We start from the raw sequence: 57,671 nt of genomic DNA on the forward strand, positions 1-57,671 counted from the left end.
TATTTCCTTGCCATTCCTGCATCACCTTCCGGACTAGATCCTATGGGATCCGGGTCCGAGATCTTCGTAGCACCTCAGGGTGACCTGTTCGGCGACGTAGGCGCGGTGCTGGGGCTGGGATGTTTGCGTTGCGCACGCAAGGGCAGGAAAGCCACTTTCAGGCCCTGTGGGGGCAGGAAAGTGGCTTTCCTGCCCTCCACACGCACCCCGGGGGGCGAGTGGCGATCGCCGGAGCTTGCGTGTCGCAAATCTGCAAAGGCCGGCAACTCGACCGAACTTCCCCACCGTTTTGGGTGGATGCGCGCCCACGCAGCGCGCAAGCGCACAAAACGGTGGGGAAGTTCGGGTCGCGGCTGCGCCCGCCCCGCGTCAGATCGACCGCAGCGCCAGGAACAGGTCGACGCGGTCGCTGAAGCGGGCGAGGTCGCGGCTCGTCAGCTCCTCGACGCGTCCGATGCGGTAGCGGACGGTGTTGACGTGCAGGTGCAGGCGTTCGGCCGTGCGGCTCCAGGAGCCGGAGCAATCGAGGAACGCTTCGAGCGTCTCGTAGAGCCCCGCCCCGGTGCGCTCGTCGTACTCGAGCACCGGCGCCAGCACCCGCGCGGCGAACGCCGTGCGGACGCCGTCCGGGACGGCGGCGAGCAGCGCCACGTGCGAGGTCACGTCCTCGACGGGGACGATGTGCAGCTGCCCCGGCCGGCCCGCGGCCAGGTCGCGGGCGTGCCGCGCCTCCTGCAGCGCCCCGCTGAGCGCGTCGGGCAGCGCGGGCCGCCCGACGCCCACGGTCAGCCGGTTGCGGCGCAGCCCCGGTTCCAGCCGGGCCAGCGCGGGCAGCAGCGGCGCGGGGTCGCCGGGCAGCAGCGCGGCGGCCAGCCCGTCGTGCACCCCGACCACCTGCGGCCCGACGTGCGAGGCGGCGTCGACCAGCACCGCCCGCGCCGATTCCACCAGCTCGGGACGGTCGGGGAAGCCGGCGACGACCACCGTGAGCGCGGCGGCGGTGTCCAGCCCGGCCTGCCGCAGTCGCACGGTCGTCTCCGGGTGGCTGCCGGCGCCGTCGGCGATCATCGCCACGGCGTCGTCGGCGATGTCGCGCACCACCCGCAGCCCCTCGTTGCGCCGCGCGCGGTCCAGCGCCGCGATCGCCACCAGCTCCCCGACGGCGTCGGCGACCTCGGCGTCCCACTCGGTGCACGCGCCCTCGACGACGACGAACCAGCCCGTGAGGCGCTGCTCCGACGCCGGCCCCACCGCGAAGACGGAGTGCCGGTCGGCGGTCACCGCGGGCAGCCGGTCGGCGGTCAGGAACGTCGCGACGGCGGCGTCGAGCGTCGGCATCGGCCGGGCCGCGACCGGCCGTCCGGTCGCGCTGAACACCCGGCAGACCAGCCCGGTCGTCCGCGACACCTGCTCGGCCAGCTCGTCGAGCCCCAACCCGCCGGCGACGGCCGAGAGCAACTGCCGCTGCCGGCCCAGCGAGAGCGCGAGCCGGTCGCCGCGCGCGGCCGTCAGCGATCCGACGACGAGCTCCGTCACCGCCGAGAACGAGACGTCCTCCGGCACCGCGACCAGCGGCAGCCCGTGCCGCTGGCACGCCTCGACGACGTCGTCGGGGATCCCGTGGAACACCGCTTCGCCGGCGGCCAGCGCGGCCGCGCCGGACCCGGCCACGGCGGCGACGAACCGCTCCGCGTCGCCGGGGGAGTTGTGCCACACCAGCCCGCTGATCACGAGCTCGCCACCGCTCAGGTAGCGCGACGGGTCGATCAGGTCGGTCGTGAACACCCACCGCAGCGTCCGGTCGAGCGCGCCCTCCGGGGCGTGCAGCAGCTTCAGCCCCAGTTCGGGGCGCGCCAGGAGGTCACGCAGCTGCATTGGAGGAACCTACAACCCGAACGTCGTGCTCGGGCGACTGATTCGTCACGGTGGCGTCTTCAGCGTGGCTCCGCAGAACGGTTGACTGCTCGGCATGGAGTTCCGTCCGGACGGCCGCGGCAGCCCGCTCATGATCATCGAGGGCGCGCACGTCGTCACCGTGACCGGTGCGGAGCACCCCGGCGGCCACGTCGTCGTCGAGGGCAACCGGATCACCGCCGTCGGCCCCGGACCGGCGCCCCGCACCGGCGGGGAACGTGTCGTCGACGCCACCGGTTGCCTGCTCACCCCCGGGTTCGTGAACACGCACAACCACCTCTACCAGTGGGTCACCCGCGGCCTCGCCGTCGACTCGACGCTCTTCCAGTGGCTCACCACGCTCTACCCGGTGTGGGCCGGCATCGACGAGCACGCCGTGTTCGCGGGGGCATCGGGCGCGCTCGCGCAGCTGGCCCGCACCGGGTGCACCACAGCGAGCGACCACCACTACGTCTTTCCCCGCGAGGGCGGCGACGTGCTGGGCGCGGAGATCCGCGCGGCGCGCGAGGTCGGCATCCGCTTCCACGCCACCCGCGGATCGATGGACCTCGGGCAGCGCGATGGCGGCCTGCCGCCCGACCACGTCGTCGAGGACCGCGACGCGATTCTCATCGCGTCGGAGGCCGCGATCGACCGGTGGCACGACCCGTCGCCCGGCTCGATGCTGCAGGTCGCGCTCGCGCCCTGCTCGCCGTTCTCGGTGACGGGCGAGCTCATGCGCGAGTCGGCCGAGCTGGCCCGCCGCCGCGGCGTGCGGCTGCACACCCACCTCGCCGAGACGTTCGACGAGGAGGAGTTCTGCCGCGAACGCTTCGGCCGCAGCCCGCTCGAGTACGTCGAGTCGCTCGGTTGGACGGGCGCCGACGTCTGGTTCGCCCATGCCGTCCACCTCGACGACAGCGCGGTGAAGAAGATCGGCGACACGTCGACGGGGGTCGCGCACTGCCCCTCGTCCAACGCCCGGCTGGGCGCCGGTATCGCCCGCACCCGCGACCTGCGCGACGCCGGCGCGCGCGTCGGCCTCGGGGTGGACGGCGCGGCGAGCAACGAAGCCGGCAGCCTGCTGGAGGAGGCGCGGCACGCGGTGCTGTTCGCCCGGCTCGTCGGCGGGCCGAGCGCGCTGTCGGTGCGCGACGGGCTGGAGCTGGCCACGATCGGCGGCGCGACCGTGCTCGGCCGCCAGGACGAGATCGGCTCGATCGAGCCGGGCAAGCTCGCCGACCTCGCGCTCTGGCGCATCGACGGCCTCGGCCACGCCGACGTCGCCGACCCGGTCGCCGCGCTCCTGCTCGGTACGCCGCCGCCGCTGGAGCTGCTGCTCGTCGACGGCCGGACGATCGTCGAGCACGATCGCGTCGTCACGGTCGACACCGACGCCGTGGCGCGCGAATGTGTGGTCGTGCACCGCTCGTTGATGGAGAAGGCGTCATGACGACTTACCGGACCGGCGCCGCTCGCCCGACCCGGACACCTCAGGGAGTTTGATCATGCCGCGCATGTTCCTCAACGGCACTGCCATGTCCGGCGGCGCCGACCACCACCTCGTCGGCGACTCGCCGCTGGTCGCGACGACCACGACGGCGCCGCGGTACCGGTTCCACGCCGTCGGCGGGCGCTATCCCGCGCTGGAGGACGTCGGCAAGGGCGGGGCCGCCGTGCAGGGTGAGGTGTACGAGATCTCGTACGAGCAGCTGCGGGAGGTGCTGCTGCCGGGCGAGCCGGACGGCCTGGAGCTGGGTGTGATCGAGCTGGCCGACGGGAGCGGTTCGTTCGCGATGATCCTGCGCCGCGAGTACCCGGCCCTGCCCGAGCTGACCGACATCTCCGAGCTGGCGAGCTGGCGGGCCTACCAGGAGCGACGATCGTGATCGTGGTGCGCGCCGACCGCGCTGTCGTCGACGGCGTCGAGCAGCCCGCGGCCGTTGTGGTGAAGGGTGAGCGGGTCGAGGCGGTGCTGCCGAAGTGGAGCGACGTCGCCGGCGCCGAGTACGTCGAGCTGGCCCCCGACGAGGTGCTGCTGCCCGGTCTCGTCGACACGCACGTGCACGTCAACGAGCCGGGACGGACCGAGTGGGAGGGTTTTGCCACCGCGACCCGGGCCGCCGCGGCCGGCGGGGTCACCACGATCCTCGACATGCCGCTGAACTCGCTGCCGCCGACGCTGGACGTCGCCGCGCTGGACGTGAAGCGCAAGGCGGCCGACGGGCAGTGCGCCGTCGACGTCGGGTTCTGGGGCGGTGCGGTGCCCGGCAACGAGGACGGGCTGCGCGCGCTGCACGACGCCGGGGTGTTCGGCGTGAAGTGCTTCCTGATCGACAGCGGGGTGCCGGAGTTCCCCGCGCTGGCCGACCCGACGGACGCGCTGCGTGCGGTCGCTGCCTTCGACGGCCTGCTCATCGCGCACGCCGAGGACGGCGCCTACGTCCACGACGCCGCCGGCCGGCGCTACGCCGACTTCGTCGCGTCGCGGCCGGACGCCGCCGAGGAGTCGGCGATCGGGCTGCTGGTGCGGCTGGCGAGGGAGACGGGCGCGCGGGTGCACGTCGTGCACCTGTCGTCCGCGGCGGCGTTGCCGCTGCTCGCCGCCGCGCGCGCCGAAGGCGTCCGGGTGAGCGTCGAGACCTGCCCGCACTACCTGGCGCTCACCGCGGAGGAGGTGCCCGACGGCGACACCCGGTTCAAGTGCTGCCCGCCGGTGCGCGGCGCCGCCAACCGCGACGCGCTCTGGGCCGGCCTGCGCGCCGGCACGATCGACATGATCGTCAGCGACCACTCGCCCTGCACACCGGAGCTGAAGGGCCTGGAGCGCGGCGACTTCGGCGCCGCATGGGGCGGGATCGCGTCGCTGCAGGTGGGCCTGCCGGTCGTCTGGACGCAGGCCCGCGAGCGTGGCATCCCGCTGGTCGACGTCGTCCGGTGGATGGCGCAGCGGCCTGCGGAAATGGCCGGCCTGCATCGGAAGGGACGCATCGCCGCAGGTCAGGACGCCGACCTCGTCGTGTTCGCGCCCGAGGAACCGTTCCGGGTCGGCGAGCTGCACCACCGCAACCCGATCACGCCGTACGCGGGGCGCGAGCTGCGCGGGGTCGTGCGCCGCACGTGGCTGCGCGGCCGGCCCGTCGAAGCCGAGGGCACGCCACGAGGGCGGCTGCTCATGAGGGAGGACACCGATGAATGACTTCCAGCAGTGGCCCGACCTCGCCGTCCGCTCGCTCGGTGGCGCCGTGGTGTCCGCCAACGACGAGTCGTTCGCGTCGCGGGAGCACCTGATCTCGCCAGGTCCGTCTGTGTTCGACCCCTCGGAGTTCGGGCCGAAGGGCAAGGTCTACGACGGCTGGGAGACGCGCCGGCGCCGTGAACCCGGCAACGACGAGGCCGTCGTGCGGCTGGGCGCGCCCGGCATCGTGCACGGGGTCGTGATCGACACGACGTGGTTCACCGGCAACTACCCGCCGGAGGCCGCCGTCGACGGTGCCGGGCCCGACCTGGCGTGGGAGCCGCTCCTTGAGCGCGTGCCGTTGAAGGGCGACACCGCCAACACGTTCGAGGTGGAGTCGACGCGGCGGGTCACGCACGTCCGGCTGCGGATCTTCCCCGACGGCGGCGTCGCCCGGCTGCGAGTGCACGGCGAGGCACTGCCCGACCCGGCGCTGCTCGCCGCGCTCGGCACCGTCGACCTCGCCGCGCTGGAGCTCGGCGGGCGCGTGACCGGCTGCTCCAACCTGTTCTACAGCTCGCCGAACAACCTGCTCGTGCCCGGCCCGGCCCGCTCGATGGGCGAGGGTTGGGAGACCGCGCGGCGCCGCGACGACGACAACGACTGGGTGCAGGTCGCGCTCGGCACCGAGGGCACGATCGCGCTTTCCGAGCTCGACACCAGCTGGTTCCTGCACAACGCCCCCGGCTGGGCGAGCCTGCGCGGGCGCGTGGCGGGCGGGGAGTGGTTCCCGCTGCTCGAACGCACCGCGCTGGAGCCAGACACCCGGCACCGGTTCGTGCTCACCGGCGCGCCTGCTGCCGACGAGGTGCGCCTCGACATCTTCCCCGACGGCGGCATGGCCCGCCTGCGCCTGTTCGGGACGCCCACCGCGACCGGCCGGGAGAACCTCGCCGCGCGCTGGGCCCGCGCCCACAGCTGATCCCCTGCGTTAGGAACTCGCAATGCGGTACGCCGTCAACTGTTCGATCCTCTTCACCGAGCTCCCGCTGCTCGAACGGCCCGCCGCGGCCGCGGCGGCCGGGTTCGACGCCGTCGAGTTCTGGTGGCCCTTCGGCGAGGCCGTACCGGCCGACGCCGACGTCGAGGCCTTCGCGGCCGCGATCGAGGCCGCCGGCGTGCAGCTCACCGGGCTCAACCTCGCCGCGGGCGACATGCCCGGCGGCGACCGCGGCCTGCTCTCGTGGCCGGGCCGCGAGAACGAGCTGCGCGGCAGCATCGACATTGCGGCGGCGCTGGGCAAGCGGCTGGGCACCGAGGTGTTCAACGCGCTCTACGGCAACCGCATCGACGGCGTCGACCCGCGCGACCAGGACGAGCTCGCCGTCCGCAACCTCGGCCGGGCCGCGGCGCTGCTGCCCGGCACGGTCGTGCTGGAGCCGCTCTCCGGCGTCGAGCGCTACCCGTTGAAGACCGCCGCCGACGCGCTGGCCGTCGCCGACCGGGTGGGTGTGCAGAACGTGGCGCTGCTCGCCGACCTCTACCACCTCGCCGTCAACGGCGACGACGTCGCTGCCGTGATCGCCGATCACTGCGCGAGGATCGGGCACGTCCAGATCGCCGACGTGCCCGGCCGGCACGAGCCGGGGACGGGGCAGCTGCCGATCGCCACGCACCTCGCCGCGCTCGAACGCGGCGGCTACGCCGGCCCGGTCGGGCTGGAATACGTCCCAACCACCACGAGCGACCGCGCCTTCGACTGGCTGACCAGGGAGAACCTCTCATGACGACCATCGCGTTCATCGGGCTCGGGATCATGGGTGCGCCGATGGCCGGCCACCTCGTCGACGCCGGCCACGACGTGGTCGGCTACAACCGCTCGCGGGCCGCTGTCGAGAAGCTCGCCGAGCGCGGCGGCCGCGCGGCCGACAGCGTCACCGACGCCGTTCGCGCCGCGGACGTCGTGATCACGATGGTGCCCGACAGCCCCGACGTCGAGGACGTCGCGCTGGGCCCCGACGGCATCTACGCCAACGCGAAGCCCGGCACGCTGCACATCGACTGCTCCACGATCCGCCCCGACGTCGCGCGCCGCATCGCCGAAGCGGGCGACGGGGTCGGCGTGCGGGTCGTCGACGCGCCGGTCAGCGGCGGTGAGGCCGGTGCCGTCGAGGGCACGCTCTCGATCATGGTCGGCGGCGCGGACGACGACGTCGCGGCGGCGCGACCGTACCTGGAGGTCGTCGGCAAGACCGTCGTGCACGTGGGCCCCGCGGGCGCGGGCCAGACTGTGAAGGCGGCCAACCAGCTGATCGTCGCGGGCAACATCCAGCTGCTCGCCGAGGCACTGATCTTCCTGGAGGCGCACGGCGTCGACACCGAATCGGCCACCGAGGTGCTCGGCGGCGGCCTCGCCGGCAGTACGGTGCTGCAGCGCAAGGCGGCCGGGATGCGGGCGCGCGAGTTCGCGCCGGGCTTCCGGATCGACCTGCACCACAAGGACCTCGGCATCGTCACCGCCGCGGCGCGCGAGGCCGGCGTCGCGATCCCGCTGGGCGCGCACGTCGCGCAGCTGCTCGGGGCGCTGCGCGCGCAGGGGCACGGCGACCTCGACCACAGCGCGCTCCTGCTGCTGGTCGAGCAGCTCTCGGGCCGGGCGGGGGAGTCGACGTGACCCGCATGCGAGCCGTCGACGCGGCCGTCGCGATCCTGGTCAAGGAGGGGGTGACGCACGCGTTCGGGCTGCCCGGCGCGGCGATCAACCCGTTCTACTCGGCGCTGCGCGACAACGGCGGCATCCAGCACGTCCTTGCGCGGCACGTCGAAGGTGCCTCGCACATGGCGGAGGGCTACACCCGGGCGCGGGCAGGCCGGATCGGCGTGTGCGTCGGGACGTCCGGGCCTGCCGGCACCGACATGATCACCGGGCTGTACTCGGCGGCGGCCGACTCGATCCCGATCCTCGCGATCACCGGCCAGGCGCCGGTCGCGCGGCTGCACAAGGAGGACTTCCAGGCCGTCGACATCGCCGCGATCGCCGCGCCGGTGACGAAGTGGGCGGTGACGGTCCGCGAGCCCGGCCAGGTGCCCGGCGCGTTCGCGCAGGCGTTCCACCTGATGCGCTCCGGCCGGCCGGGCCCGGTGCTGCTCGACCTGCCCGTCGACGTCCAGCAGGCCGAGATCGAGTTCGACATCGACACCTACGAGCCGCTGCCCGTGCACCGGCCGGTCGCGACGCGCGCGCAGGCGGAGAAGGTGCTCGACATGCTGGCCGCCGCCGAGCGGCCGGTGCTCGTCGCCGGTGGCGGGATCGTGAACGCCGACGCGTGCGCCGAGCTGGTGGCGCTCGCCGAGCTGCTGGACGTCCCGGTGGTCCCGACGCTGATGGGCTGGGGTGCGATCCCCGACGACCACCCGCTGATGGCCGGCATGGCGGGCCTGCAGACCTCGCACCGCTACGGCAACGCGACGCTGCTGGCGTCCGACTTCGTGCTCGGGATCGGCAACCGCTGGGCCAACCGGCACACCGGCGGCCTCGACGTCTACCGGGCCGGGCGGACGTTCGTCCACGTCGACATCGAGCCGACGCAGATCGGGCGGGTGTTCGCGCCCGACTACGGGATCGTCTCCGACGCGGGCGCGTTCCTGCGCGAGCTGCTGGCCGCCGCGCGGGCCCGGGAACTGCCGCGGCGCGAGCCGTGGGTGCGGGAGTGCGCGCGGCGGAAGGGGACGCTGCAGCGGCGCACCCACTTCGACGACATCCCGATCAAGCCGCAGCGGGTGTACGAGGAGATGAACCGGGCGTTCGGTCCCGAGACCCGCTACGTCACCACGATCGGGCTCTCGCAGATCGCCGCGGCGCAGTTCCTGCACGTCTACCGGCCGCGGCACTGGATCAACGCCGGCCAGGCAGGCCCGCTGGGCTGGACGGTGCCGGCCGCGCTCGGCGTCTGCGTCGCCGACCCGGACGCGACGGTCGTCGCGCTCTCGGGCGACTACGACTTCCAGTTCATGATCGAGGAGCTGGCCGTCGGCGCGCAGTTCAACCTGCCCTACATCCACGTCGTCGTGAACAACTCCTACCTGGGCCTGATCCGCCAGGCGCAGCGCGGGTTCGACATGGACTACTGCGTCCAGCTGGGCTTCGACAACATCAACTCCCCGGAGCTGGGCAAGTACGGCGTCGACCACGTCAAGGTCGCCGAGGGCCTCGGCTGCCTCGCGCTGCGCGTGACCGACCCCCGCGAGCTGGCCGGCACGTTCGCCAGGGCACGGCAGCTGATGGCCACCCACCGCGTGCCGGTGGTGGTCGAGGTGGTGCTGGAACGGGTCACCAACATCGCGATGGGGACGGAGATCGACGCGGTGGCGGAGTTCGAGGACCTGGCTGCGACCAGCGCCGACGCACCGACGGCGATCACACCGCTCGAACGGTAGGAATCGCACGGCACACCGGATGGTGCCGGCACACACGTCGTGACATGTGTGCCGGCACCTCGAGGTGTGAGCGGTCGAACCTCTCGCCGGAGAATGTCAGGGCCACAGCGGAGACTCCGGGCTGTGAACGATGAACCTCCCATCGAGTGGTTGACACGACGTCCCGTGCACCTCGCCGGATCACCGCAGGCGTATCGGACGCAACCCGGCTACGACGTCCCGGCCGTCCCCGCCGTTGCTCCGCCGCCGGGTCTGGCCGGGGCGATGGTCGAGACGGTCCGCGCCGCGATGCCGCAGGCAGTCGCGATGGTCCCGGGCGAGCCTGCGGCCGCGTTCGGGCGGGTCGGGCTGCGCGGCAGCGGTGTCCGGTGGCCCGATCCGGCGGCGGCGCTGATGCTCGCCGAGGCGCTGATGCCAGTAGCCGGGTCGCTCTCGCCGGAGGTCCCGCAGGCGGTGCGTGCAGCGCAGGTCCGCGAGCCGCGCAGCGGGGGGTTCGCGTACGCGACCTTGCAGAATCGTCCTTGGGACTCGGCGCTGTTCGGGCTGAAGGCGATGGCTCCAGGCACGGTGGAGCTTGCCGCCGGCCTTGTCCGCGAGCTGGCCACGTTTCCCCTGCTGGCCGACGCGATGCGGGTCGAAGGTGTGACGGAGGCGGAGCTCGCGACCGGCCGCGGCCGCGTCCACCTCGCGTTGGCGCTGGCCGTCTCGTCCGTGGTGGTGCGTGGGTGTCCTGTCGCGCTCCGGGACGAGGAGAGCGCGGCCGTGGTGGGCCTCACGCTGCCGGTTGCGGTGAGCGCGCTGCAGCACGGCCCCGCGCCTCGCGGGTACGCCGCGGCGCTCGTGGAGAAGCGCCGCGTGGAGTACACGTTCCCGCACCACACCACGCACTACGTGGTGTCGGTCGCCGGCCGGTTCGGGCTGGTCGAGGGCAACCCGGTGCTGCCCCTGGAGGAACCGGCGAACGGGCTGGTCACGGCTGTTCCGGGTGGGCTGGTGGTCCGTACGGGCGCAGCTTCGGGGGTGGTCTCGGTCCTGGTGATCGTCCTCGCCGAGCGCCCGGAGGACGTTGTCGGGGGCGGTCGAGGATGGGACGAGATCGTCGAGCTGAGCTACCTTGCCGTCGACGGCTCGGCCGGGTTGCCGACGGTGCAGCAGTGGCCTTCGAGCGAACCCGTCGCCGCGGAGCTGACGTCGCCGTGGCCCGGCCCGGTGCGGGCGCTCGTCCGCGCCGAGGGGCGGGACGAGCCGCCGGGCGAGCGGGCCACGGAGAGCTACGAGATCGTGCTCTGGCCGGAACCGGCGTCGCCGGAGGTGGTGCACAAGAAGACCGACCGGCTCGGGCACCGGTTGCGCGGCGAACCGGAGCCGCCGCCCGTCGAGCAGCCGGAGCGGGTGTTCGAGTGGGTCGGCAGGTCCGTGCTGTCCGAGGCGGCGACCGTCACGGTGGTCACCGGCGCCGACCCCGAGTCCGTGGTGCGGGGGTTCGGCGGCGATCCCGCCGAGCCCGTATCGATGCGCGAGCTGCTCGAGGATTTCGGCATCGACCCGTGGGTCGCGGTGCTCCCGGTCGAGGGCGCGGTGCTCGCGGTGGAGTTCAACGGCTGGCAGGGCGCGCAAGGCCCGGTGCTGCAAGCGCTGTCCCGCAACGGGTCGGCGTCCAGCTCGTACTGGAACGTCAACGCCGTGCGGAGGCTCTCGTTCGCGCGCAGGGGAGTGGTGCTCGACAGCGAGGAGTGGACCTCGCAGATGCGTCTCGACGACCCGGACGTCCGAGCGGCCGTCGAGGGCATCGACTTCGACAGCTACCGGAACACAACGGGGAAGTACCTGGTCCCGGTGGCGCGATTCACCGGGTACACCTTCGCGGAGGCCGACTATGCGCGGATCGTGGAGGCGGACGTCGCGTACCGGATCCTGCCGCTCCTGCCCGAGCACTACCCGGTCGAGCTGCAGGCCGACGGAACCCTGCGATGGGCGCCTGAGGTGGTGCTGGGGGACGACCCGAACCTCCTCCCGAGCCTGCCCGCCGACACCCTCCGCGACCTCGCATGGTGGGCCGCGGGGGAGGCGGCGCAGCAATCCGGGATGGCCGCACACCACCCCGTCGCCGAGAGCCTCGCCCGGCGTGGACTCACCACCGACGCAGAGCGGCTCGCCCGCGAATCCACGCTGGAAGGTCGCGGCGAGCACCACTGGATGTGGATGGCATTTCACGAGGCAAGCAATCCTGACCCGCTCGCTGCAGCAATGCGTGGGCTGAAATCGGCGGGATACGTCTTCGGGACCGCCTCCGCGGAGTTCCTCGCACGGGCGAGGTCGTGGATCGGGCCGGTGTGACCGGGTCGATCCACACCCCCGACTCACCGCCCAGCACTCGACGTACCAGCGCTGCTCGTCCTCGATGCACGGCTCGCACGCCGCAGTCGGGATCAGGCAATGAAAGGGGACTGAGCCCGACGCTCCTTCGCCGCCCATCGCCTCCCACTCTCAGCGCGAGCCGGTCAGCGCTCGCGCCCAGGCCAGCACCTCCGCATCCACCGAGGCGTCGTCAGGGCCGTAGTCGTAGCGGTCGTCGAGCAGGACGAGTTGCTCCGCGGCCGGCAGCCGATCGTGACCGATGGAGCGGTGCGCCCACCTCGCGAGCTCGCGCGGGTGGAGCTCGCCGGCAGCGGTGCGCGCGGCGAGCGCGTGGAGAACCGCCTCCAGAGCGTCGAGCGAACCCTCCGGATGCCACGGCAGGCCGAGCTCGGCGAAGGCGTTCTGCACCGCCTCCCGTAGCTCGGGCTCGGGCGCGTGGGCCGACACACCCGCGACGACGGCCAACCACTGGCCATCGACGCCGGCGAGCAGTGCCTCGACGGCGGCGTCGACGACCTCGGCGCCCCGCGCCTGCCGGATGTTCCACAACGCGGCGGTGTCCCGGAACCGGACGAGCGCGTCTTGCGGGGTCATCCCCCCATATTGGCCGACGTCCTCCGCGGCCTTCCCCCGACAGCCCAGAACCTTGCATGTCGCCCCCGAAGTTCCCCACCGTTTTGTGCACTTGCGCGCTCTCAGAGCGCGCATCCACCCAAAACGGTGGGGGAGTTCAGGGGGCGAAGCCGGGGCGCGTGAGCTGCCCGGTGCGCAGGGCGGGGAAGGTGGTGTCGGGCAGCCCGAGGATGTGCGCCTGCACCACCGGGTTCTCGGCGAGCACCAGGGGAGTGATCTTGCTGGCGGGCTGGGGTTTGCCGACCAGGTTGCCCTGGACGAGATCGCACCCCTGCCTGCGCAGCTCGCGCAACTGGCCCGGCCGTTCGACGCCCTCGGCGACGGTGCGCAGCCCGAGGTGGCGGGTGAGGTCGAGCATGCCGCGCAGGAACCGGCGCTGCCGCTCGTCGTGGTCGATGTGCGCCACGAAGAACTGGTCGATCTTGACGGTGTCGACGGGGGTGCGGGCGAGCCGGGCCAGCGTCGAGTAGCCGGTGCCGAAGTCGTCGAGCGCGAGCCGCACCCCGCAGACCCGCAGCCGCGTCATCACGTCGATCGTGGTGTCGGGCCGGTTGCCGACCGAGTTCTCCGTCATCTCCAGCGCGAGCTGGCCCGACGCGAGCCCGTAGCGGGCGATGGCCGACGCGATGCGGTCGGGCAGGCCGGTGTCGGAGAGCTCCTGCGGGTTGATGTTGACCGCGATCCGCAGGCGTTGGTGGCCGAGCCTGCGGTTCCACGCAGCCAGCTGCGCGCACGCCTTCTCCACCATCAGCGCGGTCAGCTGCTGGGACAGACCCGCCGCCTCGCAGATCGGGATGAACGTGCTGGGTGGGACGCTCTCGCCGTCGTGCGTCCAGCGGGCCAGCGCCTCCAGCGCGGCGATCCGGCCGGTCGTGGGTTCCACGACGGGCTGGTAGATCGGGTACACCTCGCCGCGGTCGAGCGCGGCCGCGAACGCCCCGTCGAGCACCGGCCGGTGGTGCCGCCCGTGCGGGCGCAGGCCGTTGGACTCCGCGGCCGCCGAGTGCGCACCGACGTCCCCCTTGCCAGACGTCTTGACGGCGTACATGGCGACGTCGGCGCGGTGCAGCAGCGCGGCCGCCTTCGCGGGGCCGGCCAGCACGGGCGCGTCGGCGATGTCCGGTTCCTGCGTGGCGACACCGATGCTGGCCGAGATCGTGACGGTGCGGCCCTCGACGTGGAACGGCTCCTCCAACGCCTCCAACAGCCTGTGCGCCACCGTGCTGGGGTCGCCGCCCTGCTCCAGCAGCACGGCGAACTCGTCGCCGCCGAGCCTGGCCAGGGTGTCGGAGGCGCGCAGCGCGTCGCGCAGCCGGTCGGCGACCAGCGCGAGCAGCGTGTCGCCGCTCGCGTGCCCCAAGGTGTCGTTGACAGCCTTGAAGCCGTCGAGGTCGATGAACGCCACCGACACCTGCTGCGGTGTGCGGCTGGCCAGCTCGAGCGCGTGCCCGAGCCGGTCGAGGAACAGTGCCCGGTTGGCGAGGCCCGTGAGCGCGTCGTGGAACGCGAGGCGGTGCAGCTGCACCTCACGCTGCTGGACGGTCCGGGTGAGCTGCAGGTTCTCCCGCACCGTCAGGTACTGCCGCAGCAGCACGAGCAGCACCAGCAGCAGCAACATCACGACGTCGACGATGCCGACTCCGACGGTGGCGGTCTTCGCGGCCGCGCCGATGACCGCGGCGGTCAGCGGGATGTAGGGCAGCACGCTGACGGGGGTCGCGCTGCGCTGCTTCGGTGCGACGTCCGCGACCAGGTCCGCCCTGGTCACCAGCATCCCGGCGGCGCCGATGAAGCCGAAGGCCGAGCGCCAGCCCCACTCGATCACCGAGCCGGTGACGTACGAGCCCTCGGCGACCATGTAGGCGAACGCGGTGTCGGAAACGGCCATCGCGAGCACGCCGGCACCCAGCACGAGCCACCGCAGCGGCGCCGTCCTGGTCTGCGCGATCGTCAGCATCGAGATGGTGAGCATCGCGATGTCGGCCACCGGGTAGGTGATCGAGAACGCGGCCCGCAGGAACGTCCCGCCGGTGTTCTCGATGATCGACTCGAGGGCCGTCATCCAGGCCAGCAGCCCGATCGCGATCCCGACGATCAGCGCGTCGAGCACCCGTCGGGGGGTGGCCAGGCCCGATTCCGGCGGCGTGATGAACACGAGCCCGACGATCGCCAGCACGGCGAAGCCGAAGTAGCCGGCATCAGCGAGCGACGGGTACGGGGAGATGATCCCGAGCAGGTCCTCGTAGACCGTCCAGGCCGCCTGACCGGCCGCCCACGCCCAGCAGGCGAACGCCATCGCGACCCAGCCGAGCCGGGTGCGTCCGACCGTGCGCACCGCGGCCCGCCAGCAGCCGAGCCCACCACCGGCGGCGAGCAGCATCACTCCGACGTTTGCGACGAACCGCCGCAAATCGCCTTCGAGCGCCGTGACCAGCCCACCCAGCACGAGCACCGCGATGGTGGCGCCGAGCATGGACGCGGCGCCGGAGCGGCGCGCGCCGGGCGAAGGGGGTGCGGTCATCGGGATCCGTCAAGTGAGGGAGCAGGTCCCCCATCGTGGCAGAGCTGAACCCCGCTGATGTGTCCGCACCGGCAAAGAAGTACCGGTGTGGGTTACCGCCCGGCGGTCAAGGTGTCGATGGACTCCGCCGAAAGGACCCTTTCGATACCGAGGACGATCGCCCCGGCGAGCCCTGCGTACTCGCCCAATACGCTGTTCGTGAGCACGAGGTTGCGGGTGGCCAGCGGCAACGCGCGCTGGTACACGACGCTGCGCACCCCGGCGAGGAGCTCGTCGCTGGCCGCGGTGAGCGAGCCGCCGAGCGTCACGCGCGCGGGGTTGTAGAAGTGCACGAGGGTGGCTACGAGCTCGCCGATGAGCCCCGCCGCCTCCCTGACCAGCCCCACCGCGGTCGCGTCGCCGCGCCCGAGCAGCCCGCGCAGCTCCGCGATCGACCCCGTGATCGACCCAGTGGCCGACGCCGAGCCCAGCTTGCGCGCGACCGCGGCCGCGGAGGCGACGGCCTCGATGCAGCCGACGTTCCCGCAGACGCACGCGTCGTCGGGGGCGCCGCGCACCCGGACGTGCCCGATGTCGCCCGCCGCGCCGTCGGCGCCGTGGTGCAGCACGCCCTCGCTGGTGACGAGCCCGCCGCCGATGCCCGTCCCCACCTTGACGAAGAGCAGCGGCACCTGATCGGCGGGCAGCGCCCTGGCCTCGCCGAGCGCACGCAGGTTGACGTCGTTCTCCAGCACGACCGGGCAGTCGAACGTCTGCTGCAGCCGCACCGACACGGGGTAGGCGTGCCAGCCCGGCATGATCGGCGGGCGCACCGGGATGCCGAGGTGGCCGTCGACCGGGCCCGGCAGCCCGATGACGACGGCCCGCGCCGGCACGCCGTCGGGCGCCTTGGCCCGCAGCTCGGTGAGCCGCGACTCGATCGTCGCGAGCGCGGCGTCGGGCCCAGCCGTGACGTCCACGTCGACGTGCGCGTGCGCGAGGATCTGCTGGCTGAGGTCGACGACGGCGAGGTGCGCGCCGCGCGCGCCGACGTCCGCGAGCAGGACGTGGCCGCCGCGCGGCGCGAGGGCCAGCCGGTCGGCGGGCCGGCCGCGACCCGCGGTGGGGCGGGTGCCGTCCTGGCGCAGCACCCCGCGCGCGAGCAGCTCGTCGACGGCGGTGCTGACGGTCGTGCGGGCCAGCCCGGCCGCTGGCGCGAGGTCGGCCTTGCTCACAGCGGTGCCGGATGCGACCAGTCGGGCGACGGTGCTGAGGGTGATGGCCGAATCGATGCGCCCGGTCAGCGCAGGAGCGCTCATCCGCAGCGGCGGCAGGGGCGCAGACGGCAACATAACGGCTCGATTTCGTCGGAAATATGCCCAAAACAGGCATTATTTGGTCGTTGTACGGCACTGGTCCCCGATCCTACGGTCTGCGCGAACCACCTGTGCAAGGCGTAAAAGGCAGAGAGGTGACGACCGTGCCGCCGCTCCTCACGATGCGGGGGATCGTCAAGCAGTTCCCCGGCGTGCGCGCGCTCGACGGCGTCGACCTCGACGTGGAGGCCGGCGAGGTGCACTGCCTCCTGGGCCAGAACGGCGCCGGCAAGTCGACGCTGATCAAGGTGCTCGCCGGCGCGCACCGGCCCGACGAGGGCGAGGTCACCTGGTCCGGCGCGCCCGTCGTGTTCGCGACCCCGCAGGCGGCCGACACCGCGGGGATCGCGACGATCTACCAGGAGCTCGACCTCGTGCCCGGCCTCTCGGTCGCGGAGAACGTCGTGCTCGGCCACGAGCCGTCGCGCCTGGGCTTCACCAGGCCGCGCGACGCCGAGGACGTCGCGCGTGCCTTGCTGCGGCGCCTCGGCCACCCCGAGATCCCGCCCCGGCGCGAGCTGGGCCGCCTTTCCGCGGCCGGCCAGCAGGTCGTCAGCATGGCACGGGCGCTGGCCCGCGACGCGCGGCTCATCGTCATGGACGAGCCCTCGGCCGTGCTCGACCCCGAAGAGGTGCAGAACCTGTTCAGGGTGATCAGGGAGCTCACCGCGGAAGGTGTTGCGGTCGTCTACATCTCCCACCGGCTGGAGGAGATCCGCGAGATCGGCGACCGGGTCACCGTCCTCAAGGACGGGCGGACGGTCGCGCGCAACCTGCCCGCCCGTGAGACCCCCACCGCCGACGTGATCCGGCTGATGACCGGCCGCTCGATCGAGTACGCCTTCCCGCCGCGTGCTGCGGAACCGCTCGGCGACGAGGTGCTGGCGGTCGAGGGCCTCGGCCGGACGGGCGAGTTCGCAGGGGTGTCGTTCACCGTGCGCGCCGGCGAGATCATCGGGCTCGCCGGGCTGGTCGGCTCCGGCCGCTCGGAGATCATCGAGACCGTCTACGGCGCCCGCAAGGCCACTGCCGGCTCGGTGCGCGTGCGCGGCAAGCAACTGCGCGCGGGCTCGGTGCCGGCAGCCGTCCGCGCCGGCATGGGGCTGTGCCCCGAGGAGCGCAAGAGCCAGGGCCTGCTGATGGGCGAGCCCGTCTACCGCAACGTCTCGCTGCCCGCCCTGACCCGCTTCGCGCGTGGCGGCTTCCTCGGCCGCGACTCCGACCTCGACGCCGCCGGTGCCGTCACCGCGCAGCTGGACGTCCGGCCCGCCGACGCGACCCGGCCCGTGCGCACGCTCTCGGGCGGCAACCAGCAGAAGGTCGTGCTGGCACGCTGGCTGCTGCAGGGCTGCCGGGTGCTGCTGCTCGACGAGCCGACCCGCGGCGTCGACGTCGGGGCCCGCTCGGAGATCTACGCGTTGATCCGGAAGCTGGCGGCCGACGGGGTCGCCATCGTACTGGTGTCGAGCGAAGTGCCCGAGGTGCTCGGGCTCGCCGACACCGTGCTCGTCGTCCGAGAGGGCCGCGTCGTCCACACCGCGCCGAGCGCGGAGCTGGACGAGGGCAGGGTCCTCGACCTGGTGATGGAAAGCGTGAGCCCGATGGGAACTCGTGATGACGGTGTCTGATGCCCAGGCTGATTCCCAGGCCGGTCCCGACCGGGTCGCCCTCGACAAGGGCGGCGCACTCGACAAGGGCGCCGTACCGGCCGCCGACGAGCGCATCCGCGTCGAGCGCGCGGCCCGTGCTGCGGAGCCGAACGGCTCGCAGCTCTCCCGGCTGCTCGACAGCGGCGCGGGGCGCAACCTCGGGCTCGTCGCGGTGCTCGTGCTGCTGGGCATCGTCGGCGTGCTGTCCGCCGACACGTTCCTGACCACCTCGAACCTGCTGACGATCCTCACCCAGGCCTCGATCATCGGGGTGATCACGGTCGGCGTGACGTTCGTGATCATCGGCGGCGGCATCGACCTCTCGGTCGGCAAGGTGATGGCGCTGTCGTCGGTGTGGGCGACCACCGTCGCCACGCAGTCGTACGGGCCGGTCGTGATGATCTTCTGCGCGCTGGCCGTCGGCATGGGCGCGGGGCTGGTCAACGGCCTGCTGATCGCGTACGGGCGGATCGTCCCGTTCATCGTGACGCTGGCGATGCTGATCTCCGCGCAGGGCCTCGCCGAGCAGATCTCGGGCCGGCGCAGCCAGATCGTCACCGACCGGGTGATCGCCGGCATCGCGAACACGCGGTTCCTCGGCATCCCGCTGCTGATCTACATCTTCGCGGTGGTCGTGATCGTCGGCTGGGTGGTGCTCAACCGCACGACGTTCGGCCGCAGGACGTTCGCGATCGGCGGCAACCCCGAGGCGGCCCGCCTCGCGGGCCTCGACGTGCGCCGGCACACGATCCTGCTCTACGTGGTGTCCGGCCTGTGCTGCGGTGTCGCCGCGATCATGATCGCGTCGCTCACCACGACCGGCTCCAGCACGCACGGCACCCTCTACGAGCTCGACGCGATCGCCGCGGTGATCATCGGGGGGACCCTGCTCTCGGGCGGGCGCGGCACTCTCGTCGGCTCGATCCTCGGCGTGCTCGTCTTCACGACGATCACGAACCTCTTCATCCTCAACAACCTGGCGACCGAAGTGCAGAACATCGCCAAGGGCGCGATCATCGTCATCGCGGTGCTCGTGCAGGCCAGGGCCAGACGTACCTCAGCAGCCTCGTAACACAGCGGCTTCGTAACCCCCTCCAACGAAGGAGCGCACCACCATGTCCGAGCTGCCTCCCGGCCTGCACCGCCGTCGGTTCCTCATCGGAGCGGTCGGCGTCGGTGCCGGTGCCGCGCTCACCGCCTGCACCAGCAACGAGGCCCCGGCCCCCGCAGGTGGCAACCCGAGCGCGAACGTCGCGCCCGCCGCGGGCGACAACGCCGCCCCCGGCGCACCGGTGACGATCGGTTTCTCGGCGCCCGCCGCCGACCACGGCTGGATCGCCGCCATCGCCAAGAACGCGGAGGCGCAGGCCAAGCAGTACTCCGACGTCACCTTCGAGCCGGTCAACCCGACCAACGACATCGCGCAGCAGATCGCGGCTGTCGACACGCTGATCAACAAGAAGGTCAGCGCGCTGGTGATCCTTCCCAACGACGGCAGCCAGCTCACCTCGCTCGGCCGCAAGGCGATGGACGCCGGCATCCCGGTCGTCAACCTCGACCGGATCTTCGACTCGCCGCTCGCGTACCGCACGTGGATCGGCGGCGACAACTACGGCATGGGTGTGAGCGCCGGCAGCTACATCGGCGAGCGGCTCAAGGCGGCCGGCGTCGCCAACCCGGTGATCGGCGAGATAGCGGGCATCGACAACCTCCCGTTGACCCAGCAGCGCAGCCAGGGCTTCAAGGACGCCCTCAGCTCGTTCGGGTTCGCCGTCGGCCCGCGCCAGGCCGCCGACTTCACCGCGCAGGGCGGGCAGCGGGTCACCGCGAACCTGCTGCAGGCCGCGCCGAAGCTGGACGCGGTCTGGAACCACGACGACGACCAGGGTGTCGGCGTGCTCGCCGCGATCGGCCAGGCCGGCCGCAGCGAGTTCTTCATGGTCGGTGGCGCGGGATCGGCCAACGCCATGCGCGACATCAAGGCCGACAACACCGTGCTGAAGGCGACGGTCACCTACAGCCCGTCGATGGCGTCGTCCGCGATCGCGCTGGCGAGGCTCATCGCGCAGAACAAGGGAATGGGCGACCTCGTCGAGAAGGAGGTGCCCGCTTCGATCACGTTGGCCTCGGCGACCATCACCAAGGACAACGTCGACACGTACATGGCGCTCGGTTTCGAATCCTGATCGACTCGAATTCATGACGCCCGGAATATGACGGAGAACTCTGGTATGCGCTCATTAGGTGTCGGAATGGTCGGCTACGCGTTCATGGGTGCGACGCACTCGCAGGCGTGGAGAACAGCCGGCCGGTTCTTCGACCTGCCGCTCACCCCGGACATGGCCGTGCTGTGCGGCCGGGACGCCGCCGCGGCGCAGGCCGCCGCGGCGAAGCTGGGGTGGCGGTCGGCCGAGACCGACTGGAAGCAGCTGCTGACCCGCGAGGACGTGCACCTCGTCGACATCTGCACCCCGGGCGACACGCATGCGGAGATCGCGATCGCAGCGCTGGACGCGGGCAAGCACGTCCTGTGCGAGAAGCCGCTCGCCAACACCGTCGACGAGGCGCGCGCGATGGTCGCGGCCGCCGACCGCGCGCAGGCACGCGGCGTCCGGAGCATGGTCGCGTTCAACTACCGGCGCACCCCGGCCGTCGCGCTCGCCCGCAAGCTCGTCGCGGACGGGCGGATCGGCACCGTGCGCCACGTCCGGGCGACCTACCTGCAGGACTGGATCGTCGACCCCGAGTTCCCGCTGGTCTGGCGCCTGCAGAAGGACAAGGCGGGCTCCGGGGCGCTGGGCGACATCGGCGCGCACATCGTCGACATGGCGCAGTTCGTCACTGGCGACCGGCTCACCGGCGTCAGCGCGCTCACCGAGACGTTCATCAAGGAGCGCCCGCTGCCGTCCGCGTCGAGCGGGCTCGCCGCGACGGGCTCGGCCGAGCGGGGGGAGGTCACCGTCGACGACGCCGCGTTGTTCCTGGGCCGGTTCACCGGTGGCGCCGTGGCCAGCTTCGAGGCGACCAGGTTCGCGAACGGCCGCAAGAACGCGCTGCGGCTGGAGGTGAACGGCAGCGCCGGCTCGCTGGCGTTCGACTTCGAGCGGATGAACGAGCTGGAGTTCTTCGACGGCACCGACGACGCCGACGTCGCCGGCTTCCGCCGGATACTCGTCACCGAACCCACCCACCCCTACGTTGGGGTGTGGTGGCCGCCCGGCCACGGGCTCGGCTACGAGCACACGTTCACCCACGAGATCGCCGACCTCGTGAAGGACATCGCGGCGGGTGTCGACCCGACCCCGTCGTTCGCGGACGGGCTGCAGGTGCAGCTCGTGCTGGACGCCGTCGTCCGCTCGGCGGAGAGCGGGAGCGCGTGGCAGCCGATCGAGGAAGGGGCCGCCTGATGGCGCGACCGATCACCCTGTTCACCGGGCAGTGGGCCGACCTCCCGTTCGAGGAGGTGGCCAGGCTCGCCGGCGAGTGGGGCTACGACGGGCTGGAGATCGCCTGCTGGGGCGACCACTTCGACCCTTGGGCAGCGGTCGAGGACGACGGGTACGTGCAGGGCAGGCGCGACATCCTCGAGAAGCACGGGCTCGAGGTGTTCGCGATCTCCAACCACCTCACCGGCCAGGCCGTCTGCGACGACCCGATCGACGAGCGGCACCACTCGATGGTGCCCTCGCGGGTGTGGGGCGACGGCGAGCCGGAAGGTGTGCGGCAGCGCGCAGCCGAGGCGATGAAGGTCACGGCGGTGGCGGCGGCCAAGCTGGGCGTGAAGACGGTCGTCGGGTTCACCGGGTCGAAGATCTGGAAGACCGTGGCGATGTTCCCGCCGACGCCGCAGTCGATGGTCGACGACGGCTACCGCGACTTCGCCGACCGCTGGAACCCGATCCTCGACGTGTTCGACGAGGTCGGGGTGCGGTTCGCGCACGAGGTGCACCCGTCGGAGATCGCGTACGACTACTGGACGACCGTCGCGGCGCTCGAAGCCGTCGGGCACCGCGAGGCGTTCGGCCTCAACTGGGACCCGAGCCACTTCGTGTGGCAGGACCTCGACCCCGTCGGGTTCCTGTGGGACTTCAAGGACCGCATCTACCACGTCGACTGCAAGGACGCGAAGCGTCAGGTCGGCAACGGGCGCAACGGGCGCATGGGTTCGCACCTGCCGTGGGCCGACCCGCGTCGCGGCTGGGACTTCGTCTCCACCGGCCACGGCGACGTGCCGTGGGAGGCGTGCTTCCGCATGCTCAACACCATCGGCTACGAGGGCCCCATCTCGATCGAGTGGGAGGACGCCGGCATGGACCGGCTCGTCGGCGCCCCCGACGCGCTGGAGTTCGTGAAGCGCAACGCGTTCGACCCGCCCGCCGCGGCCTTCGACGCGGCGATGCGAGGCTCCTGACCACCCGAACTTCCCCACCGTTTTGCCAACCTGCACACCCTGCGGGGCGTGCAAGTAGGCAAAACGGTGGGGAAGTTTGCGTTGGGGGTGGGGGTGCCGGCCTTCGGCCGGAGGGCAGGAAAGCCACTTTCCTGCCCTCACAGGGCCTGAACGTGGCTTTCCTGCCCTCCCCGCAGGCCGGTGAGGGCAGCGGGAGGGCAGCGCTGGACTAGCCGAGGAGTGCGTCGACGGTGCCGTCGACGACGTCCACGACGTCGCCTACCAGGCCGCCGCCGTCGGAGTCATCGCCTGAGTCATCGCCCGAGTCGCTGCCCGAGTCGCCGTCGTCGGAATCACCGCTGTCGCCGTTGTCGGAGTCGGAGCTGTCCGAGCGCTCGGAGCGGTCGCTCTCGTCGGAGCCGCTGTCGTCGGACTCGCTGCTGTCGGAGCTTTCCGCGCTGTCCTCGTCCGAGTCGCCTTCGTCGCTGCTCTGAGCTTCGCTGCGGGCGGAGTCGTCGGCGCTGTCGTTGGCGCTGTCGTTGGCGCTGTCGTCGGCCTCGAGCGCGGACGTCTCGTCGGTGCCGGCCTCGTCGGTGCCCGAATCGTCGGTGCCGGACTCGTCGCCGGAGGCCTCGGAGAACGTGGTGGCGCCCTCTGTGCCGTCACCGGATCCGTCGTCGGTCGCGGTGTCGTCCGCCGACGCGGTGGCGTCGGCGCCTTCGCTCTCGGCCGCTCCGGCGCCGTCGGTGCCGGTGTCGGGGCTGCTGTCTTCCGTCCCGGTGTCGCCGGCCCCGCCGTCGTCGGTGCTATCGGCGCTGTCGGTCGAGGGCTCCTCGATCGGCGGCTCGGCGGGCGGCGGCTCCTCCGCGGGTTCCTCGGCGGGTGGCGGGTCGGCAACCGGGGGCGGGTCCGCGACCGGCGGCGGTTCTTCGCTCGCGGGTGGGTCGGTCGCCGAGGGGTCGGAGGCCGGTGGCGCGCTCGAGGGAGGCTGCGCGATGGGCGGGGACTGGTCGGCGGGTGGCTGGCCCGACGGCTGGCCGGTGTTGGGCTGCTGCCCGGCCTCGATCGACCCCGACGGCTGCGATTCAGGCGGCTGCGATGCAGGAGGCCCTTCGGCGTAGACGCTGGGGTCGCTGGTCTGCGGGGTGTTCTGCTCCGGCGTCGCCGGCAGCCCGCCGGGCGGGGGCGCCGGTGGTGGTGGTGTGGTGGGGAGACCGGCGCCGGTCGGCGGCACCTGTTGGGTCGGGGTGGGCGGCAGGGCACCGGCGGCCGCGGCCAGCCGTTGCTGCTCCAGCGCGAGCGTGTCATGGCCCTCGGCGGGACGGACGTCGCGCAGCCGCTCGCGGACCGCGTCGACCGCGGCCGCGGCGTCGGCCCGCCGGCCCTCGGCCAGCGCGATCCGGACCTTGTCGAGACCGGCCGTCACGTCGGCCGCTGCTTCCACCGAGTCGGCCCGCTCGGCGTAGAAGATCTTCGTGACGGGCCAGAGGACCTCGCCCGGCTCCGCTTCCCACGCACCGACGGCCAGCCCCGACGACGCGAGGACGACGAGCGCGGCAGCCACCGCGAGGCGGCGGCCGTGGCCACCGGAACGGCGGCGCAGCGGCGTGGCGACCGTTGCCGCCTGCTCGGTCTCGGTCTCGGTCTCGGCCTCGGGCTCATCCTCGGGGACGGCCTGCATCGCCGGTGGGGCCGCGACCGCGGGCAGCGGCTCGGCGAGCGTCTCCGGTCGGACCTCGGCCACCCATGCCGTGAGCATCGCGATGAGCTCGTCCTCGGCGGCGTCGCGCCGCGTCGGGGTGTACGTGCGACCGCTGACCAGCGCCTCGATGAACTCGTCGTCGGAGCGCAACGCTGCGAGATCGGGTGTGCCGCTCTGCTCGGTGCTGTCACGCTGCTCGTCGCCGTGCCGCACCCGACCTCCCTCCTCGTGCCGGTGGCCGGCGCAAATGCCGGGACGTAAATCGAATCGACCGAACTCTACCTGCAGGCCGTCAAGGCAGCACCCGTGGCACGGCGTTCGATCGGATCACTTCGGCATAGAAGAGTGCGCTGTCCTTCAGGGTCCGTTCCAGGGTCGTGTACTCGACATGGATGATGCCAAAACGCTTGCCGTAGCCGTAGGCCCATTCGAAGTTGTCCAGCAGCGACCAAACGTAGTAACCGACGACCGGTGCTCCCTCCGCGATCGCCTCGTGGACCGCCACGAGGTGCGTACGTAGGTACTCGCTCCGCGCGACGTCATTGATACACCGGTCGCCGTCGACGTTCTCGACGGTGTCGGGGAAGGCCGCGCCGTTCTCGGTGACCATCAGCTGCAGGCCGGGGTGCTCGCGGTGCAGGCGCAGGAGCAGCTCCCGCAGGCCACGCGGGTCGATGCCCCACCCCATGTCGGTCTTCGGGCCGTTCTGCGTGGGGAACTCGGCGTCCTCGCCCGCCACCCACGGGCTCGTGGCCGAGTCGCCGTGCCCGTCGGCGCTCTCCTTCGGCCGCTCCCGCGTCCAGTGCCGGACGATGGTGGGGGAGTAGTAGTTCACCCCCAGCGCGTCGATCGGGGCGGAGATCACCGCGAGGTCGGCGGGCGCGACGAACGACCAGTCGGTCACGGACGCCGTGTCGGCGAGCACGTCCGACGGATAGGTTCCGCGCAGGATCGGGTCGAGGAAGACCCGGTTCTGCAGCCCGTCGATGCGCCGCGCTGCGTCGGCGTCGGCCGCGGATGCGGTTTCGGGGGTCACCCACGCCAGGTTGAGCGTGATCGCCACCTTCGCCGCCGGGGCCGCGCGCCGCAGCGCCGCGACCGCGAGGCCGTGCGCGAGGTTGAGGTGGTGCACGGCGGTCAGCGCGGCCACGGCGTCGGTGCGTCCTGGGGCGTGCACGCCGCTCGCGTAGCCGAGGAACGCGCTGCACCACGGCTCGTTCAGCGTGATGAAGACCGGCACGCGGTCGCCCAACGCGCCGGCGACGACCTCGGCGTACTCGCCGAACCGCTCCGCGGTGGCCCGGTTGGTCCAGCCGCCGGCGTCTTCGAGCGCCTGCGGCAGGTCCCAGTGGTAGAGCGTGACCGACGGCGTGATGCCGGCCGCGAGCAGCTCGTCGACCAGCGTCGAGTAGAAGCCGAGCCCGGCCGGGTTCACCGGGCCGAGTCGCTCCGCGGTGACCTCGGGGGTGATCCGCGGCCACGCGATCGAGAAGCGGTACGACGTCAGCCCGAGCCGCACCATCAGCGCGATGTCCTCGCGGAAGCGGTGGTAGTGGTCGTCGGCGACGTCGCCGTTGTCGCCGTTGGCGACGCGGCCGGGGGTGTGCGCGAAGGTGTCCCAGATCGACGGCGTCCGGCCGTCCTCCGCGACGGCCCCCTCGATCTGGTACGCCGCCGTCGCGGAGCCCCACAGGAAACCCTCGGGGAACGACAGGGCCGGTGCGGCCTGCGCGGCTGCCACGTGCTGGGTTGTCATGCGCCCTCTCAGTAGGGATTCGATGAGCCTCACAGGCCGAGCAGAGGCTCCCTGCGGCGACGAACGATGTCAAGAGAGCGCTCTCACACATCGGGAGTCCGTCGTCAGGTGGTGCCACGCTCCACCATTGCGGTCGGCATCACCAGCGGGGGTGAGGGCTCGCCGGTCTCGATCATGGCTAGCAGGCTCGCGGCGAGCTGGACGCCGGCGTCGACGATCGGCTGGCGCACGGTGGTCAGCCCGGGGTGCGCCGAGGCGCCGAGCGGGGAGTCGTCGAAGCCGACGAGCGCGACGTCGCCGGGCACCGCCCGGCCGGCCTCCGCGAGCGCGCCGAGCGCACCCAGCGCCATCAGGTCGTTCCCGGCGAACACGGCGTCGACGTCGGGCGCGCGCGCCAGCAGCTCGCGCATCGCGTGGCGGCCGCTCTCGAGCGAGAAGTCGCCGCCCACCGTGCCGTGGCTGCGCATGCCGCGCGCCGCGAGCTCGGCGTCGAAGCCGTCGAGCCGGTCGATGGCGGCGGGCATGTCGAGCGGCCCGCTGATCGTCGCGATCCGCGTGCGGCCGCGCTCGGCGAGCAGCGCGACGGCCGAGCGGGCCCCACCGACGTTGTCTGCGTCGACGTAGGGCAGACCCGGGATGGGGGAGTACGGCCGCCCGTGCAGGATCACCGGGATGCGGGCCTCGTGCAGCCTGCGGGGCAGCGGGTCGTCGCCGTGCAGCGAGCACACGATGACGCCGTCGGCGTGGCGGCCCATCGCGAACCGCTCGAACCGGTCGCGCTCGTCGTCGGTGGTGAGGATCGTGAAGACGACCTGGACATCGTGCGCCGCCACCGTCGCGTGCACACCGCGCAGGACCATCGCGAAGTGCGGGTCGCCGAAGAACCGCTCCTCCGGCTCGGCGACCACGAACGCCAGCGAGTCGCTCCGCCGCGTCATCAGCGAGCGCGCCGCCCGGTTGGTCACGTACGACAGCTCGGCCGCCGCCCTCAGCACGGCCTCGCGCGAGCTCTCGGTCACGGTCGTGGCGCCGGCGAGCACCCGCCCCGCCGTCGCGCGCGACACCCCCGCCCGCGCCGCCACGGACTCCAACGTCGGCGCCGACCCTCCGCTCGGTCGTCGCGACAGATGCCCAGCCATGTCGATGATGATGGCAGGGCCCGGCCGCGGAGCTCGGGTGCCGGGAGGGCAGGAAAGCCACTTTCCGGCCCTCACAGGGCAGGAAAGTGGCTTTCCTGCCCAAACATGCGGATCGCACGCAATCCGGTTCGGTAGCGGTTCACCCTGGTGAGGGTGGCTCGCCTGCCCATGCCGCCGGGTCCGACCACGCCGCCAGCTCGATACCGGACCGGAACGAGCGGTCCTCGCCGGTCACGGGGTCGGTGAACGCCAGTCGCGCCGCGAGCAGCTGCAGCGGGCGGCTGTAGTCGTCGAGCCGCTTCTCGGTGAGCAGCGGGTAGAAGTCGTCGCCGAGGATCGGGACGCCGAGCCCGCTCATATGCAGCCGCAGCTGGTGGGTGCGTCCCGTCGCGGGGGTCAGCCGGTAGCGGCCGAGCCCGTCGCGGTGCTCCAGCAGCTCGACGTGCGTCTCGGCGTTGGCCGGGCCGGGCACCTCCGTCGCGCAGATGATCCCGCGCTCCTTGACGATCCGGCTGCGGACGGTGCGGGGCAGTTCCAGCTGCGGGTCGTACGGCGCGATCGCCTCGTAGGTCTTGTGGACGCGCCGGTCGCGGAACATCGTCTGGTAGGCCCCGCGGTGCTCGCGGTTCAGCACGAACATCAGCAGGCCCGCGGTGACCCGGTCGAGCCGGTGCGCAGGGCTCAGCGCGGGCAGGTCGAGCTCGCGGCGCAGCCGCACCAGCGCCGTCTCGACGATGTGCTGCCCGCGCGGGATCGTGGCGAGGAAGTGCGGCTTGTCGACGACGAGCAGCTGCTCGTCGTGGTGCACGATGCCGATCGGGAACGGCACCGGTGGTTCCACCGGCAGGTCGCGGTGGAACCAGAGGAACGACTCCGGCACGTACGGCGCATCGGGTGGGATCGGCCCGGTGCGGTCGACGAACCGCCGCTCGCGCAGCATCGCGTCGATCCGCGCGGGCTCCACCCGCGGCAGCCGCTCGACGAGGTGGTCGCGCATGGTTGCCCAGCGCGTCTCCGCGGGCGTGCGCAACCGCACGGCGTCGAGGCCGTGCCGTTGCGGCAGCGGTGAGGCGAGCTTCCGCCTCACCGGCCCGACCGGATCAGGTGCTCAGATCTCGTCACGGATGGCGGTGAGCAGCCGCTCGGTGCGGCTGGGCTGCTCGACCTGCGCGCTGAGCCGATCCATCACGGCGGCGTAGTGCTCGACGTCGGGCCGCTTGTCCAGGTAGAGCGCGCTCGTGAGCTGCTCGAGGTAGACGATGTCGGGCAGGTCCGGCTCCGCGAACCGCAGGATCGTGAACGGTCCGCCGGCGGCGGCGTGCCCGCCGTAGCTGAAGGGCGCGATCTGCAGCGAGACGTTCGGCAGGTCGTTCATCTCGATGAGGTGCGTGAGCTGGTCGCGCATGAGGCCGGGGCCGGCGAGCCCGCGCCGCAGCGCCGCCTCGTCGAGCACGGCCCACAGCGTGGGGCCGCCCGGCATCGTCAGGATCTCCTGGCGGCGCCGGCGCAGTTCGACCCGGCGCTCGACCTCGTCGAGGTCCTCGTGGGCGAGGCGGGTGACGGCCCGCGCGTACTCGCGGGTCTGCAGCAGGCCGGGGATGAACTGCAGCTCGTAGCACCGGATGACCGACGCGGCCTGCTCGAGGCCGAGGTAGGTCTCGAACCAGGTGGGCAGGAGGTCGGCGTAGCGGTGCCACCAGCCCGGGGTGTTGGCGCGGCGGGCGAGCTCCATGAACTCGGCGCGCTCGTCCTGTGCGGCGACGCCGTACAGGGTGAGCAGGTCGGCGACGTCGCGTTCCTTGAACCCGACCCGGCCCAGCTCCAGCCGGCTGATCTTCGCGGGTGACGCCCTGATGGCCTCACCAGCGGCTTCGCGCGTGATCCCGGCGTCCTCGCGCTTGCGACGAAGCTGTGCGCCGAGCCCGATCCGCAGGACCGTTGGTCCACTGGTGACACCGCTGCGCGAGCCTGCGTCAGCTGTCGACCCACCGTCGACCCATTGCTCGCGCACGACATTCATCCCCGAGACCTCCCCAGTCCGGCGTTCACTCTGCCGTGGCTGTACGTGCATATGCAAGTCCAGAATGCACGTCTTCGGGTGAACGAGGCTACTGAGCGAGGTCGTCGAACTCACCCAGACGGACGCCGCTGATGAAGGCAGCGATCTCCGCGCGGGTGTAGACGATGGTCGGCCCACTGGGGTGCCGTGAGTTGCGTACGGCGATCTCACCGCTTGCCAGCTCGGCGAGTTCCACGCAGTTGCCGCTGGGGTTGCTCGCCGTGCTCTTGCGCCATTGGAGCGCCGTTCGGTCCGAATGCACGTGCAGATGTTCATGCAGGAGCACTTGCGGATGCAAGTCCGACGCGTCACGATCTCGGTGTGAGGTCTCACTGTCCAGCTGGACGGTCAGGCGGACGGGACGAACGAACGGCACGAGTGGACGGGGGAGCGAATGAGTTACTCGTGGGGGGTTGGAAGGGACCCGGCGCCACCCGGCCCGCTCTCGGCAGCGGTGCTGCCTGTGAGCACGGTGGTGAGCACGGCCGGTAGCCCTTCCGTGCACATGCGGGAGGCGTCGGGCGCGATCGCCGTCGAGCAGCCCGTCAACCTGGAGCTGCGCCGGCTGGCCGCCGAGCTCGCGCCCATGGTCGACGTCTGGCAGCGGCTGCTCGACCAGCACCTCCCCGATCTCGCCGGCAGGTGTCGAACCTGCACCAAGGGCGGCACGGGCCTGCCCTCCAGGCCGTGGCCGTGCTCGATCCACGGCATCGCCGAGATGGCCCGCCGTCGTTACGACAGCGACCGCGCGTCTTAGGCCCACGTCATGCCTGCCCGGCGGACCAGCGCGCGTGTCTCGTGCGCTGCTCGCCGCGGCGCACGAGGTCCAACCGCGGCCGCGGCCCCTCCAGCCGGCCCGTCTGCGGTCTCCTGCTTCCGGCGGCGAACGGCTTGGGCCATTCCGCCGCTGCTCCGCGGAAGCCCTGCTCGGCCGCGGCGTGCAACGTCCAGTGCGGGTCGTAGAGGTGCGGCCGCCCCAGCGCGCACAGGTCGGCACGCCCGGCGAGCAGGATCGAGTTGACGTCGTCCCACGACGAGATCGCGCCGACCGCGATGACCGCAACGCCGTGGCTGCGGCCGACGTCGTTGCGGATCCGGTCGGCGTACGGGGTCTGGTAGCTGCGGCCGAACGCGGGTTGTTCGGCGGCGGTCACCTGGCCGGTCGAGACGTCGATCCCGGCGGCGCCGTGCTCGGCGAACGCCCGGGCTATCGCCACGGCCTCCTCGACGTCGTTGCCGCCCTCGTGCCAGTCGGTCGCCGAGATGCGCACGGTCACCGGCCGCTCGGCCGGCCAGGCAGCGCGCACCGCGTCGAACACCTCCAGCGGGAAGCGCAGACGCCGCTCCAGGCTGCCGCCGTAGCCGTCGGTGCGTTGGTTGGACAGCGGGGAGAGGAACGACGAGAGCAGGTAGCCGTGCGCACAGTGCAGCTCCAGCGCGTCGAACCCGGCCCGCGCGGCCGCGCGGGTGGCCTCGATGAACTGCTCCCTGATCGCCAGCAGGTCGCTGCGGGTGAGCTGGCGCGGCACCGCGTTGTCCGGCGAGTACGGCAGCGGCGACGGCCCGACGACGTCCCACCCGCCAGCCGGGAGCGGTTCGTCGATGCCCTCCCACATGAGCTTCGTGGAGCCCTTGCGGCCGGAGTGCCCGATCTGCATGCCGACCTTCGCGTCGCTGTGCTCGTGCACGAAGTCGGCGACCCGTTTCCACGCCGCCTCCTGCTCCGGCGTGTAAATGCCGGCGCAGCCGGGTGTGATCCGGCCTTCCGGCGAGACGCAGACCATCTCGGTCATCACCAGCCCGGCCCCGCCGAGCGCCTTGCTGCCCAGGTGGACGAGGTGGAAGTCGCCCGGCAGCCCGTCCTTCGCGACGTACATGTCCATCGGCGAGACGATCACCCGGTTGCGCAGCTCCAGCTCGCCGAGGCGGTAGGGCTGGAACATCGGCGGGCACTCGGCGCCGCCGGTGAACCACCGCTCGGTCGCCGCGACGAACTCCGGGTCGCGCACCCGCAGGTTGTCGTGGGTGACCCGGCGGCTGCGGGTGACGATGTTGAACGCGAACTGCGCCGGGTCCTGGTGGGTGTAGTGGCCGATCTCCTCGAACCACTCCCGGCTGGCCTTCGCCGCACGCTGGGTCGAGGCGACCACCGGGCGGCGCTCCTGCTCGTAGGCGTCGAGCGCGCGGTCGAGATCGGGCTCCTCGTGCAGGCACGCCGCGAGCGCGAGCGCATCCTCCATTGCCAGTTTCGTACCTGACCCGATGGAGAAGTGCGCGGTGTGCGCGGCGTCCCCGAGGAGCACGACGTTGCCATCGCGCCAGGTCCGGGTGGTGACGGTGGGGAACGCGAGCCACTTCGAGTTGTTGCCGACGAGCGCGTGCTCGCCGAGCAGGTCGGCGAAGAGGTCCTTGACGGCGGCGATCGACTTGACGTCGTTCTCGCCCGGTGCGAGGTCGAGCTCGGCGATGGGGGCGAACGCGCGCTGCCAGACGTCGTCGTGCATCTCGATGATCACGGTGCTCGCACCGGCGCTGTACGGGTAGCCGTGCAGCTGCATCACGCCGTGCTGGGTCTCCCGCACGTCGAACGTGAACGCCTCGAAGACCCGGTCGGTGCCCAGCCACATGTAGCGGCTGCGCCCGGTCTCGACCTGCCCGCCGAAGTCACCGGCCTGCCGCACCCGCGAGTTGGCGCCGTCGGCGGCGATCACGAGGTCGGCCTGCCTGCGCAGCGTGGCGACGTCGGGGGCCTCCGTGCGGTAATGGACGGTGACCCCGACCTCGGCGCAGCGCCGCTGCAGGATGCCGAGGAGCTCCTTGCGGCCCATCGCGGAGAACCCGTGCCCGCCGGAGGTCGTGACGGTGCCGCCGAAGTGGACGTCGATGTCGTCCCACCGCGCGACGCACTGCTGCATGGCCGCGAACACCGCCGGGTCGGCGTGCTCGATCCCGCCGAGCGTCTCGTCGGAGAAGACGACCCCGAAGCCGAACGTGTCGTCGGGCGCGTTGCGCTCCCAGACGGTGATCTCGTGCGTCGGGTCGAGCTGCTTGCACAGCGCGGCGAGGTAGAGCCCACCCGGCCCGGCGCCGACGACCGCGATCCTCACGACCGGTCCTCCGCCCGCTCCCGCAGCACGTAGCGCTGCAGCTTCCCGGTGCTGGTGCGGGGCAACGCGGGGACGAACCGGACGATCCGCGGGTACTTGTACGGCGCGATCGTGGCCTTCGTGAAGTCCTGCAGCGCCGCGGCGTCGGGCTCGGCGCCCTCGCGGAGCACGACGTACGCCGTCACGACGGCGCCGCGCTGCTCGTCGGGGGAGGCGACGACGGCGCAGTCGAGGACGTCCGGGTGGCCCAGCAGCGCCTGCTCCACCTCGGGGCCCGAGATGTTGTATCCCGAGGAGACGATCATGTCGTCGCTGCGGGCGAGGTAGGTGAAGTAGCCGTCGGCGTCGCGGACGAACGTGTCGCCGGTGAGGTTCCAGCCGTGGCGGACGTAGCTGCTCTGGCGGTCGCCGTCGAGGTAGCGGCACCCGGTGGGGCCCTTCACCGCCAGGTGGCCCGGCGTGCCGTCGGGGACGGGGTTGCCGTCGTCGTCGAGGATCGCGGCGCGGTAGCCGGGCACCGCACGACCGGTCGTGCCGGGGCGGATGTCGTCGTCGGACGAGGCGATGAAGACGTGCAACATCTCGGTCGAGCCGATGCCGTCGATGATCCGCAGGCCGGTCGCGTCGTGCACGGCGTGCCAGACGCCGGCCGGCAACGTCTCACCTGCGGAGACGGCGCGGCGCAGTCCGGCGAGCCGGTCGACCTTCCCGGCGGCCATGATCGCCCGGTAGGCCGTCGGCGCGGTGAACAGGACCGTCACGCCCTCGTCGGTGATCGCGTCGGCCAGCTTCTCGGGGGTGACCTTGTCGAGCAGCACGATGCTGGCGCCGGCGCGCATCGGGAAGACGACGAGCCCGCCGAGGCCGAACGTGAAGGCGATCGGAGGCGTTCCGGTGACGACGTCGTCGGGCTCGATCCGGATCACGTGGCGGGAGAACGTGTCGGCGATCGCCAGCACATCGCGGTGCAGGTGCATGGTCGCCTTGGGGCGGCCGGTGGTGCCGGAGGTGAACGCGAGCAGTGCGACGTCGTCGGCCGCGGTGGGCACCGGGGCGAACGTGGCCGGCTTGCCGGCGCACCGGCCGTCCAGCTCGGCGGGGTAGGAGATGGTCGGGAGGTCGGGCAGCGCGTCGGTGAAGTCCTCGTGGCAGAGCGCGAGCGACGGCTGCGCAAGCTCGCTGATGGCCGCGACCTCCTGCGCGCGCAGCATCGGCATCGTCGTGACCGCGACCCCGCCGGCCAGCAGCACGCCGAGCCAGCAGGCGACCAGCCACGGCTCGTTGGGGCCGCGCAGCAGCACCCGGTTGCCCGTGACCAGCCCGGCGTCCTCGACGAGCACGGCGGCGATGCGTGCGGCCTGCGCGCGCAGCTCGCCGTAGGTCCAGTCGGTGCCGCTGCCGCGGACGCACGCGTGGTCGTCGGCGGGGCCGGCGAGCAGCTCGACGGCCGCGTTGAGCTGCTCGGGGTACTGCAGCTCCGGCAGCTCGAAGATCAGTTCGGGCCACTGGTCGCGCGGGGGGAGGTGGTCTCGGCAGAAGGTGTCGAGCGGGTCACCCACACCTCTGCTGCTCCGGTCGGTACTGCGCGCACTGGTCATGGCGCCACCTCCTGCTAGGAGTATGGCGCCGCGCTGACGATAGTCAAGAGAGCGATATGAACGATCAGCTCCAGCCGGTGAGCGGGGTGTCCTTCGGGTGCTCGACGGCGTAGCGGACCTCGCCCGTCCAGGTCGCCTGCGGCTCCAGCGCCGCCTGCCACGTGAACCGGCCCAGGTCGTCGCGCTCCGCGGGCTCGGGGGTGATCACGACGTCGACGACGGAGACGTCGGAATGGCGCGACACCGGCAGGCGATCGCGCACCGACACCTTGGTCGCCGTGGCCCGGCGGTTGGCGACCGTCGTCGTCCAGCGTTCCGCCGCGCCGCGGGTCGAGGTGAAGCGGGCGCGACGGGTGGTGCGCTCGGCGAGCTTCCGCTCGACCACGACCTGCGGGTCGACGCCGAGCGCCAGCTCGATCTCCGCGCCGGGCGCGGTCTGCTCGATCGCGGTCGTGCCGACGTAGGAGTCGGCGAGGAAGGCCGAGACCGGCCCCGCGAGCAGCACCTGCTCGCTCGTGTTGGTGATGGTCGCGCGGAGGTGGGCGTCGTTGCTCAGCGCGGGCGCGACGACGTGGTCGAGCTCGGCGTCGAAGGTTAGCGTCGTGATCGTGGTGCGGTGCGGGGTGCTGTCGCTCGGCACGGCGACCGGGCGCGGCAGCCGCCACGAGGCGGAGACAGCCGTCTCGATGGTGCTGGAGACGGCCGTCGCCTCGAACGCGGCCACCGGAATGCCCGGGTTGGTCTTCTCGGCGGCACCGGCGGGAGCCGCGGCCCGCAGCACCATCCCGTCGAAGGCCTCGCCGTACCCGGCCATCTGCCTCGCCGGCGCCGGCATCGGGATGGGCCGGTGCACGTCGACCCACCAGGGGTCGAGCTCCGGCACCGTCGACGAGACGGCGGGACGGGCGGTCGAGAGGGTCAGCTCGCACGCCGGCCAGCTCTCGCCGGTGCCCTGGGCGACCATCCCGTACCAGGTCAGCGTGACCTTCCCGGTGTCGTCGAGGCGGGCGTCGTACGCGGGTGACCAGCCGGCGCCGTCGGCGACGTAGATCAGGTCGAGCTCCAGCTCGGTCTCCTGCGCGGCCTCGATCCCGATCGTCGCCTGGCGGCGGGTGCGGCCGGACGCGGTGAGCCGGGAGAGCTCGGCACGGGCGGCTTCGAGCTCGCGCAGGGCGTCGACGCGGCGCTCCGCGTTGCCCCGCCGGCTCGCCGCGACCTCGACGAGCTGCGCCGCGACGGTGCTCGCGACCTCGGCGACCCGGCCCGGCTCCGCGGTGCCGTCGGCGAGCGCTGCGGCGAGCCGATCGCCGCTGCGGCTCGCGAGCCGGTTCAGCAGCGTCGCGCGGGCGGCGTCGCCGGAGTCCGCGCCGTCGACCACGGCCACCTCGCGCTCCGCGGCCCGCACCGCTCCTTCCGCTGCGCGCACCTGCTCGTCGGGCGCGACGGCCAGGTCGCGGTAGACGAGGTCGACCCCGATCACCCGCGTGTCGCCGGCCGAGCGGCCGGTCACCCGCACCGACTCCTCGACGACGGACAACGGAAGATCGGCCACCACGACCTCGCTCGTGCCGGCCGGGACGGTGACCCGACCGCGGCGCGTGACGCGCGCTCGCTGGGGGTGGACGGTGACGGCGACGATGGGCGCGTCGAGCTGCATGGCACCGACGCTAGCGCCTCGCGGCCCTGCCCGGACGAACCTCGCCGGGTGCGGTCCGGGGAGGGCAGGAAAGCCACTTTCCGGCCCTCACAGGGCAGCAAAGTGGCTTTCCTGCCCTCCCGACGGGCGCCGCCGCGCCTAGAACTCCACGCACACAGCCAGCGCCGAGATCGTCTGCCGCTCCGCGGAGGTGCGCCCGAACACGCCCCAGCCGCGGTCCCCGACCGGGTAGGAGTCGGTGATCGTGACGGCGTCGCCGACGGTCGACGTGGCGCCGCCGCCGAGCGCGACCGTGCCCTCGGGACACGTGACGGTCGCCTGCGCGTACCCGTTGATCGGTTCCGCCTCTCCGGTCGTGACGTTGTGGTAGCGCGGCGCGTTCGCGCACATCGCGTAGGAGCGGATCTCGATGGGGTCGGCCGCGAGGTTGCGGGCGTTCGCGACCCAGTGCTGCACGCCGATCCGGTACGGCCACGTGCCGCTCACCTGCACGAGTCCGTTGGAGGAGTCGAAGCCGCCGCCGAGGACGGCACGGTTGGACGCGCACGTCGCAGTGGTTTCGGTGACCTGACCGGACTCGGGGTACGTGCTGAAGTCGCTGACCTCGTACCCGCTCACGGCGCCGGCCTGCACGCAGACCGCGTAGACGGTCACCCCCGCTCCGGCACCGGACAGGTTGCGGACCGAGACCTCCCACCCGTCGCCCTGGAAGGTCGTGGGCCTGGAGCCGGTCATGTAGACGCCGCCCGAGCTGGAGTTGTAGCCGCCGCCCCCTGCGGCGACGAACCCGCCCGGGCAGTAGGTCCAGACCGCGTACCACTCGCCGTTCGGGACGGTGATCGGCCCGTAGCGGGCCACGTACCGGTTCGGGTCGGCCGCGGCCGCGTGCGACTCGGACGGCGGTTCCTTCGCGAGGTCGCTCGCCGGCGGCGCGACCCACGGGATCTCCGCGTCTGCGGGCGGCATGGGCAACGCCTTCTGCCCGCCCCGGTCAGCCGGGTCGTCGGGCGCCACGGCCGACGACCCGTCAGGTGGGGCAGGGGGTTGTGCCGCCGCCGGACCGGCTGATGCCAGCATCAGGGCGGCGACGGCGACGGCGGACAGCACAACGCCGGTTCGGCGCCAGCGGGCGGCTTTCACGGACTCTCCTCGCGGCTGGGGAACTACCACCGCGAGGATCTGGCGTCGGCGTTTCGCGCCGATTACACGTCTATCTCACCCGTTCGGTGGGAGCACCGCCGTGCCCTGCACCTCCACCAGAGCGGCGTCGTCCCACAGCCGCGCGACGCCGATGCCGGCCGTCGCGGGGTACTCGGTGCCCATGAGCTGCTTCCACACGGCGCCGATCTCGCGCGCGTTGGCGCGGTAGTCGGGCACGTCGACGATGTAGATGGTGAGCGCGGCCAGGTGCTCGGGCCCGCCGCCGGCCGCGCGCAGCGCCACGAGCATGTTGGAGAGCGCCTGCTCGAACTGCGCCACGATCCCGTCGCCGACGATGTTCCCGGCCGCGTCGAGCGCGGTCTGGCCGGCGAGGAAGACCGTGCGGCCGGTCCCCGCCACCGCGTGGCTGAATCCGGAGGGCTTGGCCAGCTCCGGGGGATTGATGCGTTCGATCACGACTGGATGGCACCGCCGTCCACGTTGATGCCCTGGCCGGTGATGGCGGCGCTGGCCACGCAGAGCAGCACGGCGTCGGCCACCTCGTCGACCGTGATGAGCCGTCCGATCGGTTGCTGCGCTGCGAGCCCGGCCCGCACCTCGGCCTGGGGGCGGCCGGTGCGCTCGCTGATGCGGGCGACGGACACGTCGGTCATCGGGGTGTCGACGTAGCCGGGGCAGACCGCGTTCACCGTCACCCCGGTCTTGGCCACCTCCTGCGCGGTGGAGCGGACCAGCCCGAGCAGACCGTGCTTGCTCGCGGTGTAGGCCGAGACGTACGGCTCGCCGCGCTTGGCAGCCGTCGACGCGACCGCGACCGCCCGGCCGAACCCCTGCGCGACCATGCCCGGCAGGACCCTGCGCAGCATGCGGAACGGCGCGGTCAGGTTGAGCTCGAGCATGTGCTCCCAGTCGGCGTCGGTCACGCGGTGCAGCGGCGCCGAGACCGCCGTGCCCGCGTTGAGCACGAGCACCTCGACCGGGCCCCACTCCTGCTCGACCTGCGTGACGACCTCGTCGGCGGCATGCGCCTGGGTGATGTCGGCGGGGAGCACCAGCGAGGGACCGGGCAGGGTGGCGGCGAGCGTGGTCAGCTCCGCCGTGCTGCGCGCGGTCAGCGCGACCTGGTGACCCTCTGCGGAGAGCCGCCGCGCGACCGCCGCGCCGATCCCGCGCCCGGCGCCGGTGACGAGGCACCGCCTGCTTCCCATCCCGCGAGCTTGTCAAGCGTTGATGACGGCCGTCAAGATTGCAGCATGCGTACTGAGGAGTTCACCGACATCCGGTACGTCGTGGAAGAGGACAACCACGCCGTCATCACGATCGACCGTCCGGATCGGATGAACTCCTTCCGCGGCCGCACGGTCGACGAGCTGATCTCCGCGTTCAAGCACGCGTGGGCCGACCGGACGGTCGCGGCGGTGATCCTCACCGCGACCGGCGAGCGCGCGTTCTGCACCGGCGGCGACGTCAAGGAACGCGCCGAGACCGGCGGCTACGGCGAGACGGAGTGGGGCACGTTCGAGATCGAGCGCCTGCACCGGATCATCCGGGACATCCCGAAGCCGGTGATCGCCGCCGTGAACGGCATCGCCATCGGCGGCGGGCACGTCCTGCACGTGCTGTGCGACCTGACCGTCGCGGCGGAGAACGCGACGTTCGCGCAGGCCGGCCCGCGGGTGGGCTCGTTCGACGCCGGCTTCGGCTCGGCCTACCTCGCGCGGGTCGTCGGCGAGAAGCGGGCGCGGCAGATCTGGTTCCTCCTCGACCGCTACGACGCCGCGACCGCGGAGCGGTGGGGCCTCGTGAACGAGGTGGTGCCGGCCGCGGAGCTGCTGGACACCGCGCGGGCGTGGGCGCGCAAGATCGGCTCGTACTCGCCGACGGCGCTGAAGTTCCTCAAGCACTCCTTCAACGCCGACTCCGACCACATCAGCGGCATCTCCCACCTCGCCTTCGACGGGCTGGAGCACTACGCCCACAGCGAGGAGGGGATGGAGGGCGCGAAGGCGTTCGCGGAGAAGCGGCCGCCGGACTTCAGCAAGTACCGCTAGCCGCGGCCGAGGTGGGGTGCCGGGGAGGGCAGGAAAGCCACTTTCCGGCCCTCACAGGGCAGGAAAGTGGCTTTCCTGCCCTCGCGTGCACATCGCACCGCGACCGACTCGCCAGCGGTTGTGCACCCGAACTCGTGCTTCAGCCGAGCCACTCCAGCGCCACGGCCGCGGTCGGGGGGTGGTCGCGGGCGCCGAGGGGTTCGCCGGTGACCGGCTCGTAGAACTCCCCGAAGCAAAGGTCGCCCAGCTGCGCGACGGAGGCGTCGGCGAGCACGGCGCGCAGGTCCCACGCGCTGTCGCGGGCCGAGGCCCAGCCGAGCAGCATCGCGATGATAGGGGAGACGGGTCCGTGCCACTTCACGCGCCTGCGGAACCCGGGGCTCATCGGCGAGACCGTCGGCGGCAGCGGGTAGTGCAGCGCGCCGTGCCCGAGCCAGTCCTCGCCGAGCAGCAGGGTGCGCTGGCGGGCGGCCAGCTCGCGGTTGCCGCCGGCGAGCAGCGGCGCGAACCCGGCGATGGTCGACGCGGCGATCCACTCCCCGGTCTCGCCGTCGACGTCGCGGGCCAGCGACGTCGCCGGGTCGACGCTCACGGCGACGCCGGCGCGGAAGCGCGCGGCCAGTGCGTGCAGCTCGGCCGTCGCGTCGGTGCGGCCCAACTCGTCCGCGATGCCGGCGAGCACGTCGTTGGCCGCGGCGAAGATGCCGGAGAGGAACACGTCGCGCGCCCGGAACGCCGAGGCGTCGGCGCCGGCCCGCGCGCGCGGGCCGTCCCACCTGGGTGAGGTGTCGAAGCCCGATTCGACGCTGTGCCGGATCTCCAGCAGACCGGTGCCGTCGGGGTCGCGGACCTTCGCCAGCCACCGGTGCCACGCCAGCCACCGGTCGAACGACCGGTCGGCGAACGCCTCGGCGGCGGCGAGGTCGGCGCCACCCGCTTCGGTGGCGCGGTCCAGCACGTGCCCCAGGGCGATGACGTGCACCGGGGGCGCGCACAGCCCGGCCGCCTCGCTGGAGAGCGGCAGCATCCCGGTGTCCTGCTGGGCCTGCAGCAGCCGGTCGAGCTCGGCGACCGCGCGGGGGACGTCGAAGCGTGCGAGGCCGATAGCGGTGATCGCGGAGTCCCACGTCGGCCGGACCGGCGCGCGGTCGAGGCAGGTCACCGCGGCTCTGCGGAGCGCCATCAGGTTCACGACCGTGCCCGTCACGGAACGCCGCTGAGAACCCACCGGCGGAACCGTAGGCCAAAACCGGCCGCGGGACCCACGGAATCGGCCGAAAGATGCGCGCCACCCTGGCGTGTCGCACAGGGAGCAGCGCGCCCGGTCGCGGTCCATGATGAACCCATGAGCGACGAGCAATGGTTCTACTGCCTCAAGCACGGCACGGTGGAAGGCCCTGAAGGTTGTCGTGCGGCCGACCGGCTCGGCCCTTACCCCGACAAGGAGACGGCCGCCCGCGCGCTCGAGATCGCCAAGGAGCGCACCGAGTCCGCCGACCGCGCCGACAAGGAATGGGCCGAGCGGGGCGCCAAGCCGGCCGACGACTAGCAACTTCCCCACCGTTTTGTGCACTTGCGCGGCCGCAGAGCGCGCAAGTGCACAAAACGGTGGGGAGATTTGGTCGCGCGGCCCGGCTCAGCGGTTGCGGTCGGCGGCGAGCGCGGCCAGCAGCGGGATGGCCGCGATCTTCTCCGCGGTCAGCTCGTCCCACCGGATCCCGCCGGAGGGCCGCTCGGCGCGGGCCGCGCGGCAGTCGATCAGCCGCTCCGGGGTGACGACCAGGTCGACGGGCGCGTCGTGGCCGGTGGTCGGGATGTGGCCGGCGGGGCGGACCTGCAGCTCGTGCACGGTCGTGACGACGAGCGTTCCCGGCCCGATCAACCCGGCCGAGGCCGCCAGCGCGAACTCCAGGTCGGCGAAGCCGCCGCCCTTGCCGAGGCGGGCGCCGTCGGCGCCGACCGCGACGCAGCCGGTGACCACCAGGTCGACCGGTTCCAGCTCGGCCACTGCCACCCGCTGCGCCGAGCGGGTCGCGCCGGCGATCGACGCGGCCTTGCGCGGGGTGTCGGCGAGCCGGTCGGGGTCGAGGAGGAAGAACGGCTCCGGCTCCGCCAGCCGCGGCACCGCCATGTAGACGGTCTTGCCGTCGGCCAGCGCACGCTGGCGCACGGGGAGCTGCGCGGAGTCCGGGTTGGCCTTCACGGTGCCGGCGTCCTGCCACTCCGGCATCGCCCGCAACCGCTCGGCCGCGGCCTCGGCGCCGACGAAGTTGGAGATCCGGTTGCGCGCGCCGGGGAACCGTGCGACCCCGCCCTCCGACAGGGCCGTCCACACCTCGTCGCGCAGCGCGGCCTTCGCCGCGAGGACCTCCGGGTCGCCGCCGGCGTCGTGGTCGTGGCGGCGGGACGCTCGTGGGTTCGGCACACGAGAACCCTGCCCCACGGCGTCCGGCCGGCAAGATGGGCCCGTGATCGATCCACCCGAGCTCGAAACGATGCTCGAAACGATGGCCACCCGGCTGCTCTCCGTCGACGGGGTGGTCGGGGTGATGCTCGGCGGCAGCCGTGCCAGGGGCACCCACCACCCCGACTCCGACGTCGACCTCGGCCTCTACTACCGCGGCGGGCTCGACGTCGCCGCGCTCGGCAGGCTGGCCGAGGAACTCTCCGGCGACGGCGCGAGCGTCAGCGATCTCGGCGGTTGGGGCCCGTGGGTCGACGGCGGCGGCTGGCTGCGGGTCGACGGCACCCCCGTCGACTGGATCTACCGCGACCTCGACCGCGTCCAGGCGGCATGGCAGGACGCCCAGGCCGGCCGGTGCGCGTTGCACGCGCAGGAGGGGCACCCGCTGGGCTTCCTCGACGTCGCCTACGCCGGCGAGGTCGCGCTCGGGGTCGTACTGGCCGACCCCACCGGCGAGCTCACCGCGCTGCACTACGCCGCCCTGCAGTACCCGCGACCGCTGGCGGAGGCGCTCGTGCAGCGGCTGGCGCGGGCGCGGTTCTCCGTCGCGGTCGCGCGCAAGGTCGTGAACCGCGGCGACACGACGTTCGTCGCGGGCTGCCTCTTCCGCATCGTCGGGCTCTGCGCGCAGGCGCTGCACGGCCGCGCCGGGCGGTGGCTGATCAACGAGAAGGGCGCTGTAGCCGCCGCGGGTGCGTTGCCCGTCGCACCGGACGGGTTCACCGGACGTGCGCACGGCGTGCTGGCCGCGATCGGGTCGAGCCCCGACGAGCTGGGCGCGGTCCTCGATCGCGCCGAGGCACTCGTCGACGAGGTGGAGCTCAGCTGCAAGTGGTGACCGTGCCGGACCGGCTCAGCGCCGCCGGTTCGCCGCCGCCGCGACCGGGCTCGCCATCAGCTTCTCCAGCAACGCCGTGAGCTGGTCGACCTCGTCGGCCGAGAGCGCGCCCGCCCACGTCCGCTCGCGGACGTTGTGCGCGGCGAAGGCCGAGGTGATGGCGTCGGTCCCGGCGGAGGAGAGGGTCAGCTCGACCGAACGCCGGTCGTGCCCGGCCTTGCGCCGCTCCAGCATGCCGTCCCGTTCGAGCGTCTTGACCAGCGCCGAGACCGCGGCCCTGCTCATCCCGGAGAGCTGCGCGACCCGCATCGGTTCGAGCGGTCCGGCGACCCACAGCACGAACAGCACCCGGAATCCCGCCCACGACCAGCCACGGGGCCGGTGCACCGTCGACTCCAGGTCGTAGACCAGCGCGTTCGATGCGCGGTACAGGCTCAGCACGAGCCGCATCGCCCGCGTGTCGACGTCGGGGAGGATCCGGTGCGTCCGCTCGACGGCGACCTCGACGAACGACCAGAAGTCCAGCGACTCCTCTGCGGGGGTGGGCGGCGGCACCCGCTGAGCCTATTGGCCGAGCCCTTCCACCACTTCGCGCAACACGGTCAGCCCGGCGTGCACCTCGGCGAAGCTGGTCGAGAGCGGCGCGAGCCCGATCCGGATGCCGTCGGGCTCCCGGTAGTCGGGGATCACGCCACGTGCCCACAACGGGTCGAGCAGCTTGCGGAACCCGGCGCGGCGCAGGGTGACGTGCCCGCCGCGGCGCTCCGGCGCGCGCGGCGAGACCACCTGCACGCCGAGCGAGCCCGGCCAGCTGTCGACGATCTCCAGCGCGTACGCCGTCAGCGCCTGCGACTTGGCCCGCACCGCGCCGATGCCAGCTTCTTCGAGCATCTCCAGCGCGGCGAGCAGCGGGACCATCGCGAAGATCGGCGGCGTGCCGCTGACGATCCCGCGCACCCCGGCGGCCGGCGTGTAGCCGGGGCCCATCTCGAACGGGTCGCGCCGCCCCATCCAGCCCTGGATCGGCTGCCGCAGCTCCTCCTGCAGGTCGCGGCGCACGTACCCGAACGCGGGCGAGCCGGGCCCGCCGTTGAGGTACTTGTACGTGCAGCCCACGGCGAGGTCGACGTTCCACGCGTCCAGCTCCAGCTCGACGGCACCCGCCGAGTGGCAGAGGTCCCAGAGCACGAGCGCACCTGCGTCGTGCGCGATCCGGTTGATCGCGGGCGCGTCCGCGAGCCAACCCGACCGGTAAGCGACGTGTGACATCAGCACGAGCGCGGTCTGCGGCCCCACGACCTCGGCGACCTGCTCGGGGGTGATGCCCGCGGTCGGGTCGGTCTCGACCCACCGCAGCGTGCAGCCGCGCTCGGCGGCGATGCCCTCCAGCACGTAGCGGTCGGTGGGGAAGTTGTCGGAGTCGACGACGATCTCGCGGCGCCCCGGGCGACCGTCCACGGCGGCCCGGGCGAGCTTGTAGAGCATGACGGTGGTGGAGTCGGCGACAACCGTCTGCCCAGGTGCCGCGCCCAGTGCCGCCGCGGCGACCCGGTCGCCCACCCGCTCCGGCCACTCCATCCACGGCCCGTCCGGACCGTCGTCCGTCCAGCCGCGGATGAGCCGACCCGCCCACTCCTCGCGCAGGAACCGCTCGACCCGGTCGGCCGTGACCGCGGGTGGCCGGCCCAGCGAGTTGCCGTCGAGGTAGGCGACGACGCCGGGGCTGGGCACGAACCGCTCGCGGAACCGGGCCAGCGGGTCGGCGGCGTCCAAGGCCTGCGCAGAGGTGGTGACACCGGTCATCGGCCGATCTCCGTCCGCACCGCGTACAGCTCTGGGAAGAACGTCAGCTCCAACGCCTTGCGCAGGAACGTCACCCCGCTCGACCCGCCGGTCCCGCGCTTGATCCCGATCGTCCGCTCGACGGTCTTGAGGTGCCGGAACCGCCATAGCTGGAAGTTCTCCTCGAGGTCGACCAGCTCCTCGCACGTCTCGTACGCCTCCCAGTACTCGTGGGCGTTCTCGTAGATCGTGCGGAAGACCGGGACGAGGTCCTCGCAGAACGTGTGCGGCTTCGTGACGTCGCGATCGAGCACCGCGGCCGGGACGGGGTGGCCGTGCCGGGCGAGGTAGCGCAGGAACTCGTCGTAGACGCTGGGCCGGGCGAGCAGGTCGGCGAGCTGCGACCGGGCCCGGTCGTCGTGGTGGAACAGCTCCAGCATCGCGGCGTTCTTGTTGCCGAGCACGAACTCGACGCTGCGGTACTGGTCGGACTGGAACCCCGACGACGTGCCCAGGAAGCTGCGGAACTCCGCGTACTCCGACGGCGTGAGCGTCGCGAGCACCGACCACTGGTCGGTCAGCGTCCGCTGGATGTGCTTGACCCGCGCCAGGCTCTTCAGCGCGGGCCGCAGGTCGTCGGCGGCGAGCAGGTCCTGCACGGCGCGCAGCTCGTGCAGCACGAGCTTCAGCCACAGCTCGGACGTCTGGTGCTGGACGATGAACAGCAGCTCGTCGTGGTGCTCCGGCTTGCTGACCGGGTGCTGCGCGGAGAGCACCTCGTCGAGGTGCAGGTACGCGCCGTAGGACAGGTTCACCGTGAAGTCGCGGACGACGGAGTCCTCGATCGGGCGGATGTTCCCGGGGTCGGCCATGGCAGCACTCTATGTACCGCCCCCGGCGGTGTGTCGGAACGGACAGCAAAGCCTTACCCACCGCAACGGTTCTCACCCTCCGCGGCCATGCCGCCGCGGCCGCATCGAGCGAATGCTGCTTCCAGCAACGCCGTGTCGGGCGGCGCGCAGCACAGGAGCCCCCCATGAACCAGCCCTTCCCTCCGGGACACCCCGGTCAGCGGCAGCCCTCTGCAGGTCCGGGCCACCGGCCGCCCGCGATGCCCGGCACGTACCTCCGCAACCCGTCGCCGCAGCAGTACTCCGGCCCCGGTCCTCGCCGGCCGATGCCGCCGCGACCCATGCACGGGCCAGGGCCCGGGCCGTACGGTCCGGCGACACCGCCGATGCCGGGCATCCCGGCCCCGCGCCCGCCCGTCGACGGCCGGGTCCCCCAGCAGGCTCAGCAGTGGCCCGGACAGCAGTGGCCCGGACAGCAGGGGCCCGGACAGCAGGGGAACGGCTACTGGCCAGTGGACACCGCACCGGGCCTGCTGCTCCGCCCCCTGCCCGGACCCCCGCCCGGTGCGCCGCGCGTCCGCCGCTCGAAGAAGTGGATCGGTTGGGTCGTGGCCTTGCTCGTGCTGGCCGGGCTCGGCGGCGCCGGCTACTGGTTCATCGGCCGCACCGCCCCTGCGGCCGCCGCGGTGGGCGACTGCGTCGCGGAGCGGGGCACCAACGACGTCGCCGTGGTCCCGTGCGGCGACCCGTCGGCGGCGTTCCGGGTGGTCGGCCGGCTGGAGGAGCGCACCATGATCGACGCGAGCCTTTTCGCCTGCACGCCGTTCCCCGACGCGACCAGCTCGTACTGGCAGGGCAAGGAGGGCGTCGGCGAGCTGGGCCTCGTGCTCTGCCTCGCCCCCGTCACCTGAAACCTCCCCACCGTTTTGCCAACCTGCACGGCCCCGAGGGCGTGCAGGTTGGCAAAACGGTGGGCAAGTTCGGCCGCGGCCGGGCGAGTTCCCCACCGTTTTGGGCACTTGCGCGCCTGCGGAGCGCGCATCCACCCAAAACGGTGGGGAAGTTCGGGTCAGAAGTTGGTGCCGAAGACCGGCAGGCGCTCCGGGACGAACGCGGCGTTGAGCCGCCCCACGACGGACGGATCGGCCGTGAGCTGGCCGGCCCTGGCGAACGTGCTGGGGGTGTGCGCGCCGAAGAGGAGCGCGCCGAGCGTCGAGATCCCGAACGAGGCCTCGGCGGTGTCTCCGGTCGGCTCGCAGGTGGCGCCCTCCGGGCCGCCGCGCAGCCGGAACCGGCCGCCGCGGTCGAGGAACGTGTCCTCGACGTCCAGCACGACGTCGACCTCGGTGGCGTAACGACGGGCGCTCAGCACGGCCGGCACGTCGAGCACCCGCGCCCACAGGCCGTCGGCAAGGCCCGTTGTCCGGACCAGCCGTGAGTCGGTGAGCAGGAACGGCAGCGGGTCGTCGAGCGGGCAGGAGCGGATCCGCACCTGCTCGACGAGGTCCATGCCCAGCAGCACCCGCCACAGCGCGGCGTGCGCCTCCGGCGTCGCGGCGAAGAAGTCGGCCACCCGGCAGCTGTCGTCGGAGTGCCCTCGGCGGTAGGAGACGTACCCGTCGGGGTGCGCGATGTAGAACAGTGCCGTCGCGCCGCCCTTGTTGTAGTCGCGGTCCGGCAGCATGGTGTCCCACCACGCCTCGCTGCGGCTGACCGCGCCCGGCGTGACCGCGCACCAGCGTCGGTGCACGTCGGGCGCGTGCGTGCGGGCCTCGTCGGCGTCGATGAACCGGGCGCCGCCGGGGTCGGGCGCATCGGGCCGGAACGACGTGAGCCGGCGGTCGATCTCGACCTTCGCGGTGCGGGTGGCCGGTCCGTAGCCGAAGCGGCCGTAGATGCTGGCCTCGCTGGCCGTCAGGATCGAGAGCGGAGCGCCCTGCTCGATGAACGTGCTGTGCTGCTCGGCCATCATCCGGCGCAGGATCCCGCGCCTGCGGTGGGTCGCGGCCACCGACACCCAGGTGACACCCGGGGACGGCACCACCGCCCCGCCGGGCAGCGTGATGTCGAACGCGTACGACCCGGCGACCCCGACGATCGCCTTGTCGGCGGGGTCGGTCGCCAGCACGAACCGCTCGGGCTCGAAGACCTTCCGGAAGTCCTCGATCTCGGCGGCCGAGAAGTGGGCGCCGAAGGCCCGCCCGTCGGTGGCGGCCATGGCGGGGACGTCGTCAGGGGTGGCGCGGCGCAGATCGGGGATCACGGAGCCCGATTGTGGTGCACCGGCGCCGGCGCGTCGACGCAGTTCCGGTGCACGTCCGCGCGCGACCGCGGGCTAGCCGCGACATGTCTCAGGCGAGGAGGAGCGCGGCGATGGCGGAGAGCGAGAAGATCGCGAGGAGCGTGGAGAGCACGACGGTGGCCGCGACCTCCTGGACGTGGACGTCGAACTGCTGGGCCAGCACGTAGCACGTGGCGGCATTCGGCAACGCCGCCATGAGGACGGTCACGAGCGCCCACAGCGGCGGCATGGGGAAGGCGAAGGTGACCAGCAGCAGCACGACTGCGGGCTGGAGGATCAGCTTGACCTGCACCGCGAACCCGATCTCCGACACAGCCAGCGCGCCTGCCCGCAGCGAATCCACCGCGCGCCGCAACGTCAGGCCGAGTGCGAAGAGCGCCCCGGGCGCCGCCGCAGCGCCGAGCAGGATGCCGGTCTGCCAGACCGGTCCGGGCACCTGGAGGCGCAAACCCGCGACGACCAGGCCCGCTGCGACGGACAGGGCCACCGGGTTCAGCAGCACGCGGCGCGCGATCGTCCGGGTGAGCGAGCCGGTCGTGGTCGTGGATCGGGCTGCCCCTGGCCCGGTGTCCCGCTGTTCGGTGATCGTCGCCCATGCCAGGAACGTCCCGATGCACAGCAAATTGTGCACGAGTGAGCCCAACGCGGCCGGGAACGCGGCGTCGGCGCCCCGGATCGCGATGAGCAGCGGGACGCCGAGGTAGGCGACGTTGCCGTACGCGGCGACCATGCCCACCGCACCGGCGACCGACACCGAGCGGCGGAACAGCAAGCGGGCACCTGCGGCGCCGAGCAACCATGCGACGACGATCCCGGCGACGATGGCGAGCCCGAAGTTCATCGGGATGCCGGCGGTGAGATCGGCTCGGGCCACAGAGGTGAAGAGCAATGCGGGCAACGGCACGTAATAGACGAAGTCGTTGAGGGTCTTCGCCATTCCTGAGTCGAAGGTGCGGCGAAAGCTCGCCGCATACCCGATGAGTACGACCGCGAACAGCGGTGCCACCGATAAGAGGATCTGTCCCATGTGCGCCGTCAGCCCGTCACGCGGTCGAGCACCCGAGGTGTTGTTTGCAACTCTTCCAGTGCGGCCCGTTGCACGTCGTCGAGCCGGACGATTCCGGTGTAGAAGTCGCGGATCTCGTCGAGCAGTTGCGTGAATCGGGCACGCTTCTCCTGATAATGCGCACCCTCCATGTGGGAGCGCAGTCGGCCGCACACCCGCTCGACAAAATCCTCGTCGAGGCGGTCGGTCGGTACTCCTGCGCGGGTGAGCATCTGGTGCACCGTGCGCGGGAACAGGCCAATCGGGTTGAGGAAGTACTCGACCGAGCGGCGAACTCCGAGGTGGTCGGGGACGTTGACGATCCCGGCGTTCTCGTTCTCGACGAGCATCCCGCTGATCGGCCGGTAGACATCAGGCACGACCATGAAGACGTCCTCGGCAACGGCTGCAGCCTTCGTGAGCCCTTCGACATCGAGCGCGCCGGTGGCAACGGTGATTCCGCGCTCCTGGAAGATGCGCGCGAGTGCTTCCAAGAGGGGTAGCCCGGCTCTGTTGCCGAACCCGCCCACGCCGCCTTCCACGATCTGGAAGCCGTGCATGACCGAGATCAGGGAGTTCGCCGTGCCGAGGCCGCGGTCATCGTGGCCGTGCAGGTAGAACTGCATATCCGGGTTGTCGTGGACGAGGTTCGCGGCGAGCACGGCCGTCGCATGAGGCAGCAGGGTGCCGGTCGAATCGTTGATCCGCACGAGGTCGATGCCGAGCTGGCGGCACCGGGAGATCTGCTCGTCGATGAAAAGGTACTGCTCCTCGTCGACGTCACCGGAGAAGGCGTTGAGGATGCTGGCACGGAAGCGGTGCACGCCTGCTTGGGCAAGCCGCTCATGCACCCGTTCCAGCAGGTTCTCCGACTGGCCGATCTCGATCATCCCGAGGCTCACGGAGATGTCGGCGAGGTAGTCGCGCGGCACGTCGGCGGCCAGCGCGGACGTCAGCGGCTCCCAAGTCTGAAGCGTCATGTTGAAGGCGAAGTGGGTGGCCGCCGGCAGTCGGCCGAGCACGAACTTCGCGTCGAGGCAGCGGCGCAGGAACACTGGCTCCGCGATGCCGGAACCCAAATCGATATCACGTATCCCGGCGGCCGCCAATGCTTCGACGAGAAGCAGCTTGCGGGCATCGTCGGCGCCGAACAATGCGCGCTCACCGCCCTCCCGCATGGTCTCGTCCGAAACTCCGCCGATCTCGAAGTCGGCGTAGCGAGGAGTGTGCTGATCGGGGAAATCCAAATGCACGTTCACTCCTGGATTTCGGTACCTGCGCAGAGGGCGCTGATCTGTGAGCGCTCAGTAGTACCAGCGTAGACTCCGCATTTCAAATCTGCCGTCGGGCACACTCCATGATTCACCTGTTCTGCCCAAGGAAGCGGGAGGGCCATTGGCCTTTCGCGAAGAAAGGCCTTGAAGGGTGCCTGCATGGCGGCTCGGAGGACGGCACCGACGCGCAGACGGCACCGGATGGGTGACCGCGCTCACCCCATGGGCCAGGATGGGTGGATGACCGACACCTCGCCCGTGGTTGTGATCGTCGAGGCGCCGAGCGAGGTCGAGCGTGGACTGATCAAGGAGTGGATGCAGGGCGCCGAGATCGCCCCGACCGCGGTGCTGCCACTGCGCGGTGCCGCCCTCGCCCGCCCGCTCGCCCAGCAGCCCTCCGGCACGCTCGTGGTGCCCGTCCGGGTGGCGTGGATGCCCCGCGAACGCAACGGGCAGCGCCGCGTCCGCTGGTCGGACGTCATCTCGCTGACCAACCCGCGCCGCCCGAGCGCTGCCGCGCAGGCCCGCATCGCCCGCCGTGAGCCGGATCGCGCGGTGGTCGTCGCCGCCGAACCGGCCACCGTCGCCGACCTGCGGCTGCGGTTCGGCGGCCGGGCGGCCGCCTCGGGCGGGGACGTCGCATTCGGCGAGTTCGTCGCGCGGCAGGCGACGCTGGCGCTGGACCGCGCGGAGCGCACGCTCGTCGGCGACCGCTACAAGGTGCCCAAGCACATCGTCGAGGACATCGAGGGCAGCCAGCAGTTCCGCCGCGAGATCCGCGAGCTGGCCGCGCGCCTGGAGCTGCCGGAGGCCGAGGTCGCGGCCAAGGCGCAGGACGACCTGCACGGGCTGGTCGCCTCGATGAGCCCGATGGCCGTCGACCTGCTGACCGGCGCGCTGCGCCCGCTGCACAAGCGCGCGTGGGACGTCCAGGTCGACGACGCCGGCCTGGAGAAGCTGCGCGAGCTGAACCGGCGGCACGCGCTGGTGTTCCTGCCGAGCCACCGCTCCTACGCCGATCCGCTGCTGCTGGCCGACGTCCTCGCCGAGCACGAGTTCCCCCGCAACCACGTGCTGGGCGGGGACAACCTGCGGTTCTGGCCGGTCGGTCCGCTCGCCAAGCGCGCTGGCATCGTGTTCATCCGCCGCAGCTTCGGCGACGACGAGATCTACAAGCTGGCCGTGCGCGAGTACTTCGGGTTCTTGCTGGCCAAGCGGTTCAACATGGAGTGGTACATGGAGGGCGGCCGCTCCCGCACCGGCAAGCTGCGCCCGCCCCGCTACGGGCTGCTCGCCAACGTCGCGGAGGCGGTCGAGCGGGGCCGCACCGAGGACGTCTACCTGGTGCCGGTCTCGATCACCTACGACCAGCTGCGCGAGGTCTCCGCGATGGCTGCCGAGCAGGTCGGCGCGCCGAAGAAGGGCGAGGGGCTGGCGTGGCTGGCCCGCTACGCGAAGGCGCAGCTCTCGCCGATCGGCTCGGCGTACGTGCGGTTCGCGGAGCCGATCTCGTTGCGGGCGATGTTGCCAGCCCACGACGACGGTGCCGCCGCCGACGACGATGCGCGCAGGCTGGCCTTGCAGAAGGTCGCGTTCGAGGTGTCGGTCGGGATCAACCGGGTCACCCCGGTCGTCGCGACGGCCCTGGTGACGTTGGCGCTGCTCGGTGTGCGCGACCGGGCGTTGACGCTGGGCCAGGTGCAGCGGGTGCTGGAGCCGGTCCGCTCCTACCTCGAGGAACGTGCGCTCGTCGGTGCGGTCGACGCGCTGCACAGCGCGACCGGCGTGCGGCGCGTGCTGGGGGCGCTCGCGCAGTCGAAGGTCGTGACGATCTACTCCGGCGGCGAGGAGCCGGTCTACGCGATCGAGCGCGGCCAGCACCTGATCGCCGCGTTCTACCGCAACAGCGCGATCCACCACTTCGTCGACCGCGCGATCGCCGAGCTGGTGCTGCTCGCCGCGCCCGCCGAGCGCTGGGACGAGGCGGCGGCGCTGCGCGACCTGCTCAAGTTCGAGTTCTTCTTCCCCGACCGCGAGACCTACCGGGCGCAGCTGACCGAGCAGTTGCGCCGGATCGACACGTCGTGGGAGTCGACGGACGGCGAGGAGGCGCTGCGGCGCACCGACTTCCTCATCGCGCACCGCGTGCTGCGCTCGTTCCTCGACGCCCAACTCGTCGTGGCCGAGCGGCTCGCGGCTCGCGACCCGCGCCGGCCGGTCGTCGACAAGGAGTTCCTCGACGAGTGCGGCGGCGTCGGGCAGCAGATGCTGTTGCAGGGCAGACTGCACGGCCCGGAGTCGCTGTCGCGTGAGCTGTTCGCGAGCGCGTTGAAGCTCGCCGCGAACCGCGACCTGGTCGACCCCGGCCGGGACGAGCTGGGGCAGCGCCGCCAGGCGTTCGCCGAGCAGCTGCGCGCCACGGTGGCGCGGGTGATCAGGATCGACGAGATCGACGCTGAGCTGCGTCGGGAGGCGGTGGGTGTTGAACCCTGAGCTGTGGGATGAGGACCGGCTCGTCGCCGACGTCGCCGCTGGCCCGCAGGGCCCGGAGATCGGCGCCTTCTTCGACTTCGACGGCACGCTGATCGACGGCTTCTCGCTCGGCGCGTTCGCCCGCCACCACCTGCGGTCGGGGCACGTCACCCCGACCGACGTGGGGCGGATGCTGCTGATCGGCATGCGCGGGGTGACGACCGAGGAGGACTTCGAGGAGTTCTTCGTGCTCGGCATGCGCTCCTGGGCGGGGCGCAGCGAGGACGAGCTGACCGAGCTGGGGGAGCGGCTGTTCGTCCAGGGCATCGCGGGGTCGCTGTACCCCGAGGCGTGGCGGCTCGTGGAGGCGCACCGCAGGGCCGGGCACACGGTCGTGCTGGCCTCCTCGGCCACCCGCTTCCAGGTGGAGCCGGCCGCGCGGGCGATGGGCGTCGAGCACGTGCTCGTCACCCCCGTCGGGATCGAGAACGGGCTGGCCACCGGGCGTCCCGGCGGGCCGCCGCTGTGGCGGGCCGGCAAGGCGGCCGCGGTGCGGGCGTTCGCCCCGGACCACGGCGTCGACCTGGCCCGCAGCTACGCCTACTCGAACGGCACGGAGGACGTCCCGTTCCTCTCGACGGTCGGCCGCGCGCGGGCGCTCAACCCGGAGCCGGGCCTCGCCGAGGCGGCCGCGGAGAAGGGGTGGCCGATCGCGCGGTTCCGCCCGCGGGGGCGCGCCGGTGTGCGCCAGCTCGTGCGGACGGCGGCGACGATCGGCGGCATGTTCGGCGGGTTCGGGGCCGGTGTGGCGCTCGGGCTGCTGAACGGCTCGCGCCGCGACGGGGTCGACCTCGGCACGGCGCTCGCGGGTGAGCTGGGCAGCGCGCTCGCCGGCGTGCGGCTGGATGTGCGCGGGGCCGAGCACATCGCCGGCGCTCGCCCCGCGGTGTTCGTCTTCAACCACCAGAGCCAGCTCGACGTGCTGATCCTCGCGAAGCTGCTGCGCGGCGGCTTCACCGGCGTGGCGAAGAAGGAGGCCGCGAACGTCCCCGGGTTCGGGTTGATGTTCCGGCTGGCCGACATGGCTTTCGTCGACCGCGGCAACACCGTGCAGGCGAAGGCGGCGCTCGCGCCGGCCGTCGAGCGGCTGCGCGAGGGGATCTCGCTGGTCATGGCGCCGGAGGGGACCCGCTCGGCGACCCCGGCGCTCGGCCCGTTCAAGAAGGGCGCTTTCCACGTCGCGATGCAGGCCGGGGTCCCGGTGGTGCCGGTGGTGATCCGCAACGCCGGCGAGCTGATGTGGCGCGGGTCGAGCACGATCCGCGAGGGCACCGTGCAGGTTGCCGTGCTGCCGCCGATCCCGACCGACGGGTGGCGTGTCGAGGACATCGAGAAGCACGTCGAGGAGGTGCGCGAACTCTTCGTCGCGACGCTCGCGGAGTGGAACGGGCCGGTGCTGGCGCCGTCGGAGGTGGAGGTGACGACCGGGCCCGAGGGGCCGGTCGCCGCGCCGCTCGACTGGGGCCGCTCCGCCGAGATGAACGCGCTGGAGACGGCGATGTGGCGCGGCGAGGGTGCCGACCCGCGGCTGCGCTCCAACGTCACGCTGCTGGAGCTGCTCGAACCCGCGCCGGAGTGGGACCGGCTCGTCGGCGCGCACGAGTGGGCGTCGCGGATGGTGCCGCGCATGCGGCAGAAGGTCGTCGAGCCGGCGCTGGGCATCGGCGCGCCGACCTGGGTGACCGTCGACGACCTGGATCTCGACGAGCACCTGTCCAAGGTCCGGCTGCCCGCGCCGGGCTCGATGCGCCAGCTGCTCGACGTCGTGCGCGGGTTCGCGGAGGCGCCGCTGCCGCGCGACCGGCCGCTGTGGCGGGCGCTGCTGATCGAGGGCCTCGAAGGCGGCGGCGCGGGGTACGTCGTGACGACCCACCACAGCGCGACCGACGGGCTGGGCGCGGTGCAGCTGATGGGGCTGCTGCACAGCCGCACGGCCGAGCACGACCCTGATCGGCCCGAGCCGCCGATCCCGTCGCCCGACCCGGCAGCCTCGCCCGTCGAGCTGCTGAACGACCAGGTCAGCCGGGCCGTCCGGGGCCTGCCCGGCGAGGTCGTGCGCCGTGGCGCAGGTGTGCTCGGGGCCTTGAGCAGGCCGTGGGACGCGGCGTCGCGCGGGCTCGACGCGATGTCCTCGCTCGGGCGGGCCGTTGCACCGGCGCAGGACGGTTCGCCGCTGCTGGCCGGGCGCAGCGGCGCGTGGCACTTCGAGGTGCTCGACGTCGCGCTGAAAGACCTGAAGGCAGGCGCGAAGGCCGCGGGCGGTTCCGTCAACGACGGGTACCTCGCAGCCGTGCTGGGCGGGTTCCGGCGCTACCACCAGCACTTCGGCGCCGGTGACGTCGAGACGATGCCGATCGGCATTCCCATCAGCCTGCGGTCGCAGGACGATCCGCAGGGCGGCAACCGGTTCACCGGCGCCCGGCTGTCCGGCGCCCTCGACGAGCCCGACCCGGTCGTGCGGATCCGGGCGATCCGGCAGTTCGTGCTCGACGCGCGCGCGGAGACGGCCGTCGACGCCGTCAGCGTGCTCGCGCCGACGTTGAGCTGGATGCCGGCGCCCGTGCTCGGCGCCGTGTCCGGCCGGATGACCTCGGCGAACGATGTGCAGGCCAGCAACCTGCCCGGGGTGGCGCACCCGGTGTACATCGCGGGGTCGCGGATCACGCGCATGTACCCGTTCGGGCCGCTGCCGGGGTGCGCCGCGATGATCACGATGATCTCGCACGACGGCACGTGCTGCATCGGCATCAACCTCGACCCCGCGGCGGTGACGGAGCCGGACGTGCTCGTGGAAGGGCTGCGGGCGGGGCTGGACGAGGTGGTCGCGCTCGCGAAGAGTTGAGCCGTGACCTCCCTCCCGCTCGACGGAGTGCTCGTCGTCTCCTGCGAGCAGGCCGTCGCCGCCCCGTTCGCGACGCGCCAGCTCGCCGACATGGGTGCCCGCGTGATCAAGGTCGAGCGGGTCGGCGACGGCGACTTCGCCCGCGGCTATGACACCGCGGTGCGCGGGTTGTCCAGCCACTTCGTCTGGCTCAACCGGTCGAAGGAAAGCATCGCGCTCGACCTCAAGGTCGACGCCGGCGTGGTGCTGCGCCTGCTCGAACGGGCCGACGTGTTCGTGCAGAACTTCGCCCCGGGTGCGGCGGACCGGCTCGGGCTCGGCGCCGCCGAGCTGCGCGAACGGTTCCCGAGGCTGATCACCTGCTCGATCTCGGGGTACGGCCCCGACGGTCCGTGCCGCGACGCGAAGGCCTACGACCTGCTGATCCAGTCGGAGGCCGGGCTCGTCGCCGTGACGGGCAGCGCGGACGAGCCGGCGAAGGCCGGGATCCCCGCCGCCGACATCTCGGCCGGCATGTACGCGTTCTCCGGCATCCTCGCCGCGCTGTACGACCGCGAACGCACCGGCGCGGGCACGCACCTCGAGATCAGCCTGTTCGACGGGCTCGTGGAGTGGATGGGCTTCCCGCTGCAGTACACGGCGGGCACGGGCGCGCCGCCGCGCCGGACCGGTACCAGCCATGCCGCGATCGCGCCGTACGGCACGTTCACCGCGAAGGACGGCACCGAGGTGGTGCTGGGCATCCAGAACGAGCGGGAGTGGGCGGCGTTCTGCGCGGGCGTGCTGGGCCGGGCCGACCTGGCCACCGACCCGCGGTTCAGCACGGGTGAGGCCCGCGTGCGGCACCGCGACGCGCTGCACGCGGAGATCGACGCGGTGTTCGCGGCGCTCACCGGCGAGCAGGTGATCGGGCGGCTCGCGGAGGCCCGCATCGCGTACGGCCGCCTGCGCGAGGTGGCGGACGTGCTGACCCACCCCCAGCTCGAGGCCCGCGGCCGCTGGACGGAGGTGGGCTCGCCGGCGGGCCCGATCCCGTCGCTGCTGCCGCCCATCTCGTTCCCCGGCCGCCCACCCCGCATGGACCCCGTCCCCGCGGTGGGCGAGCACACGGAGCAGATCCTGCGCTGGCTCGACGAGGGGTGACCGTCGACAACGACGTTCTGGCTGTTGTTAGCGCTCACAAACAGCCATTACGTCGTTGTCGACGTCAGGCGGGGAAGCAGTCGGCCAGCAGCTCGACGCCGGTCGCGATCTTGTCTGCCTGGATTGCGCCGAAGCCGAACACCACGCCGGCCTGTGCCGTCGCCGGGGTGGCTGCGTAGCGGGCCAGCGGGTCGATCGCGACGCCCGACTGCCTCGCCCGGCGGACGACCCGGTCGATCTTCTCGACGGACATGCCGGGCCGGGCCCGCGTGGCGAGGTGCAGCCCGGCCGCCGAGGGCACCGGTTCGAGCCAGCGCCCCAGCTGCGTGGCGACGGCGTCGCTCAGCTCGTCGTGCCGCGCCTCGTACACGCGGCCGGCCGCTCGGATGTGCCGGGCCAGCAAACCCTCGTCGATGAACGACCCGAGCGCGGCCTGCTCGGGGAGCACCCCGTGCCAGTCGGTGAGCCGCTTCGCGGCGCGCAACGCCGGCTGCAGCGAGCGCGGCGCGACGAGGAACCCGATGCGCAGGAGCGGCAGCAACGTCTTGGAGAACGTGCCGACGTAGATCACCCGGCCGTCCCGGTCGAGGCTCTGCAGCGGTTCGAGCGGGCGGTCGCAGAAGCGGAACTCGCTGTCGTAGTCGTCCTCGACGATCGCGGCGCCGTGCTCGTCGGCCCAGCGCAGCAGCGCGGCCCGCCGGGCCAGCGACATCGGGACGCCGAGCGGGAACTGGTGCGACGGCGTCGTGTAGACCAGCGCCGCGCCGCGGGGGAGCGCCGTGACGTCGATGCCCTCGTCGTCGACGGGGACCCCGACGACCTCGGCACCGAGCGCGGTGAACAGCTGCCGCGCCGGCGGGTAGCCCGGATCCTCGACGGCGACGAGCGTGCCGGGCTCGATCAGCACCCGTGCTGCGAGGTCGAGCGCCTGCTGCGCACCTTGCGTGACGATCACGTCGTCGGGCGCGGCCCACAGCGAGCGCGCGATGCCGAAGTGCCGCGCGATAGCGGCGCGCAGGCCGGCGTGCCCGGCCGGCTCGGCGTAGTCGGCCGAGGTGGCCAGCTCGGCGCGCAGCTCACGGGCGACGAGCCGGCGCCAGACCGGCAGCGGGAAGAGCGCGGGGTCGGGCGCGCCGACGCGGAAGTCGAACGGCGGGGCCGACGGGCCGGCGAGCGCGCCGCCCCCGAGAGGCTCCAGATCGCTGCCGAGTGATGCCCACGCGCCGCGCGGCACGAGTTCGGTGGTGCTGCAGGCGGTGCGTTGCCGCGGGTCGGGGCCGGTGCGGTTCAGCGGGGCAGTGCGGTTCAGCGGGACCGTACCGACGAACGTGCCGGCGCCCACCTTGCCGACCAGCACACCTTCCGCGGTGAGCCGCTCGTACACCGTCGCGACCGTCGTCCGCGACACCTGCAGCGTCCTGGCCAGCTCGCGGCTCGGCGGGACCCGTTCACCGGGGCGCAGCAGCCCGGTGAGCACGGCGTCGAGGATCTGCCGGTGGATGCGGGCGCCGATGTCGCCGGGGCCGTCGAGGCTCACGTGGAGCGTCACGTCAGGAGCGTAGCCCGGATTGGGCCAATCATATTGGCAGGAATTGGCGCTACTGCGAACCAATCCGGCCTCGTACGGTCGATCTACCAGAACAGCTGACGAGGAGACATCGTGATCGACGTGGACATGTGGTTCGACCCCCGCTGCCCGTGGGCGTGGATCCACTCGCGGTGGCTCTTGCAGGTCGAGCAGGTGCGCCCGGTGCGGGCCCGGTTCCACGTGATGAGCCTGGCGCTGCTCAACGACGGTCGTGAGGGCCTCGACGAGTGGTACGCGGAGTGGCTCACCCACGGGTGGGGCCCGGTGCGGGTGGCGGTGGCCGTCGAGCAGCGCTACGGCGGCGACGTGCTGCGCGACCTCTACACGACGATGGGCACGATGATCCACCACGACAAGGCGCCGATC

The 57,671-nt window shown here is 72.4% G+C and carries 47 protein-coding genes (1 of these 47 running past the window's edge); 22 read left to right on the plus strand and 25 right to left on the minus strand.

Annotated elements, in window-relative coordinates:
• Positions 1 to 369: 369 nt before the first annotated feature.
• Positions 370 to 1,875 carry a PucR family transcriptional regulator gene (locus tag LL648_RS16265; protein ID WP_232663409.1) on the minus strand — a complete coding sequence of 502 codons (1,506 nt, stop codon included), beginning with the start codon at positions 1,873 to 1,875 and terminating at the stop codon, positions 370 to 372.
• 94 nt (positions 1,876 to 1,969) lie between these two features.
• On the opposite strand from LL648_RS16265, the gene LL648_RS16270 reads away from it, so the two are divergent.
• The 8 genes from LL648_RS16270 to LL648_RS16305 all read left to right on the plus strand — a co-directional run bounded on the left by LL648_RS16270 (position 1,970) and on the right by LL648_RS16305 (position 11,845).
• Entirely contained in the window at positions 1,970 to 3,346 is a 1,377-nt protein-coding gene (locus LL648_RS16270) for an 8-oxoguanine deaminase (protein WP_232663410.1), read from the plus strand.
• Positions 3,347 to 3,401: 55 nt separating this feature from the next.
• Entirely contained in the window at positions 3,402 to 3,782 is a 381-nt protein-coding gene (locus LL648_RS16275; protein ID WP_232663411.1) for an allophanate hydrolase-related protein, read from the plus strand.
• Positions 3,779 to 5,092, plus strand: coding sequence for an allantoinase AllB (gene allB / locus LL648_RS16280; protein ID WP_374112053.1), 1,314 nt, complete (start codon positions 3,779 to 3,781; stop codon positions 5,090 to 5,092). The genes LL648_RS16275 and allB overlap by 4 nt, the downstream gene beginning before the upstream one ends.
• Complete coding sequence (alc, locus tag LL648_RS16285) at positions 5,085 to 6,053, plus strand: allantoicase (RefSeq protein ID WP_232663412.1); 969 nt, start codon at positions 5,085 to 5,087, stop codon at positions 6,051 to 6,053. Before allB ends, alc begins: the two co-directional genes overlap by 8 nt.
• A gap of 22 nt (positions 6,054 to 6,075) precedes the next feature.
• Entirely contained in the window at positions 6,076 to 6,858 is a 783-nt protein-coding gene (locus tag LL648_RS16290; RefSeq protein WP_232663413.1) for a hydroxypyruvate isomerase family protein, read from the plus strand.
• Positions 6,855 to 7,745 carry a 2-hydroxy-3-oxopropionate reductase gene (locus tag LL648_RS16295; protein WP_232663414.1) on the plus strand — a complete coding sequence of 297 codons (891 nt, stop codon included), beginning with the start codon at positions 6,855 to 6,857 and terminating at the stop codon, positions 7,743 to 7,745. The genes LL648_RS16290 and LL648_RS16295 overlap by 4 nt, the downstream gene beginning before the upstream one ends.
• Positions 7,742 to 9,508: a glyoxylate carboligase gene (gene gcl / locus LL648_RS16300; protein WP_232663415.1), complete on the plus strand. Its 1,767-nt coding sequence runs from the start codon at positions 7,742 to 7,744 to the stop codon at positions 9,506 to 9,508. Before LL648_RS16295 ends, gcl begins: the two co-directional genes overlap by 4 nt.
• A 150-nt stretch (positions 9,509 to 9,658) precedes the next feature.
• Positions 9,659 to 11,845, plus strand: coding sequence for a DUF6461 domain-containing protein (locus tag LL648_RS16305; protein WP_232663416.1), 2,187 nt, complete (start codon positions 9,659 to 9,661; stop codon positions 11,843 to 11,845).
• A gap of 150 nt (positions 11,846 to 11,995) precedes the next feature.
• On the opposite strand, the gene LL648_RS16310 is transcribed toward LL648_RS16305, so the two are convergent.
• From LL648_RS16310 to LL648_RS16320, 3 genes are all read right to left on the minus strand, one after another.
• The gene (locus LL648_RS16310) at positions 11,996 to 12,460 is read right to left on the minus strand and encodes a hypothetical protein (RefSeq protein ID WP_232663417.1); all 465 of its coding nucleotides are present in this window, start codon (positions 12,458 to 12,460) and stop codon (positions 11,996 to 11,998) included.
• 136 nt (positions 12,461 to 12,596) lie between these two features.
• A complete protein-coding gene (locus LL648_RS16315; RefSeq protein WP_232663418.1) occupies positions 12,597 to 15,020 on the minus strand; it encodes a putative bifunctional diguanylate cyclase/phosphodiesterase in 2,424 nt (807 codons plus the stop codon).
• A 92-nt stretch (positions 15,021 to 15,112) separates the two neighbouring features.
• Positions 15,113 to 16,351: an ROK family protein gene (locus LL648_RS16320; RefSeq protein WP_232663419.1), complete on the minus strand. Its 1,239-nt coding sequence runs from the start codon at positions 16,349 to 16,351 to the stop codon at positions 15,113 to 15,115.
• 146 nt (positions 16,352 to 16,497) lie between these two features.
• Between LL648_RS16320 and LL648_RS16325 the strand changes: the two genes are divergently transcribed.
• The 5 genes from LL648_RS16325 to LL648_RS16345 all read left to right on the plus strand — a co-directional run bounded on the left by LL648_RS16325 (position 16,498) and on the right by LL648_RS16345 (position 22,435).
• Positions 16,498 to 18,003, plus strand: a complete 1,506-nt coding sequence (locus LL648_RS16325; protein ID WP_232663692.1) for a sugar ABC transporter ATP-binding protein — start codon at positions 16,498 to 16,500, stop codon at positions 18,001 to 18,003.
• Positions 17,990 to 19,096 carry an ABC transporter permease gene (locus LL648_RS16330; RefSeq protein WP_232663420.1) on the plus strand — a complete coding sequence of 369 codons (1,107 nt, stop codon included), beginning with the start codon at positions 17,990 to 17,992 and terminating at the stop codon, positions 19,094 to 19,096. The genes LL648_RS16325 and LL648_RS16330 overlap by 14 nt, the downstream gene beginning before the upstream one ends.
• Before the next feature lie 43 nt (positions 19,097 to 19,139).
• Positions 19,140 to 20,210, plus strand: coding sequence for a substrate-binding domain-containing protein (locus tag LL648_RS16335; RefSeq protein ID WP_232663421.1), 1,071 nt, complete (start codon positions 19,140 to 19,142; stop codon positions 20,208 to 20,210).
• 66 nt (positions 20,211 to 20,276) lie between these two features.
• Entirely contained in the window at positions 20,277 to 21,431 is a 1,155-nt protein-coding gene (locus tag LL648_RS16340; protein ID WP_374112054.1) for a Gfo/Idh/MocA family protein, read from the plus strand.
• Entirely contained in the window at positions 21,431 to 22,435 is a 1,005-nt protein-coding gene (locus LL648_RS16345) for a sugar phosphate isomerase/epimerase family protein (protein ID WP_232663423.1), read from the plus strand. Before LL648_RS16340 ends, LL648_RS16345 begins: the two co-directional genes overlap by 1 nt.
• 208 nt (positions 22,436 to 22,643) lie before the next feature.
• Here LL648_RS16345 and LL648_RS16350 read toward each other — a convergent pair whose 3' ends face one another.
• From LL648_RS16350 to LL648_RS16375, 6 genes are all read right to left on the minus strand, one after another.
• Entirely contained in the window at positions 22,644 to 24,329 is a 1,686-nt protein-coding gene (locus tag LL648_RS16350) for an anti-sigma-D factor RsdA (RefSeq protein WP_232663424.1), read from the minus strand.
• 79 nt (positions 24,330 to 24,408) lie between these two features.
• Positions 24,409 to 25,872 (minus strand): GH1 family beta-glucosidase, encoded by a 1,464-nt coding sequence (locus LL648_RS16355; protein WP_232663425.1) that lies wholly within the window; start codon positions 25,870 to 25,872, stop codon positions 24,409 to 24,411.
• Positions 25,873 to 25,976: 104 nt separating this feature from the next.
• Complete coding sequence (locus tag LL648_RS16360) at positions 25,977 to 27,011, minus strand: LacI family DNA-binding transcriptional regulator (protein WP_232663426.1); 1,035 nt, start codon at positions 27,009 to 27,011, stop codon at positions 25,977 to 25,979.
• Positions 27,012 to 27,150: 139 nt separating this feature from the next.
• Positions 27,151 to 28,098, minus strand: coding sequence for an RluA family pseudouridine synthase (locus tag LL648_RS16365; RefSeq protein ID WP_232663427.1), 948 nt, complete (start codon positions 28,096 to 28,098; stop codon positions 27,151 to 27,153).
• A gap of 21 nt (positions 28,099 to 28,119) precedes the next feature.
• A complete protein-coding gene (locus tag LL648_RS16370; protein ID WP_232663428.1) occupies positions 28,120 to 29,031 on the minus strand; it encodes a helix-turn-helix domain-containing protein in 912 nt (303 codons plus the stop codon).
• 88 nt (positions 29,032 to 29,119) lie between these two features.
• Entirely contained in the window at positions 29,120 to 29,356 is a 237-nt protein-coding gene (locus LL648_RS16375) for a DUF397 domain-containing protein (RefSeq protein WP_232663693.1), read from the minus strand.
• A 177-nt stretch (positions 29,357 to 29,533) separates the two neighbouring features.
• On the opposite strand from LL648_RS16375, the gene LL648_RS16380 reads away from it, so the two are divergent.
• Positions 29,534 to 29,827, plus strand: a complete 294-nt coding sequence (locus LL648_RS16380; RefSeq protein WP_232663429.1) for a hypothetical protein — start codon at positions 29,534 to 29,536, stop codon at positions 29,825 to 29,827.
• Positions 29,828 to 29,834: 7 nt separating this feature from the next.
• On the opposite strand, the gene LL648_RS16385 is transcribed toward LL648_RS16380, so the two are convergent.
• From LL648_RS16385 to LL648_RS16410, 6 genes are all read right to left on the minus strand, one after another.
• Positions 29,835 to 32,177, minus strand: coding sequence for a bifunctional salicylyl-CoA 5-hydroxylase/oxidoreductase (locus LL648_RS16385; protein WP_232663430.1), 2,343 nt, complete (start codon positions 32,175 to 32,177; stop codon positions 29,835 to 29,837).
• A complete protein-coding gene (locus LL648_RS16390; RefSeq protein ID WP_232663431.1) occupies positions 32,174 to 33,775 on the minus strand; it encodes an AMP-binding protein in 1,602 nt (533 codons plus the stop codon). Before LL648_RS16390 ends, LL648_RS16385 begins: the two co-directional genes overlap by 4 nt.
• A 64-nt stretch (positions 33,776 to 33,839) precedes the next feature.
• Complete coding sequence (locus LL648_RS16395; protein WP_232663432.1) at positions 33,840 to 35,432, minus strand: mucoidy inhibitor MuiA family protein; 1,593 nt, start codon at positions 35,430 to 35,432, stop codon at positions 33,840 to 33,842.
• Between the two features lie 138 nt (positions 35,433 to 35,570).
• A complete protein-coding gene (locus tag LL648_RS16400; protein ID WP_232663433.1) occupies positions 35,571 to 36,572 on the minus strand; it encodes a hypothetical protein in 1,002 nt (333 codons plus the stop codon).
• Positions 36,573 to 36,647: 75 nt separating this feature from the next.
• Positions 36,648 to 37,046, minus strand: a complete 399-nt coding sequence (locus LL648_RS16405; protein ID WP_232663694.1) for a RidA family protein — start codon at positions 37,044 to 37,046, stop codon at positions 36,648 to 36,650.
• On the minus strand, positions 37,046 to 37,801 hold the full coding sequence (locus LL648_RS16410; RefSeq protein WP_232663434.1) for an SDR family NAD(P)-dependent oxidoreductase: 756 nt from the start codon (positions 37,799 to 37,801) through the stop codon (positions 37,046 to 37,048). Before LL648_RS16410 ends, LL648_RS16405 begins: the two co-directional genes overlap by 1 nt.
• A 45-nt stretch (positions 37,802 to 37,846) precedes the next feature.
• Between LL648_RS16410 and LL648_RS16415 the strand changes: the two genes are divergently transcribed.
• Complete coding sequence (locus LL648_RS16415; protein WP_232663435.1) at positions 37,847 to 38,644, plus strand: enoyl-CoA hydratase-related protein; 798 nt, start codon at positions 37,847 to 37,849, stop codon at positions 38,642 to 38,644.
• Positions 38,645 to 38,783: 139 nt separating this feature from the next.
• Here LL648_RS16415 and LL648_RS16420 read toward each other — a convergent pair whose 3' ends face one another.
• Entirely contained in the window at positions 38,784 to 39,872 is a 1,089-nt protein-coding gene (locus LL648_RS16420) for an MGH1-like glycoside hydrolase domain-containing protein (protein WP_232663436.1), read from the minus strand.
• Positions 39,873 to 39,989: 117 nt separating this feature from the next.
• On the opposite strand from LL648_RS16420, the gene LL648_RS16425 reads away from it, so the two are divergent.
• On the plus strand, positions 39,990 to 40,193 hold the full coding sequence (locus tag LL648_RS16425; RefSeq protein ID WP_232663437.1) for a hypothetical protein: 204 nt from the start codon (positions 39,990 to 39,992) through the stop codon (positions 40,191 to 40,193).
• A gap of 87 nt (positions 40,194 to 40,280) precedes the next feature.
• On the opposite strand, the gene LL648_RS16430 is transcribed toward LL648_RS16425, so the two are convergent.
• Positions 40,281 to 41,069, minus strand: a complete 789-nt coding sequence (locus LL648_RS16430; RefSeq protein WP_232663438.1) for a 5-formyltetrahydrofolate cyclo-ligase — start codon at positions 41,067 to 41,069, stop codon at positions 40,281 to 40,283.
• A 43-nt stretch (positions 41,070 to 41,112) separates the two neighbouring features.
• On the opposite strand from LL648_RS16430, the gene LL648_RS16435 reads away from it, so the two are divergent.
• Entirely contained in the window at positions 41,113 to 41,946 is an 834-nt protein-coding gene (locus tag LL648_RS16435) for a nucleotidyltransferase family protein (protein WP_232663439.1), read from the plus strand.
• A gap of 15 nt (positions 41,947 to 41,961) precedes the next feature.
• On the opposite strand, the gene LL648_RS16440 is transcribed toward LL648_RS16435, so the two are convergent.
• The 3 genes from LL648_RS16440 to kynA are packed head-to-tail and all read right to left on the minus strand — an operon-like array spanning position 41,962 to position 44,600.
• Positions 41,962 to 42,501 carry a MarR family winged helix-turn-helix transcriptional regulator gene (locus tag LL648_RS16440; protein ID WP_232663440.1) on the minus strand — a complete coding sequence of 180 codons (540 nt, stop codon included), beginning with the start codon at positions 42,499 to 42,501 and terminating at the stop codon, positions 41,962 to 41,964.
• 9 nt (positions 42,502 to 42,510) lie between these two features.
• On the minus strand, positions 42,511 to 43,749 hold the full coding sequence (locus LL648_RS16445; protein WP_232663441.1) for a kynureninase: 1,239 nt from the start codon (positions 43,747 to 43,749) through the stop codon (positions 42,511 to 42,513).
• Positions 43,746 to 44,600: a tryptophan 2,3-dioxygenase gene (kynA, locus tag LL648_RS16450; RefSeq protein ID WP_232663442.1), complete on the minus strand. Its 855-nt coding sequence runs from the start codon at positions 44,598 to 44,600 to the stop codon at positions 43,746 to 43,748. Before kynA ends, LL648_RS16445 begins: the two co-directional genes overlap by 4 nt.
• A 164-nt stretch (positions 44,601 to 44,764) precedes the next feature.
• On the opposite strand from kynA, the gene LL648_RS16455 reads away from it, so the two are divergent.
• Entirely contained in the window at positions 44,765 to 45,490 is a 726-nt protein-coding gene (locus LL648_RS16455) for an LppU/SCO3897 family protein (RefSeq protein WP_232663443.1), read from the plus strand.
• 158 nt (positions 45,491 to 45,648) lie between these two features.
• Here the strand turns inward: LL648_RS16455 and LL648_RS16460 are convergent, their stop codons facing one another.
• The 3 genes from LL648_RS16460 to LL648_RS16470 all read right to left on the minus strand — a co-directional run bounded on the left by LL648_RS16460 (position 45,649) and on the right by LL648_RS16470 (position 49,179).
• Positions 45,649 to 46,842: a GNAT family N-acetyltransferase gene (locus LL648_RS16460; RefSeq protein ID WP_232663444.1), complete on the minus strand. Its 1,194-nt coding sequence runs from the start codon at positions 46,840 to 46,842 to the stop codon at positions 45,649 to 45,651.
• A gap of 88 nt (positions 46,843 to 46,930) precedes the next feature.
• A complete protein-coding gene (locus LL648_RS16465) occupies positions 46,931 to 47,887 on the minus strand; it encodes an AEC family transporter (protein WP_232663445.1) in 957 nt (318 codons plus the stop codon).
• 29 nt (positions 47,888 to 47,916) lie between these two features.
• Positions 47,917 to 49,179, minus strand: coding sequence for a hypothetical protein (locus LL648_RS16470; protein ID WP_232663446.1), 1,263 nt, complete (start codon positions 49,177 to 49,179; stop codon positions 47,917 to 47,919).
• Between the two features lie 261 nt (positions 49,180 to 49,440).
• Here LL648_RS16470 and LL648_RS16475 point away from each other — a divergent pair, with 261 nt between their 5' ends.
• From LL648_RS16475 to LL648_RS16485, 3 genes are read left to right on the plus strand one after another with little or no spacing between them, the layout of a single operon-like run.
• On the plus strand, positions 49,441 to 51,693 hold the full coding sequence (locus LL648_RS16475) for a glycerol-3-phosphate 1-O-acyltransferase (protein WP_232663447.1): 2,253 nt from the start codon (positions 49,441 to 49,443) through the stop codon (positions 51,691 to 51,693).
• The gene (locus tag LL648_RS16480) at positions 51,680 to 54,574 is read left to right on the plus strand and encodes an HAD-IB family hydrolase (RefSeq protein ID WP_232663448.1); all 2,895 of its coding nucleotides are present in this window, start codon (positions 51,680 to 51,682) and stop codon (positions 54,572 to 54,574) included. Before LL648_RS16475 ends, LL648_RS16480 begins: the two co-directional genes overlap by 14 nt.
• A gap of 3 nt (positions 54,575 to 54,577) precedes the next feature.
• Complete coding sequence (locus tag LL648_RS16485) at positions 54,578 to 55,717, plus strand: CaiB/BaiF CoA transferase family protein (protein WP_232663449.1); 1,140 nt, start codon at positions 54,578 to 54,580, stop codon at positions 55,715 to 55,717.
• Between the two features lie 64 nt (positions 55,718 to 55,781).
• Here LL648_RS16485 and pdxR read toward each other — a convergent pair whose 3' ends face one another.
• Entirely contained in the window at positions 55,782 to 57,266 is a 1,485-nt protein-coding gene (pdxR, locus tag LL648_RS16490) for a MocR-like pyridoxine biosynthesis transcription factor PdxR (protein WP_232663450.1), read from the minus strand.
• 111 nt (positions 57,267 to 57,377) lie between these two features.
• Between pdxR and LL648_RS16495 the strand changes: the two genes are divergently transcribed.
• Positions 57,378 to 57,671, plus strand: the 5' portion of a protein-coding gene (locus LL648_RS16495; protein WP_232663451.1) for a DsbA family protein. The gene runs 351 nt beyond the window's last position; 294 of the gene's 645 nt are visible here — the first part of the coding sequence; the start codon lies at positions 57,378 to 57,380; its stop codon lies off the right edge, out of view.

It is taken from the genome of Pseudonocardia sp. TRM90224, from assembly GCF_021245725.1.
In the GTDB taxonomy this organism is placed as follows: Bacteria; Actinomycetota; Actinomycetes; order Mycobacteriales; family Pseudonocardiaceae; genus Pseudonocardia.

Coding starts and splice junctions, on each gene's coding strand:
- LL648_RS16265 (WP_232663409.1), bottom strand. CDS start 1,875: ATGCAGCTGCGTGACCTCCTGGCGCGCCCCGAACTGGGGCTGAAGCTG.
- LL648_RS16270 (WP_232663410.1), top strand. CDS start 1,970: ATGGAGTTCCGTCCGGACGGCCGCGGCAGCCCGCTCATGATCATCGAG.
- LL648_RS16275 (WP_232663411.1), top strand. CDS start 3,402: ATGCCGCGCATGTTCCTCAACGGCACTGCCATGTCCGGCGGCGCCGAC.
- alc (WP_232663412.1), top strand. CDS start 5,085: ATGAATGACTTCCAGCAGTGGCCCGACCTCGCCGTCCGCTCGCTCGGT.
- LL648_RS16290 (WP_232663413.1), top strand. CDS start 6,076: ATGCGGTACGCCGTCAACTGTTCGATCCTCTTCACCGAGCTCCCGCTG.
- LL648_RS16295 (WP_232663414.1), top strand. CDS start 6,855: ATGACGACCATCGCGTTCATCGGGCTCGGGATCATGGGTGCGCCGATG.
- LL648_RS16310 (WP_232663417.1), bottom strand. CDS start 12,460: ATGACCCCGCAAGACGCGCTCGTCCGGTTCCGGGACACCGCCGCGTTG.
- LL648_RS16315 (WP_232663418.1), bottom strand. CDS start 15,020: ATGACCGCACCCCCTTCGCCCGGCGCGCGCCGCTCCGGCGCCGCGTCC.
- LL648_RS16320 (WP_232663419.1), bottom strand. CDS start 16,351: ATGTTGCCGTCTGCGCCCCTGCCGCCGCTGCGGATGAGCGCTCCTGCG.
- LL648_RS16325 (WP_232663692.1), top strand. CDS start 16,498: ATGCGGGGGATCGTCAAGCAGTTCCCCGGCGTGCGCGCGCTCGACGGC.
- LL648_RS16330 (WP_232663420.1), top strand. CDS start 17,990: ATGACGGTGTCTGATGCCCAGGCTGATTCCCAGGCCGGTCCCGACCGG.
- LL648_RS16335 (WP_232663421.1), top strand. CDS start 19,140: ATGTCCGAGCTGCCTCCCGGCCTGCACCGCCGTCGGTTCCTCATCGGA.
- LL648_RS16340 (WP_374112054.1), top strand. CDS start 20,277: ATGGTCGGCTACGCGTTCATGGGTGCGACGCACTCGCAGGCGTGGAGA.
- LL648_RS16345 (WP_232663423.1), top strand. CDS start 21,431: ATGGCGCGACCGATCACCCTGTTCACCGGGCAGTGGGCCGACCTCCCG.
- LL648_RS16355 (WP_232663425.1), bottom strand. CDS start 25,872: ATGACAACCCAGCACGTGGCAGCCGCGCAGGCCGCACCGGCCCTGTCG.
- LL648_RS16360 (WP_232663426.1), bottom strand. CDS start 27,011: ATGGCTGGGCATCTGTCGCGACGACCGAGCGGAGGGTCGGCGCCGACG.
- LL648_RS16370 (WP_232663428.1), bottom strand. CDS start 29,031: ATGAATGTCGTGCGCGAGCAATGGGTCGACGGTGGGTCGACAGCTGAC.
- LL648_RS16390 (WP_232663431.1), bottom strand. CDS start 33,775: ATGACCAGTGCGCGCAGTACCGACCGGAGCAGCAGAGGTGTGGGTGAC.
- LL648_RS16395 (WP_232663432.1), bottom strand. CDS start 35,432: ATGCAGCTCGACGCGCCCATCGTCGCCGTCACCGTCCACCCCCAGCGA.
- LL648_RS16410 (WP_232663434.1), bottom strand. CDS start 37,801: ATGGGAAGCAGGCGGTGCCTCGTCACCGGCGCCGGGCGCGGGATCGGC.
- LL648_RS16415 (WP_232663435.1), top strand. CDS start 37,847: ATGCGTACTGAGGAGTTCACCGACATCCGGTACGTCGTGGAAGAGGAC.
- LL648_RS16425 (WP_232663437.1), top strand. CDS start 39,990: ATGAGCGACGAGCAATGGTTCTACTGCCTCAAGCACGGCACGGTGGAA.
- LL648_RS16445 (WP_232663441.1), bottom strand. CDS start 43,749: ATGACCGGTGTCACCACCTCTGCGCAGGCCTTGGACGCCGCCGACCCG.
- kynA (WP_232663442.1), bottom strand. CDS start 44,600: ATGGCCGACCCCGGGAACATCCGCCCGATCGAGGACTCCGTCGTCCGC.
- LL648_RS16455 (WP_232663443.1), top strand. CDS start 44,765: ATGAACCAGCCCTTCCCTCCGGGACACCCCGGTCAGCGGCAGCCCTCT.
- LL648_RS16475 (WP_232663447.1), top strand. CDS start 49,441: ATGACCGACACCTCGCCCGTGGTTGTGATCGTCGAGGCGCCGAGCGAG.